General features: G+C 63.6%; 47 protein-coding genes and 1 tRNA gene (2 of these 48 running past the window's edge). 25 read left to right on the forward strand and 23 right to left on the reverse strand.

The features are described 5' to 3' along the window. From malQ to IDM28_RS14845, 5 genes are all read left to right on the forward strand, one after another. Nucleotides 1–919, forward strand: the end of a protein-coding gene (malQ, locus tag IDM28_RS14825; protein ID WP_188036328.1) for a 4-alpha-glucanotransferase. The gene continues 1151 nt to the left of window position 1, outside the view; only the last 919 of its 2070 coding nucleotides appear in the window; its start codon lies beyond the left edge, outside the window; it ends in the stop codon at nt 917–919. Continuing rightward, nucleotides 916–3684: a malto-oligosyltrehalose synthase gene (locus IDM28_RS14830; protein WP_188036329.1), complete on the forward strand. Its 2769-nt coding sequence runs from the start codon at nt 916–918 to the stop codon at nt 3682–3684. The genes malQ and IDM28_RS14830 overlap by 4 nt, the downstream gene beginning before the upstream one ends. Nucleotides 3685–3698: 14 nt before the next feature. Continuing rightward, nucleotides 3699–4019, forward strand: a complete 321-nt coding sequence (locus tag IDM28_RS14835; protein ID WP_101320924.1) for a DUF2934 domain-containing protein — start codon at nt 3699–3701, stop codon at nt 4017–4019. A gap of 151 nt (nt 4020–4170) precedes the next feature. Further along, a complete protein-coding gene (gene glgX / locus IDM28_RS14840; RefSeq protein ID WP_188036330.1) occupies nt 4171–6324 on the forward strand; it encodes a glycogen debranching protein GlgX in 2154 nt (717 codons plus the stop codon). Between the two features lie 406 nt (nt 6325–6730). Next, nucleotides 6731–7807 (forward strand): autotransporter outer membrane beta-barrel domain-containing protein, encoded by a 1077-nt coding sequence (locus IDM28_RS14845; protein WP_188036331.1) that lies wholly within the window; start codon nt 6731–6733, stop codon nt 7805–7807. Between the two features lie 48 nt (nt 7808–7855). On the opposite strand, the gene glgB is transcribed toward IDM28_RS14845, so the two are convergent. From glgB to IDM28_RS14860, 3 genes are read right to left on the reverse strand one after another with little or no spacing between them, the layout of a single operon-like run. Beyond that, nucleotides 7856–10069, reverse strand: a complete 2214-nt coding sequence (gene glgB / locus IDM28_RS14850) for a 1,4-alpha-glucan branching protein GlgB (RefSeq protein WP_188036332.1) — start codon at nt 10067–10069, stop codon at nt 7856–7858. Beyond that, nucleotides 10070–13381, reverse strand: a complete 3312-nt coding sequence (treS, locus tag IDM28_RS14855) for a maltose alpha-D-glucosyltransferase (RefSeq protein WP_101320932.1) — start codon at nt 13379–13381, stop codon at nt 10070–10072. Between the two features lie 25 nt (nt 13382–13406). After that, nucleotides 13407–15425 carry an alpha-1,4-glucan--maltose-1-phosphate maltosyltransferase gene (locus tag IDM28_RS14860; RefSeq protein ID WP_188036333.1) on the reverse strand — a complete coding sequence of 673 codons (2019 nt, stop codon included), beginning with the start codon at nt 15423–15425 and terminating at the stop codon, nt 13407–13409. Between the two features lie 139 nt (nt 15426–15564). Between IDM28_RS14860 and IDM28_RS14865 the strand changes: the two genes are divergently transcribed. The 5 genes from IDM28_RS14865 to IDM28_RS14885 all read left to right on the forward strand — a co-directional run bounded on the left by IDM28_RS14865 (nt 15565) and on the right by IDM28_RS14885 (nt 21629). After that, nucleotides 15565–15726 (forward strand): hypothetical protein, encoded by a 162-nt coding sequence (locus IDM28_RS14865; RefSeq protein WP_181003808.1) that lies wholly within the window; start codon nt 15565–15567, stop codon nt 15724–15726. Between the two features lie 350 nt (nt 15727–16076). Then, on the forward strand, nt 16077–17240 hold the full coding sequence (locus IDM28_RS14870; protein WP_188036334.1) for an isovaleryl-CoA dehydrogenase: 1164 nt from the start codon (nt 16077–16079) through the stop codon (nt 17238–17240). A gap of 18 nt (nt 17241–17258) precedes the next feature. Further along, nucleotides 17259–18866: a carboxyl transferase domain-containing protein gene (locus IDM28_RS14875; RefSeq protein ID WP_188036335.1), complete on the forward strand. Its 1608-nt coding sequence runs from the start codon at nt 17259–17261 to the stop codon at nt 18864–18866. A 4-nt stretch (nt 18867–18870) separates the two neighbouring features. Next, nucleotides 18871–19683 carry a gamma-carboxygeranoyl-CoA hydratase gene (locus IDM28_RS14880; RefSeq protein ID WP_188036336.1) on the forward strand — a complete coding sequence of 271 codons (813 nt, stop codon included), beginning with the start codon at nt 18871–18873 and terminating at the stop codon, nt 19681–19683. Then, nucleotides 19680–21629 (forward strand): acetyl/propionyl/methylcrotonyl-CoA carboxylase subunit alpha, encoded by a 1950-nt coding sequence (locus tag IDM28_RS14885; protein ID WP_188036337.1) that lies wholly within the window; start codon nt 19680–19682, stop codon nt 21627–21629. The genes IDM28_RS14880 and IDM28_RS14885 overlap by 4 nt, the downstream gene beginning before the upstream one ends. 50 nt (nt 21630–21679) lie before the next feature. Here the strand turns inward: IDM28_RS14885 and IDM28_RS14890 are convergent, their stop codons facing one another. Next, on the reverse strand, nt 21680–22387 hold the full coding sequence (locus IDM28_RS14890; protein WP_188036338.1) for a LexA family transcriptional regulator: 708 nt from the start codon (nt 22385–22387) through the stop codon (nt 21680–21682). A 97-nt stretch (nt 22388–22484) separates the two neighbouring features. On the opposite strand from IDM28_RS14890, the gene IDM28_RS14895 reads away from it, so the two are divergent. From IDM28_RS14895 to IDM28_RS14905, 3 genes are all read left to right on the forward strand, one after another. Next, nucleotides 22485–22790: a DUF6124 family protein gene (locus tag IDM28_RS14895; protein WP_101320948.1), complete on the forward strand. Its 306-nt coding sequence runs from the start codon at nt 22485–22487 to the stop codon at nt 22788–22790. Nucleotides 22791–23221: 431 nt separating this feature from the next. After that, nucleotides 23222–23728: a sigma factor-like helix-turn-helix DNA-binding protein gene (locus IDM28_RS14900; RefSeq protein ID WP_188036339.1), complete on the forward strand. Its 507-nt coding sequence runs from the start codon at nt 23222–23224 to the stop codon at nt 23726–23728. Between the two features lie 161 nt (nt 23729–23889). Further along, the gene (locus IDM28_RS14905) at nt 23890–25038 is read left to right on the forward strand and encodes a carboxypeptidase family protein (protein ID WP_188036340.1); all 1149 of its coding nucleotides are present in this window, start codon (nt 23890–23892) and stop codon (nt 25036–25038) included. Here IDM28_RS14905 and IDM28_RS14910 read toward each other — a convergent pair whose 3' ends face one another. The 7 genes from IDM28_RS14910 to IDM28_RS14940 all read right to left on the reverse strand — a co-directional run bounded on the left by IDM28_RS14910 (nt 25039) and on the right by IDM28_RS14940 (nt 31341). Next, nucleotides 25039–26007: a spore coat U domain-containing protein gene (locus IDM28_RS14910; protein ID WP_188036341.1), complete on the reverse strand. Its 969-nt coding sequence runs from the start codon at nt 26005–26007 to the stop codon at nt 25039–25041. Further along, entirely contained in the window at nt 26004–28325 is a 2322-nt protein-coding gene (locus tag IDM28_RS14915) for a fimbria/pilus outer membrane usher protein (protein WP_188036385.1), read from the reverse strand. Before IDM28_RS14915 ends, IDM28_RS14910 begins: the two co-directional genes overlap by 4 nt. Nucleotides 28326–28402: 77 nt before the next feature. Then, the gene (locus IDM28_RS14920; RefSeq protein ID WP_150573161.1) at nt 28403–29179 is read right to left on the reverse strand and encodes a molecular chaperone; all 777 of its coding nucleotides are present in this window, start codon (nt 29177–29179) and stop codon (nt 28403–28405) included. A gap of 36 nt (nt 29180–29215) precedes the next feature. Further along, nucleotides 29216–29719, reverse strand: a complete 504-nt coding sequence (locus IDM28_RS14925) for a spore coat U domain-containing protein (protein ID WP_150569860.1) — start codon at nt 29717–29719, stop codon at nt 29216–29218. A 3-nt stretch (nt 29720–29722) separates the two neighbouring features. Next, nucleotides 29723–30256 (reverse strand): spore coat U domain-containing protein, encoded by a 534-nt coding sequence (locus tag IDM28_RS14930; RefSeq protein ID WP_103437931.1) that lies wholly within the window; start codon nt 30254–30256, stop codon nt 29723–29725. Between the two features lie 17 nt (nt 30257–30273). Beyond that, entirely contained in the window at nt 30274–30804 is a 531-nt protein-coding gene (locus IDM28_RS14935) for a spore coat U domain-containing protein (protein WP_101320964.1), read from the reverse strand. Nucleotides 30805–30834: 30 nt separating this feature from the next. Next, entirely contained in the window at nt 30835–31341 is a 507-nt protein-coding gene (locus IDM28_RS14940; protein WP_188036386.1) for a spore coat U domain-containing protein, read from the reverse strand. Nucleotides 31342–31686: 345 nt separating this feature from the next. Between IDM28_RS14940 and IDM28_RS14945 the strand changes: the two genes are divergently transcribed. The 3 genes from IDM28_RS14945 to IDM28_RS14955 are packed head-to-tail and all read left to right on the forward strand — an operon-like array spanning nt 31687 to nt 36812. Further along, nucleotides 31687–33939 (forward strand): ATP-binding protein, encoded by a 2253-nt coding sequence (locus IDM28_RS14945; RefSeq protein WP_410524667.1) that lies wholly within the window; start codon nt 31687–31689, stop codon nt 33937–33939. Between the two features lie 15 nt (nt 33940–33954). Further along, entirely contained in the window at nt 33955–34416 is a 462-nt protein-coding gene (locus IDM28_RS14950; RefSeq protein WP_101320970.1) for a response regulator, read from the forward strand. A gap of 11 nt (nt 34417–34427) precedes the next feature. After that, complete coding sequence (locus tag IDM28_RS14955; protein WP_188036343.1) at nt 34428–36812, forward strand: hybrid sensor histidine kinase/response regulator; 2385 nt, start codon at nt 34428–34430, stop codon at nt 36810–36812. Nucleotides 36813–36907: 95 nt separating this feature from the next. Here IDM28_RS14955 and IDM28_RS14960 read toward each other — a convergent pair. Next, nucleotides 36908–36982, reverse strand: a tRNA-Gln gene (locus IDM28_RS14960). A 268-nt stretch (nt 36983–37250) separates the two neighbouring features. Between IDM28_RS14960 and IDM28_RS14965 the strand changes: the two genes are divergently transcribed. After that, on the forward strand, nt 37251–37493 hold the full coding sequence (locus IDM28_RS14965; RefSeq protein ID WP_188036344.1) for a DUF465 domain-containing protein: 243 nt from the start codon (nt 37251–37253) through the stop codon (nt 37491–37493). A 6-nt stretch (nt 37494–37499) separates the two neighbouring features. Here the strand turns inward: IDM28_RS14965 and IDM28_RS23910 are convergent, their stop codons facing one another. Beyond that, nucleotides 37500–37625, reverse strand: coding sequence for a hypothetical protein (locus IDM28_RS23910; protein WP_262500125.1), 126 nt, complete (start codon nt 37623–37625; stop codon nt 37500–37502). A 44-nt stretch (nt 37626–37669) separates the two neighbouring features. Between IDM28_RS23910 and zapE the strand changes: the two genes are divergently transcribed. Further along, the gene (gene zapE, locus IDM28_RS14970) at nt 37670–38749 is read left to right on the forward strand and encodes a cell division protein ZapE (RefSeq protein ID WP_188036345.1); all 1080 of its coding nucleotides are present in this window, start codon (nt 37670–37672) and stop codon (nt 38747–38749) included. On the opposite strand, the gene IDM28_RS14975 is transcribed toward zapE, so the two are convergent. Next, nucleotides 38746–40635, reverse strand: coding sequence for a propionyl-CoA synthetase (locus IDM28_RS14975; protein ID WP_188036346.1), 1890 nt, complete (start codon nt 40633–40635; stop codon nt 38746–38748). The two genes, zapE and IDM28_RS14975, sit on opposite strands and share 4 nt — an antisense overlap. A 200-nt stretch (nt 40636–40835) precedes the next feature. Between IDM28_RS14975 and IDM28_RS14980 the strand changes: the two genes are divergently transcribed. Beyond that, nucleotides 40836–41702 carry a LysR family transcriptional regulator gene (locus IDM28_RS14980; protein ID WP_101320981.1) on the forward strand — a complete coding sequence of 289 codons (867 nt, stop codon included), beginning with the start codon at nt 40836–40838 and terminating at the stop codon, nt 41700–41702. Here the strand turns inward: IDM28_RS14980 and IDM28_RS14985 are convergent. The 5 genes from IDM28_RS14985 to IDM28_RS15005 form a co-directional block, all read right to left on the reverse strand. Beyond that, complete coding sequence (locus IDM28_RS14985) at nt 41676–42833, reverse strand: HPP family protein (protein WP_150569855.1); 1158 nt, start codon at nt 42831–42833, stop codon at nt 41676–41678. The two genes, IDM28_RS14980 and IDM28_RS14985, sit on opposite strands and share 27 nt — an antisense overlap. 133 nt (nt 42834–42966) lie before the next feature. Further along, the gene (locus IDM28_RS14990; protein WP_188036347.1) at nt 42967–44286 is read right to left on the reverse strand and encodes a sensor histidine kinase; all 1320 of its coding nucleotides are present in this window, start codon (nt 44284–44286) and stop codon (nt 42967–42969) included. Then, entirely contained in the window at nt 44283–44951 is a 669-nt protein-coding gene (locus IDM28_RS14995; protein WP_101320987.1) for a response regulator transcription factor, read from the reverse strand. Before IDM28_RS14995 ends, IDM28_RS14990 begins: the two co-directional genes overlap by 4 nt. Continuing rightward, on the reverse strand, nt 44952–45266 hold the full coding sequence (locus IDM28_RS15000; RefSeq protein WP_101320990.1) for a PepSY domain-containing protein: 315 nt from the start codon (nt 45264–45266) through the stop codon (nt 44952–44954). It abuts the gene before it with no gap. Next, nucleotides 45266–45571: a PepSY domain-containing protein gene (locus IDM28_RS15005; RefSeq protein ID WP_103437942.1), complete on the reverse strand. Its 306-nt coding sequence runs from the start codon at nt 45569–45571 to the stop codon at nt 45266–45268. The genes IDM28_RS15000 and IDM28_RS15005 overlap by 1 nt, the downstream gene beginning before the upstream one ends. Nucleotides 45572–45796: 225 nt before the next feature. Between IDM28_RS15005 and queD the strand changes: the two genes are divergently transcribed. Beyond that, a complete protein-coding gene (gene queD, locus IDM28_RS15010) occupies nt 45797–46153 on the forward strand; it encodes a 6-carboxytetrahydropterin synthase QueD (protein WP_101320994.1) in 357 nt (118 codons plus the stop codon). Between the two features lie 6 nt (nt 46154–46159). Here queD and IDM28_RS15015 read toward each other — a convergent pair whose 3' ends face one another. Further along, nucleotides 46160–46927, reverse strand: coding sequence for a hypothetical protein (locus tag IDM28_RS15015; RefSeq protein ID WP_223175927.1), 768 nt, complete (start codon nt 46925–46927; stop codon nt 46160–46162). Between the two features lie 67 nt (nt 46928–46994). Next, a complete protein-coding gene (locus IDM28_RS15020; protein WP_188036348.1) occupies nt 46995–47462 on the reverse strand; it encodes a DUF1289 domain-containing protein in 468 nt (155 codons plus the stop codon). A gap of 407 nt (nt 47463–47869) precedes the next feature. Here IDM28_RS15020 and acnB point away from each other — a divergent pair, with 407 nt between their 5' ends. Beyond that, complete coding sequence (acnB, locus tag IDM28_RS15025; protein ID WP_101321000.1) at nt 47870–50479, forward strand: bifunctional aconitate hydratase 2/2-methylisocitrate dehydratase; 2610 nt, start codon at nt 47870–47872, stop codon at nt 50477–50479. A 237-nt stretch (nt 50480–50716) separates the two neighbouring features. On the opposite strand, the gene IDM28_RS15030 is transcribed toward acnB, so the two are convergent. Continuing rightward, the gene (locus IDM28_RS15030) at nt 50717–51634 is read right to left on the reverse strand and encodes a LysR family transcriptional regulator (protein ID WP_101321002.1); all 918 of its coding nucleotides are present in this window, start codon (nt 51632–51634) and stop codon (nt 50717–50719) included. A 110-nt stretch (nt 51635–51744) separates the two neighbouring features. Between IDM28_RS15030 and araD1 the strand changes: the two genes are divergently transcribed. The 4 genes from araD1 to IDM28_RS15050 all read left to right on the forward strand — a co-directional run bounded on the left by araD1 (nt 51745) and on the right by IDM28_RS15050 (nt 57324). After that, nucleotides 51745–52743 (forward strand): AraD1 family protein, encoded by a 999-nt coding sequence (gene araD1, locus IDM28_RS15035; RefSeq protein ID WP_188036349.1) that lies wholly within the window; start codon nt 51745–51747, stop codon nt 52741–52743. A 64-nt stretch (nt 52744–52807) separates the two neighbouring features. After that, nucleotides 52808–54127 carry an MFS transporter gene (locus tag IDM28_RS15040; RefSeq protein WP_188036350.1) on the forward strand — a complete coding sequence of 440 codons (1320 nt, stop codon included), beginning with the start codon at nt 52808–52810 and terminating at the stop codon, nt 54125–54127. A gap of 27 nt (nt 54128–54154) precedes the next feature. Continuing rightward, nucleotides 54155–55708 carry a UxaA family hydrolase gene (locus tag IDM28_RS15045; protein WP_101321006.1) on the forward strand — a complete coding sequence of 518 codons (1554 nt, stop codon included), beginning with the start codon at nt 54155–54157 and terminating at the stop codon, nt 55706–55708. 29 nt (nt 55709–55737) lie between these two features. Further along, nucleotides 55738–57324: an aldehyde dehydrogenase (NADP(+)) gene (locus IDM28_RS15050; protein WP_188036351.1), complete on the forward strand. Its 1587-nt coding sequence runs from the start codon at nt 55738–55740 to the stop codon at nt 57322–57324. 142 nt (nt 57325–57466) lie between these two features. On the opposite strand, the gene prpD is transcribed toward IDM28_RS15050, so the two are convergent. Further along, a protein-coding gene (gene prpD, locus IDM28_RS15055; RefSeq protein WP_188036352.1) for a 2-methylcitrate dehydratase crosses the window boundary here: on the reverse strand, nt 57467–57671 show its 3' end. 1280 nt of this gene lie beyond the right edge of the window; 205 of the gene's 1485 nt are visible here — the last part of the coding sequence; its start codon lies beyond the right edge, outside the window; its stop codon occupies nt 57467–57469.

Below are 57671 nucleotides of genomic sequence, written 5' to 3' on the forward strand. Positions count from 1 at the left end.
CGACGGCGCCGGCAGCCAGGCCTGGAGCCGGCAGGATGAACTGCTCGCCAGCCTGACCGTCGGCGCACCGCCGGATATCCTCAATCGCTCCGGGCAAGACTGGGGCATCAGTGCGTTCTCCCCGGAAGGCCTCAAGCGCAACGGCTACCGCGCCTTCATCGAAATGCTGCGGGCCAACCTGGCACATGCCGGCGGCCTGCGCATCGATCACGTCATGGGCCTGCGCCGGCTGTGGCTGATCCCCAACGGCGCCAAACCCGGCGAAGGCGCGTACCTGAATTTCCCGCTCGACGACCTGCTGCGCCTGCTGGCGCTGGAGTCGGTCAAGCATGAGGCGGTGATACTTGGCGAAGACCTTGGCACCGTGCCCGACGGCCTGCGCGAAACGCTGGCGAGCAAGGCCCTGCTGGGCATGCGCGTACTGCCTTTCGAGCAGCACTCCACCGGCCACTTCAAGACGGTACTGGACTGGCCGGACGACGCCATGGCCACCACCGGCACCCATGACCTGGCGCCCCTCGCCGGCTGGCTGCAAAGCCGCGATATCGACTGGAGCCATCGCCTGCAGCTGCTCGATGCCACCGCCGAGCTGCACTGGCGTCACGACCGGCAAAAAGAGTGCGACGGCCTGCGCAGCCTGCTGGAAAGCAACTACGGCCCGCTGCCCGGTAACGACGAGTTGATTGACGCGGCTATCCGCTTTGTCGGCCATACCCGCGCGCCGCTGGTACTGATCCCGCTGGAAGACCTGCTTGGCAGCGATGAGCAGCCCAACCTGCCCGGCACTACCGAAGGCCACCCCAACTGGCGGCGGCGTTTTGCCAAGCCTGTAACTGAACTACTCGATGACGAAGACGCTGCACGGCGTTTGGAACTGCTGGCGCAAGCCCGCGAGCAAGCTTGGGAGCGTGACCGATGAAAGCCTTGACCGCCACTGTGCGCCTGCAATTGCACAGCGACTTCACCCTTGACGATGCAGTGCCGCTGGTGCCGTATTTTGCCCGCCTGGGCATCAGCCATGTGTACGCCTCGCCGATCCTCAAGGCCCGCGCCGGGTCACGTCATGGCTATGACGTGGTCGACCCGACCCAGATCAACCCGGAGCTGGGTGGAGAGGCAGCTTTGCTGCGCCTGATTGCCGCCCTGCGCCAGCACGGCATGGGCTTCATTCTCGACACCGTGTCCAACCACATGGCCGTCGGTGGCGCCGACAATCCCTGGTGGCAGAGCCTGCTGGCCTGGGGTCGACGCAGCCCCTATGCCGAATTCTTCGACATCCAGTGGCATTCCGCCGACCCGCTGCTGGCCGGTCAACTGCTACTGCCGTTTCTCGGCAGCGATTATGGCCAGGCCCTGCAGAACGGCGAACTGCCGCTGACCTTCGATGCCACGACCGGCGTGCTCGAGGTTGCTCATTACGATCACCGCTTCCCGATCTGCCCGGCCGATTACGGTCAGATCCTCAGCCACAGTCCACAGCTGCAAGACCTGGCCCAGCACTTCACTGCCCTGCGCGGTTCGGCGCAGCCGCTGATCGACGCCCAGGCGCTGCACGCCGAACTGGCCCGCCGGGTCAACGCCGGCACCTCGCTGGAGCCAGCCTTGGCCGCCTTCGACAGCAGCAGTGAGCAAGGCTTCCATCGCCTGCACGAGCTGCTCGAACGGCAGAGCTATCGCCTGGCCAGCTGGCGCACCGCTGCCGACGACATCAACTGGCGGCGCTTCTTCGACATCAATGAACTGGGCGGCCTGCGCGTTGAGCGTTCGGTGGTGTTCGAGGCGACTCATGCGAAGCTGTTCGAGCTGATCGAACGCGGCCTGGTCGATGGCCTGCGCATCGACCATATCGATGGCCTGGCCGACCCTCGTGGTTACTGCCGCAAACTGCGCCGACGGGTCGACAGCCTGCTCGCCGCTCGGCCAGTGGAAGCCGCCGTGGAGCACTTCCCGATCTACGTCGAGAAAATCCTCGGCGTCGACGAGCACCTGCATCAGGACTGGTTGACCGACGGCACCACCGGTTACGAGTTCATGAACCAGGTGTCGCTGGTGCAGCACGACCCGGCCGGTGAGGCGCCGTTGACCGAGCTTTGGCGCGAAGTCAGCGAACGCCCCGAGTTCGAGGAAGAAGTCCGCCAGGCGCGCAGACTGGTGCTCAACGCGAGCCTGGCCGGCGACTGCGAATCGGTGGCGCAGGCCTTGTTGCAAGTGGCCCGCGACGACCTGATGACCCGCGACCTGACCCTGGGTGCGATTCGCCGCGCCTTGCAGGCGCTGGTCGAGCATTACTCGGTGTACCGCACCTACATCAACGCCCTCGGCCGTCCTGCCGAAGACGAAGTGTTCTTCCAGCAGGCCTTGCTCGCTGCCCGGCAGACCCTCGCTGAAGCCGACTGGCCGCTGCTGACCCAGCTCGAGCAGTGGCTCGGCGGCCAGCGCTGGCGCAGCCTGCCACCGGGCCGCGCGCGCAAGCAGCTGCGTCATGCCTGCGTGCGCTTCCAGCAACTGACCGCGCCCAGCGCCGCCAAAGCGGTCGAGGACACGGCCTTCTATCGCTCGGCGCGGTTGTTGTCGCGCAATGACGTTGGCTTTGAAGCCGAGCGTTTCAGCGCACCGCCCGAGGCGTTCCATGAAGAAGCGCAGCGGCGCTTGCGTGACTTCCCGGACAACCTGCTGGCCACCGCCACCCACGACCACAAACGCGGAGAAGATTGCCGTGCTCGGCTGGCCGTACTCAGCGAACGCGGGCCATGGCTGGCGGGCCGTGTCGAGCATTGGCGCGAATTGGCCGAGCCGCTGCGCGAGGCGCTGGACGATGGCCCGGCACCGAGCCCGGGCGACGAGCTGATGCTGTATCAGACCCTGCTCGGCAGCTGGCCGCTGCACCTTGACCTGAACGATCAGAGCGCGTTGGAGCAATACGCCGAGCGCATCCGCCAGTGGCAGCAAAAAGCCCTGCGCGAAGCCAAACTGCGCAGCGCCTGGAGTGCTCCAAACGAGGCTTACGAGGCCGCCTCGGCGGCGTTTGTCGATGGCCTATTGCTGGAGCGTGATCACCAGCAACTGCGCAACTCGCTGGCCGAAGCTGCACAGGCGCTGGCCTGCCCAGGCGCACTCAACGGCCTGGTCCAGACCCTGCTGCGGATGACCTCTCCGGGCGTGCCAGACTTGTACCAAGGCAACGAGTACTGGGACTTCAGCCTGGTTGACCCGGACAACCGGCGCCCGGTCGACTACGCTCTGAGACGGGCCACGCTGGATGCCAGCACGCCACTGGCCGAGCTGCTTGGGCAATGGCGCGATGGGCGCATCAAACAGGCGCTGATCGCCGAGGTGCTGGACCTGCGCATGGCGCACCCGCAGCTGTTCCGCCGTGGTGACTACCTGCCGCTGGAGGTACAGGGCGAACATGCCGACAAGGTCCTCGCGTTTGCCCGTGTTGCCGCGGGCGAGCGCGCCATCGTGGTGGTGCCGCGCCTGGCCAGCAGCTTGCTGGGCACTGCCAGCACACCGTTGATCCCAGCGCAGAACTGGGGCAACACACAGCTGATTCTGCCGTTTGCCGAGTCCACTGCACATTGGACTGGACTTTTTGCCAGCCGCGCGGTCAGCCCTACTAGAGCGCTGAATTTGCGCGAGGTATTGGCGCAATGCCCGGTCAATCTGTTGATACAACAATCTTGAGTATCAGGAGCGTCATGATGAGTGCCAACGAAAAGCGTATTCGCCAGTTTGCCTACGAAATCTGGGAGTCCGAAGGCAAGCCAGAGGGTCATGAGGAACGCCATTGGGAAATGGCCCGCAAGCTCGTCGAAGCGGAAGCCAGCTCGCCCCAGGCCGAGCCCCGTAAAAAACCTGCAGCCAAGCCCAAGGCCGCTGCCGAGCCCAAAGCTGCCGCGCAGCCAAAGCCCAGCGCCGCCCAGAGCAAAGCAGCACAGGCCAAACCTGCCGCCAGCGCAGCAGAAAAACCAGCCGCCGCGAAGAAGCCTCGCACTGCGAAGAAACCTGCCGGCAGCTGAAACGCAACAATTACGTAGCGGTTGAGCTCAACGCCTCCAGCACCCCGGCGCCGTCCTGCAAAGCAAGTTTGCAGCGGCGCCGTGGCTGGCATGAGCTACCCGCCGTACGAACACCTTTGCCCACCCATTCCCCTTGCCATCGAGGTCTGCCATGAGCCCCCGTGCCCAAAAGAAAACCCGCTCCGTTGCTCCCTCGCGCATTCGCGAGGGCATGCCCTTCCCCCTCGGTGCTACCTGGGACGGCCTAGGCGTCAACTTCGCCTTGTTCTCGGCCAACGCCACCAAGGTTGAACTGTGCATCTTCGATTCCAGCGGTGAGCAGGAGCTCGAGCGTATCGAGCTGCCTGAATACACCGACGAGATCTATCACGGCTACCTGCCAGACGCCCACCCGGGGCTGGTTTACGGCTACCGTGTGTACGGCCCGTACGAGCCGCAGAACGGTCATCGTTTCAACCCTAACAAGCTGTTGATCGACCCCTACGCCAAACAGCTGGTCGGCACCCTGAAGTGGTCCGAAGCGCTGTTCGGCTACACCATCGGCCATCCCGATGGCGACCTGTCGTTCGACGAGCGTGACAGCGCCCCGTTCGTGCCCAAGTGCAAGGTCATCGACCCGGCCTTTACCTGGGGCCGCGACCACCGGGTGCAGGTGCCGTGGGATCAGACCATCATCTACGAAGCCCACACCCGTGGCATCAGCATGCGCCACCCTTCGGTGCCAGAAGAGCTGCGCGGCACCTTCGCCGGCCTGGCCAACGATGATCTGCTCAAGCACATCAAGGATCTGGGCGTTTCGTCGATCGAGCTGCTGCCGATCCACGCCTTCGTCAACGACCAGCACCTGCTGGAAAAAGACCTGAGCAACTACTGGGGCTACAACAGCATCGCCTTCTTCGCGCCGCACCCGGCGTACCTGGCCAGCGGCAAGATCGCCGAGTTCAAGGAGATGGTTGCGCACCTGCACAACGCCGACCTCGAAGTGATCCTCGATGTGGTCTACAACCACACCGCCGAAGGCAACGAGCAAGGCCCGACGCTGTCGATGCGCGGTATCGACAATGCCTCGTACTACCGCCTGATGCCGGATGACAAGCGCTACTACATCAACGACTCCGGCACCGGCAACACCCTCGACCTGAGCCACCCCTGCGTGCTGCAACTGGTCACCGACTCGCTGCGTTACTGGGCCGGCGAGATGCGCGTGGACGGCTTCCGCTTCGACCTGGCGACCATCCTCGGCCGTTACCATGATGGCTACAACGAGCGCCACAGCTTCCTCGTCGCCTGCCGCCAGGACCCGCTGCTGAGCCAGGTCAAGCTGATCGCCGAGCCGTGGGACTGCGGCCCAGGCGGTTACCAGGTCGGCAACTTTGCGCCGGGCTGGGCCGAGTGGAACGACCGCTTCCGCGATACGGTGCGCAGCTTCTGGAAAGGCGACGAAGGCCAGCTGGCCGACTTTGCCGCGCGCATGACTGCCTCCGGCGACATGTTCAACAACCGCGGCCGGCGCCCGTATTCTTCGGTCAACTTCATCACAGCCCACGACGGCTTCACCCTGCGTGACCTGGTCTCGTACAACGACAAGCACAACGAAGACAACGACGAGAACAACCAGGACGGCACCAGCAACAACATGTCGTGGAACTGCGGTGCCGAAGGCCCGACCGAAGATCCCGAGATCGCCGCCCTGCGCATGCGCCAGATGCGCAACTTCTTCTCTACCCTGCTGCTTGCCCAAGGCACGCCTATGATCGTTGCCGGTGACGAGTTCAGCCGCACCCAGCACGGCAACAACAATGCCTATTGCCAGGACAGCGAGATCGGCTGGATCAACTGGGACCTGGACGAAGAAGGCAGCGAACTGCTGGCCTTCGTCAAACGCCTCACCCGCCTGCGCCTGAAGTACCCGGTGCTGCGTCGCTCGCGCTTCCTGGTCGGCGATTACAACGAAGCGATCGGCGTCAAGGATGTCACCTGGCTGGCGCCGGATGGCAACGAGATGAGCGTCGAGCAGTGGGAAGATCCGCACGGGCGTTGCCTGGGCATGCTCATCGATGGCCGTGCGCAGGTCAGCGGCATCGCCCGCCCAGGCTCGGAGGCCACCGTGTTGCTGATCGTCAACTCGCACCACGACACGGTGCCGTTCCTGCTGCCTTCGGTGCCACAGGGCGAGCGCTGGAACTGCCTGATCGACACCGACCGACCTGAGCTGCGCAAGGCTGAGCGGCTGGAGTTCGGCACCACCTTCGAGGTGACCGGCCGTTCGTTCCTGCTGATGGTGCTGGAGCACGACGACGACTGAGTGCGGGCTGATGACTGATGCACCTCTGCAGCGCTGTATCGCTGCAGAGGTGCAGGTCACACACCGAAAAGTCACACGCCGCTAGCAATGTTTCGGCATAGCCAATTCAAGGCAAATAGCGATCCTCGCTATGCGCCTTGAATTGTTCAACGATTCCAATCCTTTACCTCCATTGCCAGTTCATCGACACGCCCTTCACAGATTCTTGACGCAAGCGCTGCGGTCTCCTTAGCTGAACTTACCAACTGAAGTAAAAATTTCGCGCCGGGCGCTCTGGCGCGCGCCTTCGTGCGCGTTGAACACGCCCTGCGTGCTGGTTTGGGTCGCCCTCTGATGTGTGCCGTACAGCCCGTGACAACAGGCCAGGCCCCTTGGCTGTATTCAATGACAACAGAGGAGAACCGCCATGAACAAGACAGCGCATCCATCACGGATGGAGCAGGTTTTCTACGCGGTTTCCACGTCGCTGCTTCTGGCAACCCCGGTGGAAACTTTTGCTTTCGATCAGCAGGACGACGAACCCTTCGCCAGCCTCTGGCAGCAACCGGCTGCGGCGCAGTTTGCGCTTGATCCGGTCAGCGCCAGCGGCTTGAACATCAATACCCTGAGCGCCCTCTCAGAACGGCTGAGCGAGCGTCAGCAGCGGCCCCGGCCTGACGTGGACGGCAACCAATGGGCGCAGCTTTTTCCCGGCCTGCCGCGCAGCAGCGCCCCCACGCAAAATCAGCTCGAAGCCCGCAGCCAGCAGTTGATCGTCGGCCCTGACCTGCTGGTGCGCGAATCATCTGCCGGCAACCTGCACCGCGCCGGCATCTTCGTCGGCCAGAACAACCTGCAGAGCTCGTTCAACGGCATGCGCCCGCTGCTTGGCGACAAGCAGCGCAATGCAGTCAGCCTCAGCGGCGAAAGCCTGGGCGTGTACTGGAGCATGAGTAATGACAAGGGCTGGCACCTGGATGCCGTGGCCATGGGCACGCGCATCGACGTCAGCGGCCGCAGCGACAGCGGCCAGCGCCTGGACGATAGCGGTCACGCCATGACCTTCTCGGTCGAGGGCGGTTTGCCTATTGGTCTGGGTGGTGGCTGGGTGATCGAGCCGCAGGCGCAGTTGATCAATCAGCAGTTCTTCCCCGGTAGCCAGGCGCAGGAGGCGACGTTGCAGGCGTTCGACAGCCAGCCGAACTGGAGCGGCCGCGTCGGGGCCAAACTGTCGGCCCGCTATGATGTACGCGGAACGCCGGTCGAACCCTACCTGCGGACAAACGTCTGGTACGACTTCAGCAATGCCGATGGCGTGCAGCTGGATCAGGTCGACAAGATTTCCAGCTCGCGCAAGTCGACCACGGTCGAACTTGGCCTGGGGCTGGTGGCGCGGATGACGCCGGATGTGGCGCTGTTCGTCAGCGCCGACTACAGCAGCGACGTCGACGACAATGACCTGAATGGGCTGATTGGCAGCCTGGGTGTGAAAATGCGCTGGTGAACCGATCCGGGCAAGCTGCAGCGAGGCTGCGGCTTGCCCGGACTGGATTCAGTTGGCTGGCTTAAGCACCAATACGCCCAGGGGCGGCAGGTTCAGCGCCAACGACAGCGGCTGCCCATGAGCCGGCAGCGCTTCAGTCGCTACGGCGCCCAGATTGCCGACGTTGGAGCCGGCATACTCCTGTGCGTCGGTGTTGAGCAGCTCTTGCCAGTGCTCGGCAAACGGCACGCCAACCCGGTAGCCCTCACGCGGCACTGGGGTGAAGTTGGCCACCACCAGCAATGGCTCGCCGCTGCTGCTCCAGCGTAACCAGGCAAATACACTGTTCTGCGCGTCGTCGCCGATCAGCCACTGGAAGCCCTGCGGCTGGCAATCCTGCTCGTGCAGCGCCGGCAGTTCGCGATACAGGCGGTTGAGGTCGCCAACCAGCTGTTTGACGCCCTGGTGCTCGGAGTACTGCAGCAGGTACCAGTCCAGCTGCTGGTCGTGGTTCCACTCACGCCACTGGCCAAACTCACAGCCCATGAACAGCAGCTTCTTGCCTGGGTGCATCCACATGAATGCTAGGTAGGCGCGCAGGTTGGCAAACTTCTGCCAGCGGTCACCGGGCATCTTGTCGATCAGCGAATGCTTGCCATGCACCACTTCGTCGTGGGAAATCGGCAGGATGAAATGCTCGGAGTAGGCATAGATCAGGCCGAAGCTCATCTCGTTGTGGTGGTGATTGCGGTGTACCGGGTCGTTCTGGATGTAATGCAGGGTGTCGTGCATCCAGCCCATGTTCCACTTGTAGTCAAAGCCCAGGCCACCCTGCTGGGTCGGTTGGCTGACGCCGGGCCAGGAGGTGGATTCCTCGGCAATAACCAAGGCCCCGGGCGCCTCATGGGCAACCACCCCGTTGAGGTGACGCAGGAAGTCGATGGCCTCCAGGTTCTCGCGGCCGCCATGGCGGTTGGGCACCCACTCGCCGGCCTTGCGCGAATAGTCGCGGTAGAGCATCGAGGCCACGGCATCGACGCGCAGGCCGTCGATATGGAAGTGCTTCAGCCAGTGCAGCGCCGAGGCCATCATGAACCCGCGCACCTCGTTGCGGCCGAGGTTGTAGATCAGCGTGTTCCAGTCCTGATGGAAGCCCTCCAGTGGGTTTTCGTACTCATACAATGCAGTCCCGTCAAAGCGCGCCAGGCCGTGCTCATCGGTCGGGAAATGCGCCGGCACCCAGTCGAGAATCACGCCAATGCCGCCCTGGTGGCAGGCGTCGATGAAGGCAGCAAAATCTTCGGCAGTGCCGTAGCGCGACGTCGGTGCGAACATCGACAGCGGCTGGTATCCCCACGAGCCCCCGAACGGGTGCTCCATGATCGGCAGCATCTCGATGTGGGTGAAACCCAGCTCCTGCACATAGGGCACCAGGCGCTCGGCCAGCTCACGCCAGTTATACAGTCGGGCTACTTCACCGCTGTCATTCAGCTCGCACTGCCACGAGCCTACGTGCAGCTCGTAGATCGACAGCGGCGCGTTGTAGGCATGGCGCTGGGCGCGTTGCTCCATCCAGTCCTGGTCGCGCCATTCGTGGCCCAACGGGCCGGCCACTTTCGAGGCAGTGCTGGGCGGCAGCTCGGTGGCGCGTGCCAACGGGTCGGCCTTGAGCGGCAGTACACCATCCTGGCCGAGCACTTCGAACTTGTAGGTTTCGCCAACGCCCAGGCGCGGCACAAACAACTCCCAGACCCCGGCGCCATGGCGCAGGCGCATCGGGTGGCGGCGGCCGTCCCAGTTGTTGAAATGGCCGACGACCGAGACCCGCTTGGCGTTCGGCGCCCACACCGAGAACAGCACGCCGTCGACGCCGTCGACCTGCATTGGCTGGGCGCCAAAACGCCCGGCCAGGTCACGGTGATTGCCTTCGGCAAACAGGTGCATGTCGATGTCGCCCAGCTGCGGGCCGAAGCTGTACGGGTCTTCGGTGACCTGTTCACCACCGGCCCAGTTGATTGCCAGTTGATAGTCCTGCGGCTGCGCCATGTGGGCGCTGAACAGGCCGGGCACGCTGCCCTGTTGCATCTCGGCAAGCACGCTGCCATCGCTGCGCGAAATGACTTTGGCGCTCAGCGCGGCCGGTAAAAAAGCACGCACGAACTGGCCGCCCGCACCATCCGGGTGCGGGCCGAGCACGGCAAATGGATCGGCGTGCTCGGCGCGGGCCAGGGCGTCGATGTCCCGTTGCCGAAGGCCGCCGTTGTCACGCTTGATTGCGTTCATTTATGACTCTCCCCAGGTACTGATCAGTCCATGCAGACCATGCAAAGGCACGGCCAGCCAGCTTGGCCGGTTCTCGGCTTCATAAGTAATTTCGTAAGCAGCCTTTTCCAGGCAGAACAGCTCCAGTGCCGCGCGCTCGCCATCGGCCTGCTCCCAGGCGTGGGGCATGGCGGCAGTGGCCAGGCCATAGGCTTCGACGAAGGCGTGACGCGACTGGTGCAGGTACTGCCGGGCAACCCGCTGCCGGGCCTGCCGCGCGGCGTCGGACAGGTCTACTGCCGAGTCGCTGCGCAGAATCATCGCAGCAGCATAGTCGAACGAGCGCAGCACGCCGCTGACATCTTTGTACGGGCTGTGCTTGGCGCGGCGCTCCTGCAGCGGCCGGGCCGGCTCGCCCTCGAAGTCGATCAGGTAAGCGTCGCCCTGCACCACCAGCACCTGGCCCAGATGCAGGTCACCATGCACGCGCATGAGCAAGCCACCCTGGGCCTGTTGAGCCAGCTCCTCGACGCGCTTGGCAAGGCCGTCGCGCTGTTGCTGCAGGTCGTCGACCAAGGCCTGGCTTTCGCTGTCGAGGCTATCGCGGTGCTGCGCCAGCAGGTCCAGCGCGTGGGTCAGTTCGGCGCTGATCTGCTCGCCCCAGCGGGCGCTGTCGTCGGCGCTGCTGGCGCGCGGCGCGAACGCCTCGTCCTCGGTCGGCGTGGCCAGCAGCAGGTGCATTTCACCCAGACGCTGACCGAACAATGCAGCAAAGCCGTTGAGCTCGGTCAGGGCATCGGTGTGCGCTTCAGCGTCAGTACGGGTGGGCTCCATTTCATCGCGGATCGCGCGCTCCAGAGTGTTCTGAGTCCAGGCCCAGGCATCGCCCTGGTTGCTCAGGTAGCCCTGGGCGATCATCAATAGATTTGGCTCTTTCTGCGCATCCACTCGGCTGACCCACGCCAGCAGCGGCGAGATATTGGCAAAGCCGCCAGCGGTCAGGTAGGCGCTCATTTCCAGCTCGGGGTGAATACCCGGATTGACCCGGCGGATCAGCTTGAGTACTACACAATCGCCGATCACCACCGAGCTGTTCGACTGCTCGGCACTCAGGTAGCGCACCGGGCTGTCTTCATCCAGCCCAAGCGGCGCCAGCAGGTCAGTCGCCTGGAAGCGCAACTCGCCATGCTCATAAGGCAACACGGTGCCGTCCTGGCAGTTACGCAGCACCGCACGAATGAACGGCTCGAGCACGAAGGCGTCGGTGATGAGGCCAACCTGACTGCCCCGGCGCACGCGCGACAAGGCTAGTTGCTGCGGCAGCGCGCTGTGGATCTGGTCTTCAGGCAGCAGGCCGAATGGCAATTGATAATGGGTGGTCACGCCATTGCTGAGCACTTCCAGCTCGGCCAGCAACACCGGCGTGGTGGCCGTAGCCAGGCGGACGCCGTAGCTCAGCCGAACCTGGTCAATCGGTGCTTCCTTGCCGGCAAACCAGCGCCGCTTGGGCAGGTATTGCGGCAGTACCGAAGTTTCCAGGGCGTCTCGTGCGGGGGCATCAAGTAGCTCTTCCATACGTTTACGCAGCACCAATGTGGTCAGTTCAGGGAGGCTTTCTGCAGGTTCGGCATGCCAGCTGGGCATGCGCTCGCGCGAGGCGAGGACGAACCAGTAGAAGCCGTAAGGCGCCAAGGTCAACAGGAACGGCAACTGGCCTATCGGCGGGAAGGCACTGCCGCCGAGCATCTCCACCGGCACCCTATCGACGTACTGTGACAGGTCGAGCTCGGCCGCCTGCGCGGCGCGAGAAACGTTGGCCACGCAGAGGATGGTTTCGCTGTTGCCATTGGCATCGGTGTACTCGCGGATGTAAGCCAGAATGCGCCGGTTGCTCGGCGTCAGGGTCTTCATGCTGCCGCGTCCGAAGGCCTTTTGCTGCTTGCGCACGGCGAGCATGCGCCGGTTCCAGTTGAGCAGCGAATGCGGGTCGTGGGCCTGGGCCTCGACGTTGACCGTCTGGTAGCCGTAGAGCGGATCCATCACCGGTGGCAGCACCAGCCGCTGCGGGTCGGCGCGAGAGAAACCACCGTTGCGGTCCGGCGACCACTGCATCGGCGTGCGTACGCCATCGCGGTCGCCCAGGTAGATGTTGTCGCCCATACCCAGCTCATCGCCGTAGTACAGGGTCGGCGTACCGGGCATCGACAGCAACAGGCTGGTCAGCAGTTCGATGCGCCGGCGGTCACGCTGCAGCAGCGGCGCCAGGCGCCGGCGGATGCCCAGGTTGATCCGGGCGCGGCGATCTTCAGCGTAGTAATTCCATAGGTAATCGCGCTCACGGTCAGTGACCATCTCCAGGGTCAGCTCATCGTGGTTACGCAGGAAGATCGCCCACTGGCAGTCCGCCGGGATCTCGGGCGTCTGGCGCAGGATGTCGGTGATCGGGAAGCGGTCTTCCATGGCCAGGGCCATGTACATGCGCGGCATCAGCGGGAAGTGGAACGCCATGTGGCATTCGTCGCCAGTGCCCTCGCCAAAGTACGGCCGGGTGTCTTCCGGCCATTGGTTGGCCTCGGCCAAGAGCATGCGGTCCGGGTAGTTGGCGTCGATCTCGGCACGGATGGCTTTCAGCACTACATGGGTTTCAGCCAGGTTCTCGTTATTGGTGCCATCGCGTTCGATCAGATACGGGATCGCGTCCAGGCGCAGGCCGTCGACGCCGATGTCGAGCCAGTAGCGCATTACATCGATAACGGCCTTGAGCACCTGCGGGTTGTCGAAGTTGAGGTCTGGCTGGTGCGAGTAGAAGCGGTGCCAGAAGTACTGCCCGGCAACCGGGTCCCAGGTCCAGTTGGACTTCTCGGTATCGAGGAAGATGATCCGCGTGCCGTCGTACTTCTGGTCGTCATCCGACCACACGTAGAAGTCCCGCGCCTTGCTGCCACGCTTGGCATGGCGCGCGCGCTGGAACCACGGGTGCTGGTCGGAGGTGTGGTTGATGACCAGCTCGGTGATCACCCGCAAGCCGCGCTTGTGCGCCTCGGCGATGAAGCGCTTGGCATCGGCCATGCTGCCGTAGTCCGGGTGCACCGCCTTGTACTCGGCAATGTCATAGCCGTCATCACGCCGCGGCGACGGGTAGAACGGCAGCAGCCACAGCGTGTTGACGCCCAGCTCGGCGATGTAGTCGAGCTTGCTGATCAGCCCGGCAAAATCACCGATGCCATCATTGTTGGCGTCGAAAAACGACTTGATGTGCAACTGATAGATCACCGCATCCTTGTACCAGAGCGGGTCGTCGATAAAAGCTGCCGGGCGTGAACGCTTGGCCATGTGCGACTCCTGTACGAGATCAAGGCTACTGCGCGGCGCTGATACGCCAGATACCAAACGGCTGATAACTCGGGTCGATGCGCATCCACTGGGTCTTGCCGTGCCAGGTCCAGCGGTGGCCGTTCATCAAGTCCTCGCCGTAGGTGTCGGCGTTGTCATCCAGGCCCAGCTCCCACAGTGGTAGTTCAAAGTTCGCCTCCTGGACGTTGTCCGGGTCCAGGTTGATCGCGATCAGAATGTAGTTTTCGCGGTCGGCAGTGCGCTTGGCGAAGTACAGGATGTTGTCGTTCCAGCAGTTGAAGAACGCCACGCCCAGGTGCGTCTGCAAGGCAGGGTTTTGCCGGCGGATGCGGTTGAGCTGGGCGATCTCGGCAATGATGTTGCCGGGCGCGGTGAAGTCGCGTGGGCGGATCTCGTACTTCTCCGAATCGAGGTATTCCTCCTTGCCCGGAATCGCCGCCGCTTCGCACAGTTCAAAGCCTGAGTACATGCCCCACAGCCCTGAGCCCATGGTCGCCAGCGCGGCGCGAATCAGAAAGCCGGCACGGCCTGAGCGCTGCAGGAAGAATGGGTTGATGTCCGGCGTGTTGACGAAGAAATTCGGCCGGTAGCAGTGGCTCCATGGCGGCTGGTTCAGTGTCTCGAAGTACTCCTGCAGCTCCTGCTTGCTGTTGCGCCAGGTGAAGTAGGTGTAGCTCTGCGCATAGCCGACCTTGCCCAACCGGGCCATCATCGCGGGTTTGGTGAAGGCCTCGGCAAGAAACAATACGTCAGGGTACTGGCTACGCACATTGGCGATCAGCCATTGCCAGAACGGCAGCGGTTTGGTGTGCGGGTTGTCGACGCGGAAGGTCTTGACCCCCTCCTCGACCCAGCCGATGACCACATCGCGCAGCGCCAGCCACAGCGAGGGCACGGCGTCGGCGGCATAAAAGTCGACGTTGACGATGTCCTGGTATTTCTTCGGTGGGTTTTCCGCATAGCGGATGGTGCCGTCCGGGCGCCAGCTGAACCAACCGGGGTGCTCGACCAGCCAGGGGTGGTCTTGTGAGCACTGAATGGCGAAGTCGAGGGCGATTTCCAGGCCGTGCTCGGCGGCTGCAGCCACCAGCCGGCGGAAGTCTTCGCGGCTGCCCAGCTGCGGGTGAATGGCGTCATGACCGCCATCGGCACTACCGATCGCATACGGGCTGCCCGGGTCATCAGGGCCGGCCTGCAGTGAGTTGTTGGGGCCTTTGCGGTGGCTGCGGCCAATCGGGTGAATCGGCGGGAAGTACAGCACATCAAAGCCCATGTCACGGATCATCGGCAGGCGCGCATGGACGTCGTTGAAAGTGCCGTGGCGCGCCGGGTCGTCGGTGATCGAGCGCGGGAACAGCTCATACCAACTGGCGAACTGCGCCGCCGGGCGATCGACGTCCAGAGGGAATTCGATACTGCGGGTCAGGTAGCTGCGGTGCTCGGCCTCGGCCATCAGGCGCGCCGCATCTTCGCCGAGCAGCAATGCAACCTGGGCTTGCTCATCGAGCTCGGCCAGACGCGATTGCAGCGTCAGAATCTGCTCGCGCAAGGCGCCGTCCGTGCGCTCGGCGCCCTTGCCCAACAGCAGGCGGCCCTCCTCCAACTCCAGCTTGATCTCGACCGCAGCGTTGAATTTCTTTTCCAGGTCGTAGCAGTAGGTGGCGTACGGATCGATCCAGGCTTCGATGATGAACAGGTGCAGGCCCAATCCAGTCGGGGTGAATTGCCCAAGCCACAGATCATTGCCGGCGTCCTCCATCGGCACACTGTGCCACTCGCGGCTGCGCGCTTCACGCCAGTGCAGCAGCACCATCAGCCGATCATGGCCGTCGCTGTAGACTTTGCTGCTGACCATCACCGGCTGGCCGCTGATGGCCTTGGCGGCAAAGGTGCCGCCGTCGAGTACCGGTGCGGTGTCTTCAATGACCAGACGCGGCGCCAGCAACGCCTGGGCCAGGCTGATCGCCTGATCCGGGTGGTCATTGGCCATGGGCACGCTTTCGAAGGGCTCGTTGCGAGACATCGGACCTTGCTCCCTGTGGGCTTGAGGCGGTAAGGGTTCAGAGCCGTCGAACGCGTGGGGGGTTCAAAAAAAAATGAGCAAATGGCGCAGGCGTGGTTCAAAGCCTTTGCATCCCTCATTTACCCAGCGAGGTCAGGCCATGAACATTCCAATCCCGGCGGAGACACCCGATCCGAACATCGACGATCCAAGCTTGCCGCCGCCGGTGCCGCAGGATGATCCCGATGAGTTGCCGATCAAGCCGACCATGCCGCCTACGGTGGGCGATCCGCCGAGTGAGGAACCGCCGGTCAAGGTTTGAGCATAGTCAACAGGCGCGCTGAGCCTGTTTATGTTTGTTGTGGTGTGATATCCCGAGGGCCGCTTTGCGGCCCTTTTTGATGGCTCAGATGCTTGGAAAGCCTCCACAGGCAGACTAACGTTTACGTAAAGGTGATGCCGTGATTGACAGCCCTTGGCCGCAGGTTTACGTTAACGTCAACCCACACCACACCGTGTAGGAGCGGCCTTGTGTCGCGAAAGGGCTGCGTAGCGGCCCCAGATTGCAGCCTCGCCGCCGAGATTGCTGGGCCCGCTTTGCGGGCCTTTCACGACACAAGGCCGCTCCTGCACAGGGCGTGATGGTTTCAAGAACAATAAAGGTACCCAAGCATGCATTACCCCAGCCTGAACTTCGCCCTCGGCGAGACCATCGACATGCTTCGCGACCAGGTCCGCGCCTTCGTCGCCGCCGAACTGGCCCCGCGCGCGGCACAGATCGACCAGGACAACCTGTTCCCTGCCGACATGTGGCGCAAGTTCGGCGACATGGGCCTGCTCGGTATCACCGTGCCGGAAGAATACGGCGGCGCCGGCCTGGGCTATCTGGCCCACGTCGTGGCGATGGAAGAAATCAGCCGCGGCTCGGCTTCGGTGGCCCTCTCCTACGGCGCCCACTCCAACCTCTGCGTCAACCAGATCAACCGCAACGGCAGCCACGCGCAAAAGCTCAAGTACCTGCCCAAACTGCTCAGCGGCGAGCATGTCGGTGCCTTGGCGATGAGTGAGCCGAATGCCGGTTCCGACGTGGTGTCGATGAAGCTGCGCGCCGAACAGCGCGGCGATCACTACGTACTCAACGGCAGCAAGACCTGGATCACCAATGGCCCGGATGCCAACACCTACGTGATCTACGCCAAGACCGACCTGGACAAGGGTGCCCATGGCATCAGCGCGTTCATCGTCGAGCGCGACTGGAAGGGCTTCTCGCGCAGCAGCAAATTCGACAAGCTGGGCATGCGCGGCTCCAACACCTGCGAGCTGTTCTTCGACAACGTCGAAGTGCCGGCGGAGAACATTCTCGGCCAGCTCAATGGCGGCGTGCGCGTGTTGATGAGCGGCCTCGACTACGAGCGCGTAGTGCTCTCCGGCGGCCCGACCGGGATCATGCAGGCCTGCATGGACCTGGTGGTGCCGTATATCCATGACCGCAAGCAGTTCGGCCAGAGCATCGGCGAGTTCCAGCTGATCCAGGGCAAGATCGCCGACATGTACACCCAGCTCAATGCCAGCCGGGCGTATCTATATGCTGTGGCGCAGGCCTGCGACCGTGGCGAGACCACGCGCAAGGACGCCGCCGGGGTGATCCTCTACAGCGCCGAGCGCGCCACGCAGATGTCGCTAGAGGCGATCCAGATTCTGGGCGGCAACGGCTATATCAACGAGTTCCCGGCAGGCCGCCTGCTGCGCGATGCCAAGCTCTATGAAATCGGCGCCGGCACCAGCGAGATCCGCCGGATGTTGATCGGCCGCGAACTGTTCAACGAAACCCGCTGAGCACAAGGACCCGCGCCCATGGCTATTCTGCACACCCAGATCAACCCGCGCTCTGCCGAGTTTGCCGACAACAGCGCGGCCATGCTCGAACAGATTCAGGCGCTGCGCAGCCTGCTCGCCCAGATCAGCCAGGGCGGCGGCACCAAGGCCCAGGAGCGGCACACCGCGCGGGGCAAGTTGTTGCCGCGCGAGCGTATCGACCGCCTGCTCGACGCTGGCTCAGCGTTTCTTGAAATCGGCCAATTGGCCGCTTACGAGGTGTACGGCGAAGACGTGCCCGCCGCTGGCGTGATCGCCGGCATCGGTCGGGTTGAGGGCGTCGAGTGCATGATCGTGGCCAACGATGCCACGGTCAAAGGCGGCTCGTATTACCCGCTGACGGTGAAAAAACACCTGCGCGCGCAGACCATCGCCCTGCAGAACCGTCTGCCATGCATCTATCTGGTCGACTCCGGCGGCGCCAACCTGCCGCGCCAGGACGAGGTGTTCCCGGACCGCGAACACTTCGGTCGGATCTTCTTCAACCAGGCCAACATGAGCGCCCTGGGCATCCCCCAGATCGCCGTAGTGATGGGCTCGTGCACCGCCGGCGGCGCCTACGTGCCGGCGATGGCTGACGAGGCGATCATGGTCCGCCAGCAGGCGACGATCTTTCTCGCCGGGCCGCCGCTGGTCAAAGCCGCCACCGGCGAAGTAGTGACCGCAGAGGAACTGGGCGGTGCCGACGTGCACTGCCGCATCAGTGGCGTTGCCGACCACTACGCCGACAACGACGAACACGCACTGGCCCTGGCCCGGCGCAGCGTGGCCAACCTCAACTGGCACAAGCTCGGCCGTCTGCAATGCCGCGCACCGGTTGCGCCGTTGTATAGCGCAGACGAGCTGTATGGCGTGGTGCCGGCCGACGCCAAGCAACCGTTCGATGTGCGCGAGGTAATTGCGCGGCTGGTCGACGGCTCGGTCTTCGATGAATTCAAGGCGCTGTTCGGCACCACCCTGGTGTGCGGCTTCGCCCATCTGCACGGCTACCCGGTGGCGATCCTGGGCAACAACGGCATCTTGTTTGCCGAGGCCGCGCAAAAAGGCGCGCACTTCATCGAACTGGCCTGTCAGCGCGGCATCCCGCTGCTGTTTCTGCAGAACATCACCGGCTTTATGGTCGGCAAGAAGTACGAAGAAGGCGGCATCGCCAAGCACGGCGCCAAGCTGGTGACAGCGGTGGCCTGCGCCCAGGTGCCGAAATTCACCGTGATCATCGGCGGCAGCTTTGGCGCTGGCAACTACGGCATGTGCGGCCGCGCCTATGACCCGCGCATGCTGTGGATGTGGCCCAACGCACGGATTGGTGTGATGGGCGCCGAACAGGCGGCCGGGGTGTTGGTCCAGGTCAAGCGCGAGCAGAGCGAACGCGCCGGTGCGGTGTTCAGCAGTGCCGACGAAGCCGCGCTCAAGCAGCCGATTCTTGACCAGTACGAGCGCCAGAGCCACCCCTACTATTCCAGCGCGCGGCTGTGGGACGACGGCGTCATCGACCCAGCGCAAACCCGAGATGTCCTGGGCCTGGCGTTGTCTGCCGCACTCAATGCACCGATCGAACAGAGCCGTTTCGGCATCTTCCGGATGTGACCCGATGAGCGACTACAGCACCCTTGAACTGATCAAGGACCCACGCGGCTTCGCCACCCTGTGGCTGAACCGGGCCGACAAGAACAACGCCTTCAACGCGCAGATGATCCGCGAACTGATCGTCGCCGTTGACCGCCTCGGCGCCGACCCAAGCTTGCGCTTCGTGCTGCTGCGCGGCCGAGGCCGGCACTTCAGCGCCGGCGCCGACCTGGCCTGGATGCAGCAATCGGCGCAGCTCGACTTCAATACCAATCTGGACGACGCCCACCAACTGGGCGACCTGATGTACAACCTGTACAACCTCAAGCTGCCTACCCTGGCCGTGGTGCAAGGTGCCGCTTTTGGTGGCGCCCTGGGTCTGATCAGTTGCTGCGACATGGCCGTCGGCAGTGAGGATGCGCAGTTCTGCCTGTCGGAAGTGCGCATCGGCCTGGCACCGGCGGTGATCAGCCCATTCGTGGTCAAGGCCATCGGCGAGCGTGCCACTCGCCGTTATGCGCTGACAGCCGAACGCTTCAGTGGCGTGCGTGCACAGCAGCTGGGCTTGCTGGCTGAAGCCTACCCAGCGGAACAACTCGATCAGCAGGTCGAGGCCTGGGTCGACAATCTGCTGCTCAACAGCCCGCAGGCACTGCGCGCCAGCAAGGACCTGCTGCGTGAGGTCGGCCACGGCGAGCTGACTCCGGCAGTACGCCGTTATTGTGAAAACAGCATTGCCCGCATCCGCGTCAGCGCCGAGGGCCAGGAGGGCCTGCGCGCCTTCCTCGACAAGCGCCGCCCCGCCTGGCAACCCACCGACAAGGAAGCACGCCCATGAGCCACGCCACCCTGACTACCTTGCTGGTTGCCAACCGCGGCGAAATCGCCTGCCGGGTGATGCGCACCGCCAAAGCCATGGGTCTGACCACTGTCGCCGTGCACAGCGCCATCGACCGCGACGCATTGCACGCCCGCGAGGCCGATATCCGCGTTGATCTGGGGGGCAGCAAGGCTGCCGAGAGCTATCTCGATATCACTAAACTGCTGGCAGCAGCCAAAGCCAGCGGCGCCCAGGCGATCCACCCAGGCTACGGCTTTTTGTCGGAGAACGCCGACTTTGCCCGAGCCATCGAGCAGGCCGGGCTGATCTTCCTTGGCCCACCGGCCAGCGCCATCGACGCCATGGGCAGCAAGTCGGCGGCCAAGGCGCTGATGGAGGCCGCGGGCGTGCCATTGGTGCCCGGCTACCACGGCGCTGCGCAAGATCTGCAGACCTTCCGCGAAGCCGCCGAGCGCATCGGCTACCCGGTGTTGCTCAAGGCCAGTGCCGGCGGCGGCGGCAAGGGCATGAAGGTCGTGGAAGAGGTCAGCCAGTTGGCCGACGCGCTGGCCTCGGCTCAGCGTGAAGCGCAGGCCTCGTTCGGCAATGCGCAGATGCTGGTGGAGAAGTACCTGCTCAAGCCGCGCCACGTCGAGATCCAGGTGTTTGCCGACCAGCACGGCAACTGCCTGTACCTGAACGAGCGCGACTGCTCGATCCAGCGCCGCCATCAGAAGGTCGTCGAAGAAGCGCCAGCGCCCGGCTTGGCGCCGGAGCTACGCAAAGCCATGGGCGAAGCTGCCGTGCGCGCTGCACAGGCAATTGGCTATGTCGGCGCCGGCACGGTCGAGTTTCTGCTCGATGCCCGCGGCGAGTTCTTCTTCATGGAGATGAATACCCGGCTGCAGGTCGAGCACCCGGTGACCGAGGCGATTACCGGGCTCGATCTGGTCGCCTGGCAGATCCGCGTGGCCCGCGGCGAACCGCTGCCGATCACGCAGGCGCAGGTGCCGCTGCGCGGCCACGCGATTGAAGTGCGGTTGTATGCCGAAGACCCGGTCAACGAGTTTCTGCCAGCCACCGGGCGCCTGGCGCTGTACCGCGAGTCGGCGCCGGGCGAAGGCCGCCGAGTCGACAGCGGCGTCAGTGAAGGGGACCAGGTGTCACCGTTCTATGACCCGATGCTGGGCAAGCTGATTGCCTGGGGTGAAGACCGCGAGCAGGCGCGTCTACGTTTGTTGGCGATGCTCGACGAATTCGCTATTGGCGGAGTCAAGACCAATATCGCCTTCCTGCGGCGGATCCTGGCGCACCCGGCGTTCGCTGCGGCCGAGCTGGATACCGGCTTCATCCCCCGGCATCAGCAGGCATTGCTGCCGGCAGCTGGTGAGCTGCCCGCGCAGTTCTGGGAAGCCGCAGCACAGGCCTGGCTGCAGAGCGAAGCCACGCGGGTTCGTGATGACGACGCCGACTCACCGTGGGCGGCACGCACTGGCCTGCGCCTGGGCCTGCCTAGCCAGAGCAGCGTCCACCTGCACAGCGGCGGGCAGGCTCAAGCCGTGACGCTGCAGGCCAGCGCACCGTCGACCCTGCGCCTTGAGGGGGAGCAGTTATGCCAGGATCTGGACGGCGTGCGCCGGCGCCATCTGGCGATTCGTCGTGGCGCCACCCTGTACCTGCACTGGGACGGCGACATGCATGCCGTCAGCGCCTACGACCCGATTGCCGAAGCCGAGGCCAGCAACAGCCAGCACGGTGGGCTGAGTGCGCCCATGAACGGCAGCATCGTGCGGGTGCTCGTCGCGCCTGGACAGGCGGTCGAGGCCGGCACTGCGCTGGTGGTGCTGGAGGCCATGAAGATGGAGCACAGCATCCGCGCCGCCCAGGCGGGTACGGTCAAAGCGCTGCTGTGCGAAGAAGGTGACATGGTCGCTGAGGGCGCGGTACTGGTCGAGCTGGAGTAACGCCTGTGCGTGCTCCGTGGCCCGCTTTGCGGCGCCACGGAGTACGCCGATCAGAAGATGCCGTGCACGCGCACCACGACACCAAGGAATTCACAGCCCTCTTCGCACACCAGCGTTGGGTAACTGCCATTTAGCGCCTTCAGGTAGCGTTGGCCACCCTCCTCCGTCAGCTGGCGGAAGATAGCCGATTTGCCAGGTTGACGGGCCACAACCAAACGCCCTGGCTCCACGGCGACGCCACTGTCAACCAGCACCAGCATGCCCTCGGCAACGCTCTTGCCACTGACTGCGCTCATCGCATCGTTTTCAACCGATAGCCACCAGGCGTTGCCCTTGGCCAGATAGTCGGTCTGCTCGAAGACAGCAGGTTCGGCTGCCACCTCGCTGCCCAGTGCATCCCACGCCAGCAGCGGGTAACGAAAGCACACGATGTATTTGGTCCAGTCTTCATCTTCGACGCTGTCGTCGACGGCATAGCGCACGCGCTCTTCACCGATCTGCCCGGCCACCTGCAACTGCAGGCTGACGTGGTAGTGCGGCATGCCCAGTTCGACGAACACCTTGTTCATCGAATCGACCCGTGGTTGCCGGCGTTTGCACAGCCAGTGGCCAATACTGCCCTGGGACACGCCAACGCGTTCGGCGAGCAGTTCCTGCGAGATGTCGAGCTCCTCCATCCGGTCACGGATGAGGGCAATCCATTTATCCATATTCATCGCTGGCACGATACGGACTGCCTCTAGGCGCTCAATACACATAAGGTAGTATTTCCTTGAAAGCACATAAATACATTAGGTATTAGAATCAGGCAGAGTCCTTCCCACAGCGCCGTTCCCGGTATCAGGATGAAACCCCATGAAAAAAGACGAAACAGATCTGGACAGTGAAGCTGCGCGCCGCGCGCTCGACTACTACCTCAACCCCACCCCGCCGCGGCCCAACCTGGACAACAAGGTGTGGACCTTGCAGCCCGGGGTTTCCATTGGCGAAGCCCATGACCATGCGCTGGCCCTGCTGCGCTGCGCGGCGGCAACGGCCCATGAAACCGCCACCCACCAGGACGGCATGACCCGCGAGGTGACACTGGCGCTGATGCATATGGTGAACATGGCAAGGTCACTGCTCGAGCACAAAAAGGCAGTGATGACGGACGACAGATAAGAGCAGAACGTGAACGCCAGGTAACGGCAATGGCCCCGATTGCCGGGACAGGATGAGGAGTGCAGGTAATTTTTTTACCGATTTCAACAAATATCGTTTGACTGGCAAATGATAACGATTATTATTGCACTCAGCAGGTCGCGAGACCCGCTGGATAACCTGGAGACCTTAGGTCGGACTCTCAGATTATCTCCTCATCAGGCTAATCACGGTTTTTGACCCGGCTTTTTGCCGGGTCTTTTTTTTGGTCTTCAGGCTAATGAAGATGGGTACCGCTTGATGGCCGCGATCATAGCAAAAGTGTTTCCACAGGTGAATGGATGTAACAGCCTTTTACGCAAACAGCACTTGAGAATCAATCTCGTTACGATTAAGCTGTTCGCGCGTCAGGGAAGATGCCCCCACCCCTACACCTGAGCAAGGAGCCACCCATGACCCGCCTACTGCCCCTTGAACAGCACCTGCACAGCCATACCGATGAAGACGCCTTGCTGCACCGTCTGCGCCGTCTACCGCGGCGGGTGCAACAAGTATTTCTGCTCAGCCGCCTCGAACAACTGCCGTTCGCCGCCATCGCCGAGCGCCTCGATCTCAGCGTACACGCCGTCGAACGCCACATGCATCAAGCGTTGCAGGGCACTCAGGCTCGGTCTGACAGCTTTGCCAGCGCCGCCGGCCATTGGTATGTGCGCCTGCAAAACCCACAGGTCAGTGCCAGCGAGCGGATCGACTTCCGCCGCTGGCTGGACGCCGCCGACGAGCACTTGCAGGCCTTCCACCAGACCGAACTGCACTGGCGCCGCCTGCTCGTCCCGGCACGTCAACTGGGGCAAGACGGTTGGTACCGGCATGGTCAGGCAGCGCTGTCACTGGGCGGTTGCTCGATCGCGGCCGGCCTGGGCCTGGCCGCCCTGCTGGCAATGGCGTACTGGGCGTGAGTAAACCCAGCCCTTGAGCCAAGCGCGGCCTGGCTGCGTTGCCGAGCAATGCCGACACTCGATGAAACACCCCCTGCCAACCGGCAACACATTTGCAGTCCCAGCCGGCGCTGCGAGCGGTGTAGAGTAACCGTCACAAAAAAAGCCACAGGAGCCTGGCAATGACCGTGACGTCGCCCGCTGTAACCATCGACTGCGCTTTCGATTCCGGCAATATTCAGGTGCTCGACGCCAGCAATCCAGAGCAGGTGCATCTGGCCATTCGCCCGGACAGCCACAGTGGCCACTTCCAGTGGTTTCACTTCAAGGTAGATGGCCTGACGCCTGGCCACACTCACCGGTTCAGCCTCGACAACGCCAGCCAGTCTTCCTATCCCAATGCCTGGAGCGGTTATCAGGCCGTGGCCTCGTATGATCAGCAGGTGTGGTTCCGCGTCCCCAGCCGCTTCGACGGCGAGGCCCTGCACTTTGAGTTGCAGGCCACTCAGCCGCAGGCCTGGTTCGCCTACTTCGAGCCCTACTCGCGTGCCCGCCACAATCAATTGATCGACCGCGCCCAGCAGTTGCCGGGAGTCGAGTTGCTGGCCCATGGACGCAGCGTGCAGGGCCGTGATATCCCCCTGTTGCGCGCTGGTGACGGTGCGCCCGGCAAGCGCAAGCTCTGGCTGATCGCCCAGCAGCACCCGGGCGAGCACATGGCCGAGTGGTTCATGGAGGGCGTGATCGAACGCCTCGAAGCCAACGATACGCAGATTCAGGCATTGCTCGCTCAAGCCGACCTGTACCTGATCCCGAACATGAACCCGGACGGCGCCTTCCTCGGCCATCTGCGTACCAACTTCAAGGGCCAGGATCTGAACCGTGCCTGGCAGTCAGCCAGTGTCGACACCAGCCCCGAGGTGCTGTTTGCCCAGGCACAGATGAAGCAATACGGCGTCGATGCATTTATCGACGTGCACGGTGACGAAGAGATCCCCCACGTGTTCACCGCCGCCTGCGAAGGCAACCCAGGCTACACCCCGCGCCTGGCGAAACTCGAGGAGCAGTTCCGCAGCACCTTGGGCAGCATCACCGCAGACTTTCAGACCACCCACGGCTATACCCGCGACCAGCCTGCTCAGGCCAACATGACCCTGGCCTGCAACGCGGTCGGGCAACAGTACGACTGCCTCTCACTGACCCTGGAGATGCCCTTCAAGGACCACGACGACGCGCCCAATGTGCAGACGGGCTGGTCTGGACAGCGCTCGAAGGACTTGGCCGGTGCGGTACTGGAGACGTTGGCGAAAATCGCGCGTGATCTACGCTAGCTAGAACTGCACATCCAGAATCACGCTGTCGCTGTAGGTCGCAGCCGGCGGCGTCGGCTGATCGCTGTAGACCCGCGCGTTGTAGTTGAAAATCTGGCTACCGGTGCCAGTGCCTGCGCCCGGGTTGACGTTGGCATCGGTACTGGCACGCCTTGCTGTATTCAGCGAGCCCCAGCGCTCGCTGCCGGCGCTCTTGAAAATGTCATAGGCCAGATAGTTATTGGCCGGTGATTTCATCCGCCGACGGCCGCCAGCCGGGTTTACCCCATCATCCAGGCCAACGGTGTAGTTGCTGCCCTTGGTGCAGGAGATGTTGATGCTTTGATTGACCGTGGTAAACGCACTGACCACCGGCGCACTGTTGAAGACAATGTTCGGAGTGGTGATCTGGCAGTCATTGCTTACCGTCAGGCTGACGTTGAGGGTGCGGCTGCCATTGCCCTTGTCGCGGCCCAGGCAAATCGTGCCGGCACTGATGCCAGAGCAGTAGTCCCAGGCCCAGGCGATGGTCAGGGTTTCCTGGTACACGCCCGCAGCAACGTTGGCACCCAGGTTGGTCTTCACATACAGCGGCACGGTCTTGGGTGTGGTGCCATTGAGCAGGCCAAGCAGGTCGAGGATGCCATTGCGGGCGAAGTCGAACGCCACGCCACGGGTGATCGGAAAGCTCGTGCTGTTGTTGGCATACAAGGTGTAAGGGATCACATCACCGGTTGGCCCAACCAGCCCGCTGGTGCTGGAGGTGATGGTTGCGTAGAAGTGATCGCCCGAACTCAGCAGACTGAGCAAAGAACCGGTGCACTGCAAACCGGCATTGGTGGTCGAGGCGCTTTGCACTGTGCCGCGCACCAAGGTCGAATTGACCGTGCCGAAGCTCGCCGGCAGGGTATCGACCATATTGCACAGGCCCCAGGCCGGCGCCGCCATCACCGTCGCGAGCAGCGCCACTGCCCCTGCAGAGCGGTTCATTGACACACCAGCGGGCCAATCAACGGCACCGGCCCCTGCCCTTCCGGCAGATCAAAGGCCACCTGGCACTGGCCGCCCTCGGCCAGCTCGACCTGCAGGGTGTTGTGCGCCGAGAGGTTCTCCAGATACACCAGGCCGTCCCAGCCGACCACTGCCAGGCTGCCGCTCTGCTGATGGGTCACCCGGCTACCCAGCTTGAGGTTGTTCTGCTGCGCGTCGACCAGCACGATGCTCGCCGCCAGCACCCGCTTAAGCGGGAACTCCAGCAAATAGCCGCTACCCCGGCGCACGGCGACCCGCTGCTCGACCTGCGGTGCCAGCACATCGGCCGACAGCTCCATTGGATCGATCTCATACTTGCCGCGGTAGTAACCACTGCTGTACGGCACCAACAAGTGGCCGTTGCGGTCAGTGCGGCCGACCAGCTGATTCTCGTAGCGCACAGGGACATCGGCGTAACCGTCGGTACTGACAACTACAAAGGCATCGTCAATCCGGTTGGCGGCAAACAGGCCGGCGTCCATCCATACCAGCGAACCGCTGGCGTCGGCCCAGCGGGTCATGGCGTCACTGCTGCCATAGGTACCAGCCTGCAACTGCACCGACTGCAGGCGCCAGGTCGCGTCAGCCTGGCGATAGGCTTCGCGGTCGCCATCGGCATAACCGAGATTGAAACCGACACCGCCACCCACCGGCACGGCGCGGCTGTAGTTGACCCGCTGCTGGCGGCTGCCATCCTGGCTGCGCTCCATGCTCAGGGCCAGGTTGCCATGCAGGTCGAACGGGATCACCAGCTGCGCCTGCATGGCCCACTGGCTTTCGCCGATCTCGCGGTTGGCCGACAGGTACAAGCTGCTGTTGCCCCACAACGAGCGGCTCCAGCTCAGGTTGAGCAGACGGGTACGCGAGCCGTCTCCTGCCTGCACATCGAAATAGCCGGCACCGAGGCTGCCATAGCGCTCAAGGTTCAGACTCAGGGTGACCTGTTCACTACGCCTGGACAGCTGTGTGTAGGGCGTGTCGACCCGCGACAGGTCGGCGTAGTCGCCATGGCGCTGCAGGCGCTGGTAACTGAAACCGAGGCGCTGGCTGTTGTATTGATACCCCAGCGCAACCTGCTGGCCCTGCTCGCCGTCGAAACGGCTTTGCGCCAACGCCGCATTGAGCACGCCATAATTGCCCAGCCGTAGATTGCCACCCAGGCCGCCGAGGGCGAGGGTCTCGGCGGTCTCCAAATGGCCCTCGAGGGTAAAGCTGTCGCTGACACCGTGGCGCAGGCTGGCGCTGGCAACGCCTGTGCCGTAGCCAAAATCACGTACGCCGTAGTCGCGGCGCAGGCTGCCGGCCGCCAGGGAAAAGTCGCTCAGGCCTTTGCCCAGCAGGCTGCTGGTGACGTAGAACGGCAGCGTGGTCGACACCTGGCGGCCGAGGGCGTCGGTGGTCACCACCACCGCTTCGCCGGCACCGTTGATGAACGGCACGTTGGTCAGGGTGTATGGCCCGGGTTGCAGGTCGGTGGTGCTCGCCTTGTAGCCGTTGATGAACAGGTCCAGCGACGTCGGTACCGCCGCCTCGCCGGCAAAGGCCGGCAGCGGATAGGTGACCAGGTCCGGGCGGGCGGCAAAATCACGCGAAAGCTGCAGGCCGCCGAGCCGCACCGAGCTGGTCCAGGGCAAGGCGCCGGTGACCAGGTCACCGGCCTCGATGGTCAGCAGGCGTTGCTCGTCGGTATAGCGCCAGGTAGTGTCGTAGCGCAGAAATCCCTGACGGGTATCGGCCTGCGGTGCGCTGTTGAAGGCCTGGCGCCACTGGCCGGTGGTGCTGAACGTGCCCCAGCTGTCGAACAGACGCAGCTCGTTCCAGGCGGCCAGGTAGGTGCCGCTCTCATCGGTGTCATTCAGGTAGACGTCGTAGTTGAGCAGCGCGCCGAAGCTGCTGCGGGCGTCGCTGGCCGAGTACAGGCCGCGCTCGCCAACCCGCTGCAGCGGCAACCAGGCAGCGGGTACCTGCAACAGCAGGCGCTGGTTGGCGCTGTCGTAGTCGGCATGCAGGTCGGCATAGGCATCCAGCGCCACCTCACCCTGAGTAACCCCCGGCAGGCTGATGCCCGCTGCAGTGAGCACCTCACTGGCGATAAACAAGCGCCCGGCGCGTTGCTGCACGGGCACCAGCTCAGCCCTGGGCATTTGGTTCACCAGCAGGTCGAGGTACAGCGTGGCATCGGTGACCGCGCTGCTCTCGCTCGGTGGCGGCGGCAGGCCGTTGGCCAGCGCCAGCTGTGGCCCCAGCAGCAAGCCCAGGCACACCTGATGGGCCATCCACGACAGCCATTTCACACACGGCTTCCAGCCATTGTCGGGTCCTCCGTGGCCCCTGACGTCGATTCATCGAAGTTTCACTTGCCCGGGCTGATGGCCTGGGCCACGTCCTGTCCGTTGACCCGGCCCTTGAGCACACTCGCTGCGGTGGGGACTGCGGGCACTGGCCAACGCATGCTGGCGCCGGGCAGCACATAGCCAAGCAGGCCTTCAACCACCGGCTTGTCCTGGCCGGCCTGCTGCAGCACTACGTCGGTCAGGCGCGCGTGGACCGGGCCGCTGTTGCGCAGCTCGACAAAGGGCTTGCCCTGCACATTGACCGCGCGCCAGCTCAGCTGCGGCTTGCCAACTCCATCGGCGCTGCGCTTGCCTTCCGGGTCGGGTTTGCCCCACAGGCCTTCGCCATACACGAACAACGGCACCGAGTAGCGCATCTGCAGGCGGATCGCTGCCGTCGGTGCCTGAGTATTGGCATCGACCGGCAAGGGTGAGGGGATTTCGTCGATGATGATGCGGTAGGCCTGCTCCTGACCGGCTGGCGAGCTGCCGGTACGGGTCAGCCGGATCAGCTGCTTTTGCCCCGGCGCGATATTCGCCACCGGCGGGCTGCCGATAATCTCGCGCTGGGCCTGGAACTGCTCCTCAAAGCCGCCCTGGCGCCAGGCAAATACGCGCACCTGCAGGTTGGCCGGCGTAGTGCCGCGGTTTTCCAGCCACAGCGCCCCCGCCTTCTGATCTGCCTCCAGCACCGGGTCAATTGGCCAGATCAGCACCGAGGTTGCCGCCGCCGCTGGCTGACTGGCCAGCAGCAAGCCAACGACTATTGCTTGCGCCCACTTTGCGCCTGCCCCCATGCCATTCTCCTTGGTTTGTTGTGTTGATCCCTGCGTTCACCAGGTCACCGTGACCTGCACGACATCGGTATAGGTACCTGCGGGCAATGTCCCCGGCAGCTGCGTGCGACCGTAAACCGGCAGCTTGATCGCCGTCGGGTCGCTGTAGCTGACCGACGTCACCTGGCCGATTGCAAGGCTCTGACTGAAGCCGGCGTCGCGATACAGCTGGTAGGCGAGCAGTTGCGTACCACCGCTGCGCTTCAGGTTGCGGGTCCCGCCGCTGTTGTTCTGGCCACCGTCCAAGGCCATGCTCAATGCCACCCCCGGCGTGCACTGAAAGCTCACCGTGCTGCCACCCAGCGCTGCGCTGACGCTGGCCTTGGACAGGGCTGATTGCGTGCCGAAGTCGAGGCTGCCGTAAGCGCTCACCCCGCCCACCACCAGGCAGCCGGCCACGACCTGCGCGCTGACCTGAAAGGTACTGGTGGTCGCTGCATCCAACGGCAACGCCAGCACCAGCCCCAGCCCCGCCGTGGTTGCGCGAACCCAGCGATTCATGGCTCAGAACGTCAGCTCGACGGCAACCGTGTCGGTGTAGGTGCCCGCCGGCAGGCCAGCCTTGCCCTTGGCCTGGCCGTACAGGTTGACGGTCTGGGCAGCGCCGGTACTGGTCGGCACGGCGATGCTGCCGTCGATGGCCAGCGGCACGGTGTGTCCGGCATCGGTATAGAAGTCATACGGCACGAAGTTGCCATTGCCGTCGGCCAGCGCCCGCGTCCCTCCCGTCGACAAGCCATCATGAGCGCCGGCGCGCACGCGAATTGACGCCCCGGTGCCATTCGAGCAGAGGATGCTCATGGCGCCGCCACCCGGACCCATGACCTGGGCATTGGCGGTACCGAACAAGGCGTCCTGAGTACCGAAGTTGAGGTTACCGAAGTTGACCCCGGAGGTACCGGCACTGCCGTTGACCTGGCAGGCGGCGATCAGGGTCAGGGTCGAGTTGATGGTCCCGGTCACGGTGGCTGCCTGAGCCTGGGACGCCAGCGCCAGGGCGAGCCCGGCGAGTACTGAGCAGGTGAGGTGTGTGCGCATCGGATTCTCCTTGGGTGTTACCAGTCCAGGGTCACGCTGAGGGTGTCGCGGTAAAGCCCGGCGGGCAGCGCGCGCGGCTGCGCGATGACCACGCCGTAGATCGGAATCGGGATCTGCTGGCTGCTGTTGACGGTGAAGGTGCGCGCCTGGCCTACCGGGTAACGGCTGTTGCCGCTGGGATCGACCGCCAGTTGGTAAGGGATCATCTCGCGACCGTTGCTCAGCCGGCGCACACCATCGCCACCGTTCTGGCCAGCATTGATGCGCACGCTGAAGGCGCGCACCGACGGCGTGCAACTGATCTGCAGGCCACCATCGCCTGCGATTTCGTCGACCTTGCCCTGCAACGGCTCCTGCCAGCTCGGCCCGCGCGAACCAAAGTCCATGACCCCTGGCGTACCCAGCGTCGCCGGTGGCTGGTCGCTGCTGATCTGGCACGCGGCACGGATCACCAGGCGCGCTTCGATAACCCCGGTGGTGCTGCCATGCACGGCGCCTGGCAGCAGCAGCGGGCCCAGGCTCAGGAGCAGAATGCTGGTGCGACTCATGACGTAGCCTCCTTGCTCATGGCGATGCCCCTACCAGGTGACCGTGACTTTCAACAAGTCGGCGTACAGGCCAGGCCGTGGCACCCAGGCCAGGCTGTCGATGCGCGCATACAGCGGCAATTCGACCGAGCCACTGTCTGGCACCCGCGCCGATTGTGCGCTGCCAACACTCAGCGGCTGGCGCCAGCCTGCGTCGCTGTAAAGCCGATAGGGAATGGGCCTGGCTTGCGCATCCGCGCTGGCCAGGAAGCGCAGCTCGCCTACGCCGCCATGCAGGCCGCCGTCGACGCGGATTTGATAAGGCGTGTCCGGGTTGCATTCGAGCCGTGGTGGCCGAGGGCTGAGCAGCACGCCAGTCAGCGGCGCAGCGGCGCCGTCAAGGCGTGCTGCGCTGCCCAGGTCGATCTGGCCCAATGCTTGCGCCGCCGCATCGCGGGGTTGGTTGACCAGCATGCAACCACGCTCGACCTGCACCCGCACCTCGACCAGAAAGTCCGCCGCCAGGCTGTTCACGCTCAACAACAGCCCCGACCACATGGCCACTCCGCGTACTTCCACCGCACTATCCCTGTTTCAGGCCCTGTTTCCAGGCTATGACCTTGAGGGTAGCAGCGCAGTCTGATCCCGCCGGGTTTGCCCTACCCTTCATTGGCATTAACAACAATGGCTTAGGTGGCTATTTGCCGCGTTAAAGACCCCCGTTCCGCACCTTTCACGGCACTGCACGCTATTTTTGTACTCAAACGGCGAACCCCTGAACTAATCAGACCTCAAATGGCCATATGCCGGCAAAGCAGCCGACAATCTGATACTTTTGCAGCAGCAACAGCCTATGCCATGCGCTTTCCGCCGGGCGAGGACAGAATCACCAGGAGTACCGCTTTGACAACTGCCCCCACCGCATTCGACCAGGCTGTCGAGCGCTGCGCCCAGGAGCCTATTCAGGTCCCCGGCAGCATCCAGCCGCAGGGTTTCATGCTGGTACTCGACGAGCAGGACCTGTGCGTGCTGCAAGCCAGCGAGAACGCTGAGCGCTGGCTTGGGTCTGCGGCGCCCGAGCTGCTTGGGCGCACCTTCGCCGATCTGATCAGCGACAGTTTCGACCTGCGTGCACAGATGCAGTATCTGCCGGTCGATGAGGTATTCCCGTTTCATATCGGCGACGTTGAACTACGCCAGCCCAGCCCAGACTGCAGCCACATGCGCGTGCTGGTGCATCGTCACGACCAGGTCCTGATCACCGAATTCGAACCGATCCGCACGGCCAGCGGCCCGTCCGGGCATGGCGATTACTACCCGCTGGTACGCGCCTTCGTCGGCAGCGTGCACAAGGTCAGCTGCATCGTCGAACTGTTGCAGCAGTCGGTCATGCAGATCAAACGCATTACCGGCTTTGGCAGGGTCAAGGCCTACCGCTTCGATGCCGAAGGCAACGGCGAGGTACTTGCCGAGGTCGCCGACCCCGGCTACCCGAGCTATCTGGGCCTGTGCTTCCCGGCCTCCGATATTCCACGCCAGGCCCGCGAGTTGTACCGAGTCAATCGGATTCGGGTCATCGAAGATGCCAACTACATTGCCTCGCCGCTGTACCCCCACAGCAACCCGCGCACCGGCAAGCCGCTGGACATGAGCTATGCGGCGTTGCGCGCGGTATCCCCGGTGCACCTACAGTACATGCGCAACATGGGCACCCTGGCATCGACCTCTTTGTCGATCGTGGTAGACGGCAAGTTGTGGGGGCTGATCTCCTGCCATCACGACCAGCCGCATGCCGTCGACCTGCCCACTCGCACGGCCTGCGAGCTGCTGGCCAGCGTGCTGTCGCTGCAGATCGAATCCCGTGAAGCGCACACCGGCACCCAGACCATGCTCGACATGCGCCAGCGCATCGTGCGCATGCTGGCCTCGATGGCCGACCACGACAGCGTCAGTGCTGGTTTGAAGGCCTTGCCTCAGGTCCTGCTGGACTTTGCCGGTGCCACTGGCGCGGCGATCATCAGTGCCGAGCGCTGCGACCTGATCGGCGTGACGCCGCCCGCTGCGCAGGTCAATGCGCTGGTCCACTGGCTGTCGCAGCAAGACGCCGAGTCGGTGTTCAGCACCGACAACGTGCGCCGCGACATCCAGGACTTACCAGAGCTGGCCAAGCACGTTGGCGGTGTGCTGGCGGTGGCGATTTCGCAGATCCACTCGCACTATCTGGTGTGGTTCCGCCCCGAGCAGGTACGCACGGTCAACTGGGCCGGGCGCCCGGAAAAAGCCATCAGCGCCGCGGGCGACCTCAACCCGCGACACAGCTTCGAGCGCTGGCAGGAAGACGTTGGCGGTTACAGCGAATCTTGGGACCCGCTGATCATCGAAGGCGTGGCCGAACTTCGCGTAGCCGTACTGGGGATCGTGCTGCGCAAAGCCGAAGAGCTGGCGCAACTGGCCGGTGAGCTGCGCCAGTCGAACAAGGAACTCGAAGCGTTTTCCTACAGCGTGTCGCACGATCTGCGCGCACCGCTGCGGCACATCGCCGGCTACACCGAACTGCTCACCGAAGTCGAAAGCGAGAACCTCAGCGAACGCGGCCAGCGCTTCCTCAAGCACATCGAAGAAGCCGCGCACTTTGCTGGCACACTTGTCGACAACCTGCTCAATTTCTCTCAGATGGGCCGCTCTGCCCTGCGCATGTCGGATGTCGACCTGAACGCCCTGGTCGACACCATTCGCAACGAGCTGACACCGGATTTTGCCGGCCGTACAATCATCTGGGACGTGGAAAAACTGCCCAAGGTGATCGCCGACCCGGCGTTCATCAACATGGCACTGCATAACCTGATCGCCAACGCGATCAAGTACACCCGTGGCCGCGATCCTGCGCGTATAGAGATCCGCGCCAAGCAACACCCGCACGAGACTGAAATCTATATACGCGACAACGGCGTCGGCTTCGATATGGCCTATGCCAATAAGCTGTTCGGCGTGTTCCAGCGCTTGCACCGCATGGAAGACTTCGAAGGCACCGGCATCGGCCTGGCCAGCGTGCGCCGGATCATCGAACGTCACGACGGCCGTGTATGGGCTGACGGCGAGATCAACCAGGGAGCGTCGTTCCATTTCGCCCTCCCGCGCCATTCATCGAACACCTGAGGTAACGTACATATCATGCTAAAACCGATCTTGTTGGTCGAAGACAACCCCAGGGATCTGGAGTTGACGCTTGTCGCGCTGGAGCGCAGCCAGCTGGCCAACGAAGTCATCGTACTGCGCGATGGCGCCGACGCCCTCGACTACCTGTTGCGCCGCAACGGTTACGCCGACCGCGACGATGGCAACCCGGCCGTACTTCTGCTCGACCTGAAACTGCCCAAGGTGGATGGCCTGGAGGTGCTCAAGGCGGTGCGCGAAACCCCAGAGCTGCGCAGCATCCCGACGGTGATGCTGACCTCCTCGCGGGAAGAACCCGATCTGCTGCGCGCCTATGAGCTCGGGGTCAATGCCTACGTGGTGAAGCCGGTCGAGTTCAAGGAATTTGTCACGGCCATCTCCGATCTGGGGATCTTCTGGGCCGTCCTCAATGAACCGCCGCCTGGCTCGTTGCGGCTGACTCGGCGTGGTAACAATTGAGTCCAACTAGCATGTTGTCAGGCCCGCTCAAGCTACTGATGGTCGAAGACAGTTCGATGGATGCCGAGCTGACCTTGTTGCGCCTGGAGCGCAGCGGGCTGCACATCGAGTCGCAACTGGTGTTCGACCATATTGGCGTCGAGCATGCGCTGCACCACGGCCGTTTTGACCTGATCCTGTGCGATTGCGTGTTGCCTGGCTCGTCCGGCACCGAAGTGCTGGCGATTGCTCAGCGGCTGGCGCCAGATGTGCCGTTCATCTTCCTCTCAGGCATTTATGGTGAAGAGCACGCGGTGGAGATGATCCGCCTTGGCGCCACCGACTATGTACTGAAGAAGAACCTGCCGCTGCTGCCCAAGGCCGTACGCCGGGCGCTGACCGAAGTGCAGGAACGGCATCGCCGCCGCCGCGCCGAGGAAGCGCTGGCCGAGCTTGAGGCGCGCGCCCGGTTTGCCATCGATGCTGCGGGCATGGGTACCTGGGACTATCGCCCGCAGGAAGATCTGCTGCTCTGGGATGACCGCTGCAAGACCTTGTTTGGCCTGCCTGTCGACACTCAGATGTCGTTGGATGTGTTCTACGCAGGCATCTATCCCGAAGACGTCGCGCTGGTTCGTGACGCTGTCGAGCAGGTCATGCAGCCCCAGGCAGGCGGTCACTACCGGGTCGAGTTTCGTATCAATCAGCGTGACGGCCTCGAGCCGCGCTGGTTGCTCTCGAGCGGCCAGACCCAATTCCTCGACGGCCGCTGCGTGCGCTTTTCCGGCGTATTGCAGGACATTCATGAACAACGCCAGGCGACCACGGCGCTCAAGCAGCTCAACGAGATGCTCGGCGAGCGGGTCGAGCGGCGTACCCGGGAGCGCGATCGCTCATGGGAATTGTCCCAGGACTTGCTGGCGGTACTGAACAGAGACCTGACCCCGGTCGCGCTCAACCCAGCCTGGGAAGTCAGCCTGGGCATCTCGCGTGAACGCCTGAGCCAGACCACCCTGCTGCAGCTGCTACCCGAGCCGGATCAGGAAGCCTTTCTCGCTGAGCTGGCCGCCCTCGGCCAGGGCCGCACCAGTGCCCGCTTTGTAGGGCGGATTCAACATGCCAGCGGCCAACAGCGCTGGTTGTCCTGGGTGATCGTGCCCGAGGACACCCTGCTCTATGTGGTCGCCCGCGATATCACCAGTGAGCGCGAATCGTCGATGGGCCTGGCCGAGGCCAACATGCGCCTGCGCGAGCAGATCGATGAGCGCGAGCGTATCGAAGCTGCGCTGCAGCAGATGCAGCGACTGGAGGCAGTCGGCCAGCTGACTGCCGGGGTCGCGCACGACTTCAACAACTTGCTGACGGTGATTCTGACCGGCGCGAGTTTCCTTGAGCGTGACCTGCAGAAAGAGAATTACGACAAGGCCCGCAGCCGCCTCAAGCACATCCGCGAGGCTGGCGAGCGCGGTGCCAAGTTGACCTCACAGTTGCTGGCCTTCTCCCGGCGCCAGCGGCTCGAGCCTGTGCCGCTGAACCTCAACCAGACCCTCACCGGCCTGGAAGAGCTGCTGCGACGCACCTTGGGCGGCAATGTCTCGGTACGCCTGGATCTGGATGCCAGCCTTTGGCAGGCACTGACTGACCCGACCCAGACCGAGATGATCATTCTCAACCTGGCGATCAACGCCCGCGACGCCATGGCCGATGGCGGCCAGCTGATCCTGTCGACGCGCAATACCTTGATCACAGAACGCGCCCAGCGACCGGAAGACCCGGAGCCTGGCGAGTACGTGATGCTGTCGATTCGCGATACCGGTTGCGGCATGAGTGAAGAGGTAGTCGGCAAGGTATTCGAGCCATTCTTCACCACCAAGGACATCGGTAAAGGCTCGGGCCTTGGCCTGGCCCAGGTGTTCGGCTTCGCCAAGCAATCGGGCGGTGGCGTGTCTATCGATACTGCGCCGGACCAGGGTACCTTGGTGTCGGTCTACCTGCCTGCGGTCAAGCAGCCTGTAGCCTTCGAAGCACCCGCGGCGCCCGCGGCGCCAGCCCTCTCGGCAGAGGGCCGTGATCGCACCGTGCTGTTGGTGGACGATGATCACCTGGTCCGCGACATGATCGGCGAGCTACTGCGCTCGCACGGTTATCAGGTACGCCAGGCGCACGGTGGCGAGCAGGCCCTGTGCTTGCTCGATGAACACGTCGATGTGCTGCTGACTGACTTTGCCATGCCCGAATTCAACGGCGCGCAGCTTGCGTTGGCGGCGCGTGAGCGCTTCCCGCGATTGCCGGTGGTGATTCTCACGGGCTATGCCGAGCTGCAAGGCTTCGAGCTGGGCGACAGTGTGGTCATTCAGAAACCGGTACAGGATCAACTGCTGGCGAAAACCCTGGACGATTTGTTGGGCGCGGTCTGAGCACCGCGCTCGGCCGTTGCTCAGCAACTGCAATACGGATGGGTAGCGTTGGTGGATTGCGCGGGAATAGAGAGAGGGTAAAGCGAGGAAGATAATGGCAGGGGCGGCTGGATTCGAACCAACGCATGGCAGGATCAAAACCTGCTGCCTTACCGCTTGGCGACGCCCCTGTATCGGATGCGACAAGTGCGATGCACTGTCGTTCTGACAATCCCCCTGGCTGACAACATGGGTTGTTGTCGGGGAATGCGCGGCACTTTAACAACAATCCTTGCCCATGAAAACCCCTCTGTTAAAAAAAATCTCAAAAAAACAGCAAGTTAGTCAGGCACCCGCCGCTGCCTGACCGCCTGTCGGCAAAGCTCGCCCAGCTAAAAAACCAAATCCCTGCAGCCCTGCCCAATAGTCAAGTAACCCAGCGTTTACAAGGAGGGCGCCATGCCAGTTTCCCATGACCTGTACCAAGACCTGCACTACCCCCGCGAAATCGTTCAGCAGCGCCGCCAGCAGGATAAGACCCTTGATCGCCTGCTCGACGAGTACGTCGATATCGACAACCAGGTGCTGGCTGCCGAGGCCATCTCGGCGGGCTATACCAGCGATGATGACCTGCACCGCCTCAAGGAGCGTCGCCTGTCGATCAAGTACATGATCGACCGTCAGCTCAAGCGCCAAGCCTGAAGCTATTCATTTGGCAGTGGCGCCTGACCACTGCCAGCGTGCACTGACCGGCCGGTAGTCGCCCACAATCGCCTGGCTACCCGCCGGGATGATTGCCTGCCAGCGGTGCTTGCGGTGAAAATGGCCACTCACTGGAGGGCGCCAACCGCCCTGCCCCGCTGTTGAGGACCACTCGCTTGTCTGCCTGGATTTCCACGCCGCTTCGCCACTTGCGCCGCCGCTCGCGTACCGATGCGCAAGGCGACTGCCAGCTGTTGAGCTACTTCGAGGACAAGGCCAGGCAGCGCGGCTATAGCTTGAGCGAAGGCCAACGCCGGGTTATCGAGCGCATGACGCAACAGCTTGCCGCGCTGGCTGATGGCCAGGCGCGCAGCTTGTATCTGTATGGATCGGTTGGCCGCGGCAAGAGCTGGCTACTCGATGGCTTTTACCAGGCGCTGGAGGTTGAGGCCAAGCTGCGCCTGCACTTCCACGATTTCTTCGCTCGTCTGCATCAGGGCATGCACCGCTATCGCGGCGCCGACAATGCCATGGCGGCGACCCTGGATGAACTGATTGGCGACTGCCAGGTGCTGTGCTTCGACGAGTTCCATGTGCACGACATCGGCGATGCGATGCTACTCACCCGGCTGTTCAGCGCGCTGTTCGAGCGCAACGTGTTTGTCGTCCTGACTTCCAACTATGCCCCTGAAGGCCTGCTGCCCAACCCGCTTTACCATGAGCGGTTCTTGCCAGTGATCCGCCTGATCAACAGCCGCATGCTGGTGATGGAAGTGGGCGGCGACATCGACTTTCGCAGCCTGCCGGCCAACCGCGCGCACCAGCGTTTTACCCAGGGCCACTACGTTTGGCCCGGCACAGCTGAGCAACGCCTGGCCCTGGCGCTGCCTGAAACCCAGCCGCTGACCCTGGACATCAATCACCGCCCGCTGCGCGCCCTGGCCAGCCAGGATCGACAGGTGCACTTCAGCTTTGTCGATCTGTGCGAGCAGGCCACGGCAGTGGTGGATTATCTGGAGCTGGCCAGCCGTTACGATCGCTGGATCATCGACGACCTGGAAGACCTGGCCGAATGTTCGCTCGCAGCGCAGCAACGCTTCGTCAACCTGGTCGATGTGCTGTACGACCAGGACTGCGAGCTGGTGCTGATTGGCCGCTATCCGCTCGAGCAGAGCCTGGGTGGCGCCATTGCCGACCTGATGCGCAGCCGCAGCCGTCTCGGCCAGCTGCATCAGGTCGGCACGACTGTGCTTTAACCTGCGCGGGGCAGATCGGCCAGCACCGCTTCGATTTCGCCAAGCACAGCCGGGTCATCCAGCGTTGACGGTGGTACATAGGCCTGACCGTCAGCGATCTTGCGCAGCACCGCGCGCAGAATCTTGCCGGAGCGTGTCTTGGGCAAGCGCTTGACCAACCGCACCCGGTTGAAGCATGCCAGCGCACCGATCTGCTCGCGCACACTGGCAACCAGTTCAGCCTGCAATTTTTGCTCGGCTAGCTCTTCGCCGTCCTTGAGTACCACCAACGCCAGCGGCACCTGGCCCTTGATGTCGTCGTGCACACCGATCACCGCGCACTCGGCAACCGCTGCATGGCGGGCGACCAGATCTTCCATTTCGCCGGTAGACAACCGATGCCCGGAGACGTTGATGACGTCATCGGTGCGACCCATGATGTAGACGAAGCCGTCATCGTCCAGGTAGCCGCCATCACCGGTATGGTAGTAGCCCGGATAGGTGTGCAGATACGCCTGCAGATAGCGCTGATGATCACCCCACAGCGTCTGGCTGCAGCCCGGCGGCAGCGGCAGGGCGATGACGATCGCGCCCTGTTGATTCGGCCCGAGCAAATGCCCGTCGTCGTCCAGCACCTGCACGTGGTAGCCCGGTACTGCGCGGTTGCTCGACCCGGGGCGTGCGGCGCTGCCTTCAAGGCCGACACAGGGTGCGGTCACCGGCCAGCCGGTTTCGGTCTGCCACCAGTGGTCATGCACCGGTTTGCCGGTGACCTGCTCCAGCCATTGATGGGTGCTTGAATCAAGCTTTTCCCCGGCCAGGAACAATTGGCGCAGGGAGCTCAGGTCATACCCGGCGAGCAGTTCGCCATGGGGGTCTTCCTTGCGGATCGCGCGCATCGCCGTCGGCGCGCAGAACAAGGCATTCACCTGATACTGCTCGACCACCCGCCAGTACGCGGCGGCGTCCGGGGTGCGGATCGGCTTGCCTTCATAGAACACCGTGGTGCAACCGGTCATCAGCGGCCCGTAGACGATCAGCGAGTGACCGACCACCCAGCCCACATCGGAAATCCCCCACCAGACATCGCCCGCCTGCATGCCATAGATATGGCGCATGGTGTAGCTCAAGGCGACCGCGTTGCCGCCGTTTTCGCGGACGATGCCCTTGGGTTTGCCGGTGGTGCCGGAGGTGTACATGATATATAGCGGGTCGGTTGCACTGAGCTCGACCGGCGCCACAGGCTGCGCGTTGACCAGTGCCTGTTGCCAGTCCAGGTCACGCCCAGGCTGCAGCGCGGCCTTGGTCTGTGGCCGCTGCAGCACCAGCACGTGGCGGGGCTGATGGCTGGCCAGTTGCAGCGCGCGATCGATCAGCGGCTTGTATTCGATGACCCGATCAAACTCCAGCCCGCAGGAGGCCGTGAGCACCAGCGTCGGCTTGGCATCATCGATACGCAGGGCCAGCTCGTTGGCGGCAAAACCGCCGAACACTACCGAGTGCACTGCGCCAATCCGCGCGCAGGCGAGCATGGCCATGGCCGCCTGCGGCACCATCGGCATGTAGATGACGACACCGTCGCCCTTGCGCACGCCCAACTCGCGCAGCAGCCCGGCCAGACGCGCAACTTCATCGCGCAGCTCAAGGTAGCTGAAACGCTGCTGGGTGGCGGTTACCGGCGAGTCGTAGATCAACGCGGTCTGCTCGCCACGGCCTTGTTCGATCTGGTGATCCAGGGCCAGGTAGCAGCTGTTCAGGCGCCCGTCGGCAAACCAGCAATGGCTGCCGTCGGTATTGTTGATCAGGGTCTGGCGCGGCTTGTGGTACCAGGCCAGCTGGTCGGCCTGCTCGGCCCAGAAGGCCACAGGGTCGGAAATGGAACGGGCGTAGCTGTGCTGGTAGGTCATGTCAGTCGCAACCCGATACTTGTTGTTATTGAAGGGCGAGCCTGCAGTATGGACCTGCCTGACGCCCCTGCCATGGGACTAAAGTCCATAACCGACCTGCAAATTCGCAGCAGCAGGCACTATCAAGGCGGCGCTTTTGAAGCGCGCCAAGCAGCGAGCAAGGCTCTAGAATAGCCATCACCTTGATCAATGAGCACAGCATGGATATCGAACAGGCACGCACCTTTCTGGAGATTGTGCGCTGCGGCAGCCTGGTCGCCGCCGCCGAGGGCCTGTGCGTGTCGCAGACGGCAATCACCGCGCGGGTGCAGCGTCTTGAGCAGCAGCTAGGTTGCCAGCTGTTTGTCCGCAGCCGCAGCGGCGCCAGCCTGACCGCAGACGGCGAAGCCTTCGTCACCTACGCCCACCAACTGGTGGAAACCTGGGAGGCCGCCCGCCGTGACCTGCCGCTGCCGCAGGGTTGTCAGCAGCTGCTGCACCTGGGCGGCGAAACCAGCCTGGGCAACCCACTGCTGCTTGACTGGGTCAGTGCGCTGTACCGCGAGATGCCCAGCCATGCCATCCGCAGCGAGGTCAGCGACGGCGAATCGTTGCTGCGCAAGGTCGAGCGCGGCTTGCTCGATGCTGCGCTGGTCTATCAGCCCATCTACGGGCCTGGCCTGCAGGTGGAGCAGTTGATGGAAGAAAAACTGGTGCGCATCCGCCACGTAGAACGGCCAGAGCCTTATGTGTATATCGACTGGGGCGAGACGTTTCGCCGCCAGCATGATGCCGCCCTGCCCGACTGTGCCCGCCCAGCGCTGAGCTTCAACCTCGGCCCGCTGGCCTTGCAGTTCATTCTCGAGCACGGTGGCAGCGGTTATTTCCGTACACGGGTGGTGCAGGCTTACCTGGACAGCGGCGTGTTCGAGCGGGTGCCGCAAGCGCCGGAATTCACCTACCCGACTTTTCTGGTGTACACCCGCAAGCACGACAGCGCCGCCTTGCAGCAGGCCTTCGGCGTGCTGCGCCGGCAAGTCGCAGCGGGCGTCAGTGACTGGTCACAACGCTGGGACCCGCTCATCTGAAGCAAGCGTGCTGTGGTTGAGCAACTGGCGCTTGAGACCGGCAATCAGGTCGGTCTGGGTGATCACCCCGACCAGCTTGCCGTCATCGAGTACCGGCAGGCAGTGCAAGCCTTGCTCGCACAGCAATGGCAGCAGACGCTCCAGCGGGTGCTGGCTACTGACACTGATCACCCGCCGGCTCATCACCTGCTCCAGCACCACCGGCCTGCGCCGCCACAGCCCACGCCAGCTGAACCGCGCCCGCGCCATGGCCGCCGTCAGCACATCACTGAGGCTGACGATGCCGACCAGGCGCCCCTCCGCCAGTACTGGCAGCGTCTTCAGGTGGTGGCTGGCGAGCATCTGCCAGGCTTGCTCCAGCGTGGTCTGCGGGCTGGCAAATTGCACATCGCGGGACATCACCGAAGCCGCGGTGATACCACCTAGACTGCGCTGCAAGGCATGCTGTTCAGTGGCCAGAAGAATACGCTCAAGCTCGTCACGGCTGACGTCAACGTACTCGCCGATGTCTTCCAGAGCCTGATCGAGGTCGTCGCTGCTGAAACCTACCCGGGCGCTGGGCACTGGGTCGTGGGTGTGGTGCAGATCCTTGCGCGGCAAGCCAGGCTTGGGATAGCGCACGCCCGTCAGGCGGTTGTAGACCACCGCCACTGCGACCAGCACCAGCGCATTGAGCATGATTGGCTCGAGCAGATGATCGCCCATGGCGACCAGCCCGGAATCGGCCAGTACCGCGCTGACCGCTACTCCGCCGCCCGGCGGGTGCAGGCAGCGCAGCAGGCACATGACCAACAACGACAAGCCCAGCGCAGCGCCAGCCACCCACAGCTCGCTGCCCAGGTGCTGGCGCATGACCAAGCCGATTACGCCCGCCAGCGCGTAGCTGCCCAGCACCGACCACGGCTGCGCCAGCGGCCCGGCGTGCACGGCGAAAACCAGCACGGCTGTTGCCGCCAGAGGGCCAAGCAGATGCAGCGCAATGGAGGGACCATAGGCCAGGCTGCATAGCCAACCTGCCAGGCACAGGCCGAGCAAGGCACCGACGCCTGCGCGCAGCCATTCTTTGGGAGGAATATTGAGGGGCGCCGGCATCAGGCGCTGCAACAGGGGTTCGGGACGCGAGGCAGACATCGGCAGAACGTGCTCTTCAACTTGGCCGGGATGAGCCATTTCAGAGCAAGAGTGTGCCGCGCGCACTATTGTGGGGCAAATTCAAAATAATGCGGTTTGGGCTCAATAATTTTGCAGCATCAGCGTAGGCCGTTCAGCGGCCTTTGCCGGGCAGCTCGATGCTCACTCGCAGGCCGCCTTGAGGGTTTTCCTGCAGGGCGATAGTGCCGCCCCAGGCGTCGACGATATCGCGCACGATACCCAAGCCCAGGCCGTGACCATTGACCTGCTCGTCCAGCCGCGAACCTCGCTCGAGCACGTGCACGCGTTTTTCCTCAGGAATGCCCGGGCCATCGTCATCCACCCATAACTGATAACCAGAGGCACTCGTGGCGATACCCAAGCGGACTTCGCTGTCAGCCCATTTGCAGGCATTGTCGAGCAGGTTGCCGAGCAGCTCGAGCAGGTCCTCGCGGTCCCAAGGCAGCAGCAGTCCGGCGGGCGTATCGCGTTCGAGCAGCAGACCTTCACCATGAATCATGCCCAAGGTTGCCAGCAGGCTTGGCAACTCCGCATCGCAATCAAACTGCGCGCCGGGCAGAGCATCGCCCGCCAACCGCGCACGGTTGAGTTCACGTTCCAGACGCTGCTGGATCTGTTCGAGCTGCTCGCGCATTTGCGTGCGTACGTCAGGCAAATCGCGCAAGCGCTCGCTGGAGGCCAGGCTGAGCAGAACCGCCATCGGCGTTTTCAACGCATGGCCAAGATTGCCCAGCGCATTGCGCGAGCGGCGCAGGCTGTCTTCAGTGTGGGCCAGCAGATGGTTGACCTGATCGACCAGCGGCTGCAGCTCGCTGGGTACTTCGGCATCCAGCTGTGAGCGCTGGCCTTGCTGCAGTTGCGCGATCTGCTGGCGGGCTCGCTCCAATGGCCGGAGCGAGCGGGTAACAGTGATGCGCTGCAATACCAGCACCAGCACCAGGGCGATCAGGCCGATACCCAGGCCGATCTGCTGCATGCGCTGAAAGCCTTGGCGTACTGGTGAATAATCCTGCGCGACGCTGATCGAGATGTCCTGACCCAGGCGCCGATAGTCAGCACGCAGGGCCAGCAACTGTTGGCCTTCAGGACCTAGTACATGGGTATCTTCGAGTCCCGGCTTGGCCGGCTTGGGCATGTCCAGGTCCCACAATGAGCGAGATCGCCAACTGCCCTGCTCGAAATCGATGCGAAAGTAATACCCGGAAAACGGCCTTTGGTACGCAGCCGAGATGCGCCGCTCATCCAGCTGCAAGCCGTCCGGGCCGCGCCCCAGCGCCACCAGCAGGTTCTCGCTTTCCTTGCGCAAACCGACTTCGAGGTAACGCTGCAGGCCGGCCTCGAACAGCCACAGGGTCAACTGTGCAAAGGCCAGCCCGATCACTACCAATACGGCGATAAGGCCAACACTCAAGCGTGCCTGGATCGACTTCACGGCGTGCTGCCGGCGTAGACGTAACCTTGCCCGCGACGGGTTTCGATGACGCTGCGGCCGAGTTTACGCCGCAGGTGATTGACGTGCACCTCAAGCACGTTGGAGTCGCGCTCGGTTTCGCCGTCATACAGGTGCTCGGCCAGATGCCCCTTGGACAGCACCTGGCCGGGATGCAGCATGAAGTAGCGCAGCAGGCGAAACTCCGCCGCGGTCAGTTGCACATCGACACCCTCGCGGCTGACACACTGGCGGCTTTCGTCCAAGTGCAGGCCAGCTGCTTCAAGCTTGGGCTGATTGGCCAGGCCGCGCGCGCGGCGCAGCAGTGCCTGAATGCGCAGTTGCAGCTCTTCAGGGTGGAACGGCTTGCTCAGGTAATCGTCGGCGCCGGCCTTCAAGCCTTCGATGCGCTCGGCCCACGAGCCGCGCGCCGTCAGGATCAGCACTGGCGTGGCCAACCCGCCTGCACGCCACTGGGCGAGGACTTCCAATCCCGGCAAGCCGGGCAAGCCAAGGTCGAGAATGATCAGATCGTAGGGCTCGCTCTGGCCTTGATAGACCGCATCACGGCCGTCTGCCAGCCAGTCGACGGCATAGCCCTGACGCTGCAGGCCGGCAGTCAGCTCATCGGCCAGCGGCACGTTATCCTCGACCAGCAACAGGCGCATTCAGTCGTCCTCCTCGTCTTTGAGCAGCACACCGCTGCGAGCATCCAGCTTGATTTCGCGCACCACCCCTTCAAGGGTCAGCAGCTCGACCTCGTATTCATAGCGGCCATGTTTTTCTTCAAGCTCTGCCTCAAGCAGACGTGCCCCGGGGTAACGCCCCAGGGCAGAGTCGAGCAGATGCTCAAGCGGCAGGATGATGCCCTTTTGCCGCAGCGCGAGGGCTTCATCCTGGTCAAGATCACGCGCCAGCGCCAGTGAACACACGGCCATCAGGGCCAGCGCCAGGTAGCGCGGCGTGCGCGATAGCGGGCTCATTATTTGTCTTGGGCGTTTTTCAGTATTTCGCCGGTCTTGGCATCCAGATCAACGTCCCATTCAACGTTCTGCGCATCACGCAGTTCGACCTTGAGGATGTAGCGGCCGTATTCGTTTTCAAGCTCGGAGTCGGTGATGGTTGAACCAGGATGCTTGGCCTTGGCAGTCTCGGCCAGTTTCTGCAATGGCTGCACGGTGCCGGCTTTTTCCAGGGCGCTGATTTCATGCGCCGGCACGTCGGCCAGTGCAGCGGTGGCAGCAACAGACAGGGCAGCAGCAGTGAACAGGGCAGTCAAAGTTTTCATGAGTATCTCTCCATCGGGATATGCAAGTTGTCTACGGGGTTAAGATTAACCACGGCTCCTTAAGCCAACCTGAAATTGCTCGCGGGCATGATAGCGCATGCCTCGAGCACTGTTGCAGTGTGTGCGCAAGCGCCACCGGGCAGCTGACCACACAGGCACAACCACTCACTGCGGCCATGCTGGTAGAATCGCCGCCATTCTCGCTTGCAACAGAGTTACTACCCCGTGGAAATTTTCAAAGAGTTCACCTTCGAATCGGCCCATCGCCTGCCCAATGTCGCGCCTGGTCATAAATGCGGCCGCTTGCACGGCCACTCGTTCAAGGTTGCCCTGCACCTGACCGGCCCGCTTGACCCGCATACCGGCTGGATCCGCGACTTCTCCGAGATCAAGGCGATTTTCAAGCCGATCTACGAGCAGCTCGACCATAACTATCTGAACGACATTCCTGGCCTGGAAAACCCCACCAGCGAAGTGATCGCGGTGTGGATTTGGCAGCAGGTGAAACCGCTGCTGCCAGAACTGTCCAAGGTGCGTATTCACGAAACCTGCACCAGCGGCTGCGAGTACAGCGGCGCGTAGGCGGTTTCAGTCTATCGAGGGTTTCGGGTGCGGCGGCACGCATGGGTTGTCGATACACATCAGCAACACACCCGGCCTGCCGCGGCCTGTATTCAGATACCCTTGCCCGTTCTCTACCAGTCGGCGCACCTTGACAGCTTCAAGGCCGCCATAGAGAGACAGGTTCAGGTGCAGACCGCCCTCCACCAAGCGCTCCGGATTCAGGCATGCGATGTGCCAGAGCGGCGTCTTCAAGCCCTTTCTGAGTTTGTAGAGCGGCAAGTCGAGATCAATCTGCGTGTCTACCGGCAGTTTTACCACCGGCGCGACACCGATCGGATCTTTCAGGGCTATTACCCCTTCTTTATCGGTCAGGCTTCCAGCTTTGGCGTCTGTAGGGTAAAAACCCAGATAGCCGCTCCTGCTAACGTCCAACCAGTAGTTGAGCCTGGGATACTGGTCGCCGTTGCGGCCAGTATAGGCCGGGCGGATCTCGTAGACGTAGCCCAGCGCATGGCGATAGGTGCCGAACCAGAAGGTATCGACACCGAGCGATTGTCGTAAATCTTCACCCTGCCATTCGTCCGGCGGAAATGAATCTGGCCGTGTTCCGTCATAATTGCGGCTCGCTATCAACCAGCCGCTGTCGCTATTCCAGCCATCGAATTCGGTCCAGAGCGGCCGGGACAGGTCGTCGCCGTCCTCCCATACCGCAGGGGTCGAAACATAATCTGCCAGTTGCCAGCGGCAGCGGGCGGTAAAACTCAGTTCAGGCATGAATACAAGGCTGCTCATCACGTCACTCCAGCTTGAAGGAGCGATGAACGCTAAGGACTGCTGGTGCCGCGCGGCAGCTGGAAGGCTACCCCAGCACGTCCTTGAGAAACGACGGTGCGATGTAGCGCTGGTAATGTGCTTCGGACAACAGGAAGAACTCCCGGTCGATGGCGTCGCGCAACTGTGGCAGATCCCAGCCACGAAACTCAGGCAACAGCGCCATGCCATAGGCCTCAAGGTCACGGATCATCCGCGCGCCCCTGGCAATCAATTGGTAGGCCCAGCAGTACTCTGACTGCTGCGCGACGAAGCGGATCGAACGCTGCTCCAGTTGCTGGCGCAAGCAGTCTTTGTCGAACACTTCAAGCTTGGCCATCATCACTTGCACCAGCAACTGCTCCAAGCGCAGCCAGACCGCCCGCTTGGCCTCCTCGCTGTAGCCGTTCCAGTGGATCACTTCATGATGAAAGCGCTTGCAGCCGCGGCATACAAGGTCGCCGTAGACGGTCGAGCAGAGCCCGACGCACGGGGTTTTGATGGACTGATTGGACATGAACAGACAACAGCTTGGCGGTGGCACACGGCTCCATGTTAGCCCTTTGTCTAACCAGGGTCACTTGTTAAAGTCTCATCCCGCGCCTTACTTTTGTTCAGTTTTTGCCGTAGAATCAATCCGCCTTTTCAAGGCAACAATGTCCGTTGGAAGCTGTTTTCAAAGCGTCACGAAGCACAGTTAATCCGGTAGAACGGTGTTGGCCGGCCCATGCAGCCCTCGCATGTGCCGCGCCAACCCCTCATCAGCGCTCCGTTCTACAGGCGTAAAACTTTGAAAACAGCTTCTGCAAGGATTTTCCGCACGCCTGGCTGGACGGCTCACGAAGCCGTATTGCGCATGGCCGCGTTGAATTCTGGATGAGCGTCCCGGACTCCCTTTAGGGACCACTGATGAGGGTAATAACTGTGCTTGAAGCCTACCGCAAACATATCGAAGAGCGTAAAGCCCTGGGCATCGTGCCCCAGCCGCTGAACGCCGAACAGACTGCAGGCCTGGTCGAACTGTTGAAAAACCCGCCAGCCGGCGAAGAAGCCTTCCTCGTTGACCTGATCACCAACCGCGTACCACCAGGCGTTGACGAAGCTGCTTACGTCAAGGCCGGTTTCCTCTCGGCCATCGCCAAGGGCGAAGCCACTTCGCCACTGCTCGACCGCAAGCATGCCACCGAGCTGCTCGGCACCATGCAGGGCGGCTACAACATCGAGACTCTGGTCGCGCTGCTGGACGACGCCGAACTGGCTGCCGTCGCGGCCGAACAGCTCAAGCACACCCTGCTGATGTTCGATGCTTTCCATGACGTCGCCGAAAAAGCCAAGGCGGGCAACGCCCACGCCAAGGCTGTGCTTGAGTCCTGGGCCAATGGCGAGTGGTTCACCAAGCGCCCTGAAATTGCCGAAAAGTACACCCTGACCGTGTTCAAGGTGCCTGGCGAAACCAACACCGACGACCTCTCCCCTGCACCGGATGCCTGGTCGCGCCCTGATATTCCGCTGCACGCCCTGGCCATGCTGAAAATGGCCCGTGACGGCATCGAGCCTGAGCAACCAGGCTCGGTCGGTCCGCTCAAGCAGATCGAAGCCATGCGCGCCAAAGGCTTCCCGGTCGCCTACGTCGGTGACGTGGTCGGTACCGGTTCGTCGCGTAAATCGGCAACCAACTCGGTACTGTGGTTCTTCGGTGACGATATCCCCAACGTGCCGAACAAGCGCGCTGGCGGTTTCTGCTTCGGCACCAAGATCGCTCCGATCTTCTACAACACCATGGAAGACGCCGGCGCCCTGCCAATCGAATTCGACTGCAGCAACCTGGCAATGGGCGACGTCATCGACGTGTACCCGTTCAAAGGTGAAGTACGCCGTCACGAAAGCGACGAGCTGGTCACCACCTTCGAACTGAAGACGCCAGTCCTGCTCGACGAAGTCCGTGCTGGCGGCCGTATCCCGCTGATCGTTGGCCGTGGCTTGACCGACAAGGCGCGCACCGAGCTGGGCATGGGTCCAACCGACCTGTTCAAACTGCCGGACGCACCGGTCGATACTGGCAAGGGCTTCACCCTGGCGCAAAAAATGGTTGGCCGTGCCTGCGGCATGCCAGAAGGCCAGGGCGTACGTCCAGGCGCCTACTGCGAACCGAAGATGACCACCGTGGGCTCGCAAGACACCACCGGCCCGATGACCCGCGACGAGCTCAAAGACCTCGCCTGCCTGGGCTTCTCGGCTGACCTGGTCATGCAGTCGTTCTGCCACACTGCGGCTTACCCGAAGCCAATCGACGTCACCACCCACCACACCCTGCCGGATTTCATCCGCACCCGTGGCGGCGTGTCGCTGCGTCCTGGCGACGGCATCATCCACAGCTGGCTGAACCGTATGCTGCTGCCTGACACCGTCGGCACCGGCGGCGACTCGCACACCCGCTTCCCGATCGGCATCTCGTTCCCGGCCGGTTCCGGCCTGGTCGCCTTCGCCGCTGCCACCGGCGTGATGCCGCTGGACATGCCAGAGTCGATCCTGGTTCGCTTCAAGGGCAAGCTGCAGCCTGGCATCACCCTGCGTGACCTGGTCCATGCGATCCCGTACTACGCCATTCAGCAAGGCCTGCTGACCGTCGAGAAGAAAGGCAAGATCAACGCCTTCTCGGGTCGCATTCTGGAGATCGAAGGCCTCGACGAGCTGACTGTCGAGCAAGCGTTCGAGCTGTCCGACGCTTCCGCCGAGCGCTCTGCTGCTGGCTGCACCATCAAGCTGCCGGAAAAAGCGGTTGCCGAATACCTGCAGTCGAACATCACCCTGCTGCGCTGGATGATCAGCGAAGGCTACGGCGATGCGCGGACCATGGAGCGCCGTGCGCAAGCCATGGAAGCCTGGCTGGCCAACCCGCAGCTGCTGTCTGCAGACGCCGATGCCGAATACGCCGAGATCATCGAAATCGACCTGGCCGACGTCAAAGAGCCTGTGCTCTGCGCGCCGAACGACCCGGACGACGCCCGCCTGCTGTCTTCGGTACAGGGCGAGAAGATCGACGAAGTGTTCATCGGCTCGTGCATGACCAACATTGGTCACTTCCGCGCTGCTGGCAAGCTGCTGGAGAAGGTCAAGGGCGGTATTCCGACCCGTCTGTGGCTGGCTCCGCCAACCAAGATGGACGCTCACCAGCTGACCGAAGAAGGCTACTACGGCATCTACGGCAAAGCTGGCGCGCGCATGGAAATGCCAGGTTGCTCGCTGTGCATGGGTAACCAGGCACGTGTGCAGACCGGTTCGACCGTGGTTTCCACGTCGACCCGTAACTTCCCTAACCGTCTGGGCGATGCCACCAACGTCTACCTGGCTTCGGCCGAGCTGGCAGCAGTGGCTTCGATCATCGGCAAGCTGCCGACCATCGAAGAGTACATGCAGTACGCCAAGGACATCGACAGCATGGCTGCCGACGTCTACCGCTACCTGAGCTTCGACCAGATCGCCGAGTTCCGTGACGCTGCGGAAAGCGCCAAGATCCCGGTTGTTCAGGCGTAACATCCGGCGGGAGCGTTGAGCTTCCAGCGGCATGAAAAAACCCGGCAGAAATGCCGGGTTTTTTTTGGGTTGTTGATGGAGGGATCATTCATTGCGTAACCGGCGGCGCCAGCAGAGCCAACAATTTTCAGCCTAACGGTCGATTCCGTCGACTCGGCCGGCCTCTTCGCGGGGCAAGCCCGCTCCCACAGGGTCGGGGAGTGTCTGGGTTGTATGATCGATGAGCGCGCCGACAAGCTACTCCATCAGGATTTCGACCAGCACCTGCGCTGGCGCACTCAACTCCACCCCCTGCCGCGTCACGACCTCGTACGGCTCACTGCGTGACTGCAATTGCAATGGCAGCCTCACCAGCATCCCGTGATCCAGCGCGACCTTGGCCACATCCCACGGCATCACCGCCAGCAAGCCCGGATCCTGCAACAGCATCGACAACGTGGTGAAGGTCGAAGACGTTTCGATCGGATACTGCGGAAAGCTCAACCCCGCCTCGCGAAACTCACGCTCCAGGGTCAGGCGCATCGGCATGTTCACCGGGAACACCACCCACCGCGAATCGGCCAGCTGTGCCAGGTTCAACGAAGCGCTGGCCGCCAGCGGATGCGCCGGGTTGGCCACCAGCACCAGCTGCTCCTGGTGCTTGACCCGGCTGTGGTACGCCGCCGGGCGCGGGCTGACACTGGTCCGGCAGATCACCACATCCAGTCGGCCCTGATCGAGCAGGGTCAACAAGCGGTCACTGGTGTCCTCGACCACCGCCACCGACAGGTCCGGCTGGCTTTCGCGCAAACGCGCCAGGCCCTCCACCAGAATCGGCACCGCCCCCATGATCGTGCCCACCGACAACCGCCCGCCATGGCCCTGGAGAATTCCCAGCATCTCTTCACGCAGGTGCGCCAGGTCGTTGCCGATCAAGCGCGCATAACGCACCACGCAACGCCCCAGGTCATTCGCCTGCAGGCCCTTGCTGGTGCGCTCGAAGAGCACCGCGCCCAGGGTCGATTCGATCTCGTTGAGGGCCTTGGTCGCCCCCGGCTGGGTAATCGACATGGCCTCGGCCGCCTTGTGGATCGAGCCCAGCTCGTCAAGGCTGATCAGCAGGCGTAGCTGGCGCAAGCGCAGGCGCGACGCCATGGAACTCAAAGGTGGCAGCATAGGGGATCACTAAAAGTTATCACGGGGTCAACAGCTCTCATTAGGCAGCAACGCCGCGCAAATTTAAAGTGGCCGCACGTGCTTCCCCACAACAACAAACCGGAGCCAGCATGCGCCTGATCCAATTCGAAACCGCACCCGCCCAGCGCCACGTCGGCGTGGTCGAAGGCGACCTGATCCAGGTCGTGCGTGACACCACCCACCTGCGTGAACTGGCCTTGGCCGCCATCCGCAACCAGCGCAGCCTAACCGCCGAAGTGCTCGAGCGCGGCCTGGACAGCAGCGACCAGCGCTACAGCCAAGCCCTCGCCGAATGCCGGGTATTGCCACCGCTGGACCACGAAGATCCGGCCCACTGCCTGGTCAGCGGCACCGGCCTGACCCACCTGGGCAGCGCCTCGACCCGCGACAAGATGCACCAGCAGAAAGTCGACGACAGCGCCGCCCTCACCGACACCGCGCGGATGTTCCAATGGGGCATCGATGGCGGCCGTCCCGCCGCCGGCAGCGCAGGCGCGCAGCCGGAATGGTTCTACAAGGGCGATGGCTCGTGCGTAGTACGTCCGGGCCAGGCCTTGCAGACCCCGGCGTTCGCCGAGGACGCCGGTGAAGAGCCGGAGCTGGCCGGGCTCTATGTGATCGGCGATGATGGCCAGCCCTACCGGCTGGGCTTTGCCATCGGCAACGAGTTTTCCGACCATGTGATGGAGCGGCGCAATTACCTCTACCTGGCCCATTCCAAGCTGCGCAACTGCTCGTATGGGCCGGAACTGCGCGTGGGCGAGCTGCCGCGCCACCTGCAGGGCACCAGCCGGATCCGCCGGGGCGACCAGGTGATCTGGGAAAAGGACTTTCTCAGTGGCGAGGACAACATGTGCCACTCGCTGGAGAACCTCGAGTACCACCATTTCAAATACGTCCAGTTCCTCCGTCCGGGCGATGTCCACATCCACTTCTTCGGCACCGCGACCCTGTCGTTCGCCGATCAGGTCAAGGCCGGCGAAGGCGATGTGTTCGAGATCAGCCTGGCCGAGTTCGGCGCGCCGCTGCGCAATGGCATTGCCCTGGCGCCGGCGGCCATCTCACCCGGAGCGGTGACCACGCTCTGACCCGACGGCGGCGCAGGGCCGCGCCGCCGCGGCATTTCATAACAATCACAAGAGTGAGATGAGCATGAACAACAGCCCTTACCCGGCGGCCCCCGCGCCCGCCCTGGCTACCGCCGACAGCGCCAAGCCGACCACCGTGCGCTGGCGGATCTTCCTGATCCTGCTGTTGCTGGCCGCGATCAACTACATCGACCGCGCCTCGCTGTCGGTGGCGCTGCCGTTGATTTCCGCAGAGTTCGAACTGACTCCGGCGCTCGAAGGCCTGATCCTCAGCGCGTTCTTCTGGTCGTACGCCTTGATGCAGATCCCTGCCGGGGTGCTGCTCGACCGCTTCCAGGTGCGCAACATCATTGGCGTCGCGACCATCGGCTGGGGCGCCTTCCAGGCCCTTGGCGGCTTCGCCCACAACTGGATCACCCTGCTGGTCACCCGCATCGGCCTGGGCGTCGCCGAGTCGCCGATCATGCCCGCCGGCGCCAAGCTCAACGGCGCCTGGCTGACCCCCAACGAGCGCGGCCGCGGCGCCACCCTGGTGGACGGCGGCGCGCCGCTGGGCACCGCCCTTGGCGCGATCATCATCGCCGGGCTGATCACCTGGTTCGACTCCTGGCGCATCGCCTTCATCATCGCCGGCGTCGGCACCGTGGCCGCAGGCCTCTGGGCCTGGTGGTACATCCGCAACCACCCCAGCGAACACCCGCAGGTGAACGCCGCCGAGCTGGCCTACATCACCCAGGCCAACGATGCCGCGAGCAAGGCCAACGGCAACCGCAAGGCGGTGCTCAAGGAGCTGCTCAAAAGCCGTTCGGTGCTGTGCATGTTCGCCGGCTACGCCTGTTACAACAGCGTGTTCTATGGCCTGCTGACCTGGATGCCGAGCTACCTGCACAAGGCCCACAACCTCGACATTAAGGCCATGGGCGGGGCGACCTTCCTGATCTTCATGTGCGGTTTCGTCGGCGAGCTGATCGGCGGCTGGATTTCCGACAAATGGAAGGCCAAGGGCGGCCAGCCCAACACCGTCATGCGCAGCATGTTCGCCGGCTCCGCTGCGGTCGCCGCGCTGTGCATCCTGCTGGTGGCCTACACCCCGGACGCCGGCCTGGTCATCGCACTGCTCTGCGTGGCGCTGTTCTTCATCCGCTGGTGCGGCATGTACTGGTGCCTGCCGGCGATTCTCGGCGGCAAGTCCAAGGCCGGCGTGCTCGGCGGCAGCATGAACTTCTGCGGCAACATGGTCGGCGTGCTGGTGCCGATCCTGATCGGCCTGATCGTGCAGTTCACCGGTTCCTACTTCCTGGCCCTGATCTTCTTCGTGGTCATGGCCTTCGGCCTGATGCTGTTCTCCGGCCTGATCGACTATCGCGAGCGCGGGCTGGCCTGAGCCACGCGCCCCATTGAGGTGATTGTCATGCAACTCATTACAACAACAGGCAGTGCAAGCGCTGCCAACGCCGTGATCCGACTCAACCCCCTGGACGATGTGCTGGTCGCCCGCCAGCCGCTGCCCGAAGGCCTTTTGCTGGATGAAGGGATCACCGTGCGCGAGCCGATCCCGGCGGGCCACAAGCTGGCCGCGCGCGCCCTGGTCACCGGCCAGCCGCTGCGGCGCTATGGGCAGATCATCGGCTTCGCCAGCCAGGCGATCGCCGCTGGCGAGCATGTTCACGTGCACAACCTGGCGATGGGCGACTTTGCCCGCGACTATGCCTTCGGTGTCGACGCCAAAGGTCGGCAGGCGCCGACCGACGACACCTTCATGGGCATCGTGCGCAGCGATGGCCGGGTTGCCACACGCAACTACATCGGCATCCTGACTTCGGTGAACTGTTCGGCCACGGTGGCGCGGGCGATCGCCGACCACTTCCGCCGCGACATCCACCCCGACGCCCTGGCGCCCTACCCCAATGTCGACGGCGTGGTCGCCCTGACCCATGGGGTCGGCTGCGCGGTCGATCCCGGTGGCGAAGCGCTGGCGATGTTGCGCCGCACCCTCGGCGGCTACGCCGTGCACGCCAACTTCGCCTCGGTGCTGCTGATCGGCCTGGGCTGCGAAACCAACCAGATTCCCGACCTGCTCGCCGCCCAGGGCCTGGAGAGCAGCCATGCGCTGCGCACCTTTACCATCCAGGGCACCGGCGGCACCTCGAAGACCATTGCCAGCGGCATAGCCCAGGTCAAGTCGTTGCTGGCCGAAGCCAACCAGGTCGAGCGCCAGCCGGTCAGCGTTCGCCACCTCACCGTGGGCCTGCAGTGCGGTGGCTCGGACGGTTACTCGGGGATCACCGCCAACCCGGCGCTGGGCAATGCGGTAGACCGCCTGGTCGCCGCCGGCGGCACTGCGATCCTGTCGGAAACCCCGGAGATCTACGGTGCCGAACACCTGCTGACCCGCCGTGCGGTGAGCCAGCAGGTCGGCGAAAAGCTGATTACCCGGATCCAGTGGTGGGAGGCCTATTGCCAGCGGATGGGCGCCGAACTGAACAACAACCCGTCGGCGGGCAACAAGGCCGGTGGCCTGACCACCATCCTCGAGAAGTCCCTCGGCGCCGTGGCCAAGGCCGGTTCCAGCGACCTGGTGGATGTCTACGAGTATGCCGAGCCGGTACGCGCCCACGGCCTGGTGTTCATGGACACGCCCGGCTATGACCCGATCTCCGCCACCGGCCAGGTCGCCGGCGGCGCCAACCTGATCGCCTTCACCACCGGCCGCGGCTCGGCCTACGGCTGCGCGCCCTCCCCGTCGATCAAGCTGGCGACCAACACCCGCCTGTGGCAAACCCAGGAAGAGGACATGGACGTCAACTGCGGCGGCATCGCCGACGGCAGCATGACCATCGAAGAACGTGGCGAATACATCTACCGCATGATGCTGAGCATCGCCTCGGGCGAGCGCAGCAAGAGCGAACAGCATGGCTACGGCCAGAACGAGTTCGTGCCGTGGCAGATCGGCGCCATTACCTGATTCCCAGTCTTGTCATTACAGGAGCCCGCATGACCCGCATCCTCGGTCACAACTACATCGCCGGCCTGCGCTCGGCGCAAGGCGACACGCTGCTCGAGAGCCTCGACGCCAGCACCGGCGAACCCTTACCGGGCGTCTTCAGCCAGGCCACGCAGGCCGAAGTCGACGCCGCCGGCAACGCCGCGGCGGCCGCCTTCCCGGCGTACCGCAACCTGCCCGCCGAGCGACGCGCGGCGTTTCTCGAGGCGATTGCCGACGAGCTCGACGCGCTGGGCGATGACTTCATCGCCACCGTGTGCCGCGAGACCGCCCTGCCCAGCGGCCGTATCCAGGGCGAGCGCGCCCGCACCAGCGGCCAGCTACGCCTGTTCGCCCAGGTGCTGCGCCGGGGTGATTTCTATGCCGCACGCATCGACCCCGCGCTGCCCGAGCGCCATCCGCTGCCGCGGCCCGACCTGCGCCAGTACCGGATCGGCGTGGGTCCGGTGGCGGTGTTCGGCGCCAGCAACTTCCCCCTCGCCTTCTCCACCGCCGGCGGCGACACCGCCTCGGCCCTGGCCGCCGGCTGCCCGGTGGTGTTCAAGGCGCACAGTGGCCACATGGCCACCGCGGAAGCGGTCGCCGACGCCATCCTGCGCGCCGCCGAGCGCAGCGGCATGCCGGCCGGGGTGTTCAACATGGTCTACGGCGGCGGGGTCGGTGAGTGGCTGGTCAAGCACCCGGCGATTCAGGCGGTCGGCTTCACCGGTTCGCTCAAGGGCGGCGAGGCCCTGAGCCGGATGGCCGCCGAGCGCGCGCAGCCGATCCCGGTGTTTGCCGAGATGTCCAGCATCAACCCGGTGATCCTGCTGCCCGCGGCGCTGCAGGCGCGTGGCGAAAGCCTGGCGCGCGAGCTGGCGGCGTCGGTGACGCTGGGCTGCGGGCAGTTCTGTACCAATCCTGGCTTGATCATCGGCATACGCTCGGCGGCGTTCGCCGACTTCATCGCGCTGTTCAAGGCGCAGATGGCCGAGCAGCCGGCGCAGACCATGCTCAACCTGGGCACGCTGGCCAGTTATCGCCAGGGGCTCGAGCAGCTGCACAAGCACCCGGGCATCCGCCACCTGGCGGGCGCGGCGCAAGGCGCGCGGCAGGCGCAGCCGCAGCTGTTCCAGGCGGACGTCGGCCTGCTGCTGGGGGGCGACAGGCTGTTGCAGGAAGAGGTGTTCGGCCCGGCCACGCTGGTCATCGAAGTCGCCGACCAGGCGCAGCTGGCCGCTGCCGTGCAGGCGTTGCGCGGGCAACTGACGGCCACCTTGATCGGCGAAGCGGTGGAGCTGCCGGACTACGCCTGGCTGAGTGAGTTGCTGCAGGACAAGGTCGGGCGGGTGCTGCTCAACGGCTACCCGACCGGGGTCGAGGTGTGTGACGCGATGGTGCATGGCGGGCCTTACCCGGCGACCTCGGATGCGCGGGGGACCTCGGTCGGCAGCCTGGCGATCGACCGCTTCCTGCGGCCGGTGTGTTTCCAGAACTACCCGGATGCGCTGTTGCCGCCGGCGCTGCAGGATGGCAATCCGCTGGGGATTTCACGGTTGATCGAGGGTCGACAGAGTCGGGCGGTGATTGTTCGCTGAGGTCAGGCAGGTCGGGCCTCTTCGCGGGACAAGCCCGCTCCCACAGGTACCGCGCTGATCTTGCGAACGGCGCAATACCTGTGGGAGCGGGCTTGTCCCGCGAAGAGGCCGACACTGGCGCCACACCTGTGCGACGCTCGCCTCAGATCACCCACAGCTCAACGAACGTGTGCACCGGCGTCGCCTCCAGGCGCGCCTGGGCCTTGCACAGCTCGAAGATCTCGGCACAGCGCTGCCCGGCAAAGCGCGTGGCGAGGTTGGCCTTGAACTTCTCTTCCAGCAACGGAATCCCCTCGGCACGCCGGCGCCGATGACCAATCGGATATTCCACGGTCACCTGCTCGGTG

The sequence above is a fragment of the Pseudomonas sp. EZ-C24 genome, assembly GCF_014525325.1.
Classification (GTDB): domain Bacteria; phylum Pseudomonadota; class Gammaproteobacteria; order Pseudomonadales; family Pseudomonadaceae; genus Aquipseudomonas; species Aquipseudomonas shirazensis.

Bases quoted from the DNA above. Each gene is read 5' to 3' on its own strand.
- IDM28_RS14930 (WP_103437931.1), bottom strand. From the start codon at position 30,256: ATGCGCACACACCTCACCTGCTCAGTACTCGCCGGGCTCGCCCTGGCG.
- treS (WP_101320932.1), bottom strand. From the start codon at position 13,381: ATGGCCAAGCGTTCACGCCCGGCAGCTTTTATCGACGACCCGCTCTGG.
- IDM28_RS14830 (WP_188036329.1), top strand. From the start codon at position 916: ATGAAAGCCTTGACCGCCACTGTGCGCCTGCAATTGCACAGCGACTTC.
- glgB (WP_188036332.1), bottom strand. From the start codon at position 10,069: ATGAACGCAATCAAGCGTGACAACGGCGGCCTTCGGCAACGGGACATC.
- IDM28_RS14950 (WP_101320970.1), top strand. From the start codon at position 33,955: ATGCTAAAACCGATCTTGTTGGTCGAAGACAACCCCAGGGATCTGGAG.
- IDM28_RS14940 (WP_188036386.1), bottom strand. From the start codon at position 31,341: ATGTGGTCGGGGCTGTTGTTGAGCGTGAACAGCCTGGCGGCGGACTTT.
- IDM28_RS15015 (WP_223175927.1), bottom strand. From the start codon at position 46,927: ATGAGCAGCCTTGTATTCATGCCTGAACTGAGTTTTACCGCCCGCTGC.
- IDM28_RS14870 (WP_188036334.1), top strand. From the start codon at position 16,077: ATGCATTACCCCAGCCTGAACTTCGCCCTCGGCGAGACCATCGACATG.
- araD1 (WP_188036349.1), top strand. From the start codon at position 51,745: ATGCGCCTGATCCAATTCGAAACCGCACCCGCCCAGCGCCACGTCGGC.
- IDM28_RS14885 (WP_188036337.1), top strand. From the start codon at position 19,680: ATGAGCCACGCCACCCTGACTACCTTGCTGGTTGCCAACCGCGGCGAA.
- IDM28_RS14980 (WP_101320981.1), top strand. From the start codon at position 40,836: ATGGATATCGAACAGGCACGCACCTTTCTGGAGATTGTGCGCTGCGGC.
- IDM28_RS14975 (WP_188036346.1), bottom strand. From the start codon at position 40,635: ATGACCTACCAGCACAGCTACGCCCGTTCCATTTCCGACCCTGTGGCC.
- IDM28_RS14925 (WP_150569860.1), bottom strand. From the start codon at position 29,719: ATGAATCGCTGGGTTCGCGCAACCACGGCGGGGCTGGGGCTGGTGCTG.
- IDM28_RS14920 (WP_150573161.1), bottom strand. From the start codon at position 29,179: ATGGGGGCAGGCGCAAAGTGGGCGCAAGCAATAGTCGTTGGCTTGCTG.
- IDM28_RS14905 (WP_188036340.1), top strand. From the start codon at position 23,890: ATGACCGTGACGTCGCCCGCTGTAACCATCGACTGCGCTTTCGATTCC.
- IDM28_RS14890 (WP_188036338.1), bottom strand. From the start codon at position 22,387: ATGTGTATTGAGCGCCTAGAGGCAGTCCGTATCGTGCCAGCGATGAAT.
- IDM28_RS15000 (WP_101320990.1), bottom strand. From the start codon at position 45,266: ATGAGCCCGCTATCGCGCACGCCGCGCTACCTGGCGCTGGCCCTGATG.
- IDM28_RS15005 (WP_103437942.1), bottom strand. From the start codon at position 45,571: ATGAAAACTTTGACTGCCCTGTTCACTGCTGCTGCCCTGTCTGTTGCT.
- IDM28_RS14875 (WP_188036335.1), top strand. From the start codon at position 17,259: ATGGCTATTCTGCACACCCAGATCAACCCGCGCTCTGCCGAGTTTGCC.
- IDM28_RS14985 (WP_150569855.1), bottom strand. From the start codon at position 42,833: ATGTCTGCCTCGCGTCCCGAACCCCTGTTGCAGCGCCTGATGCCGGCG.
- glgX (WP_188036330.1), top strand. From the start codon at position 4,171: ATGAGCCCCCGTGCCCAAAAGAAAACCCGCTCCGTTGCTCCCTCGCGC.
- IDM28_RS15030 (WP_101321002.1), bottom strand. From the start codon at position 51,634: ATGCTGCCACCTTTGAGTTCCATGGCGTCGCGCCTGCGCTTGCGCCAG.
- IDM28_RS14910 (WP_188036341.1), bottom strand. From the start codon at position 26,007: ATGAACCGCTCTGCAGGGGCAGTGGCGCTGCTCGCGACGGTGATGGCG.
- IDM28_RS14995 (WP_101320987.1), bottom strand. From the start codon at position 44,951: ATGCGCCTGTTGCTGGTCGAGGATAACGTGCCGCTGGCCGATGAGCTG.
- IDM28_RS14865 (WP_181003808.1), top strand. From the start codon at position 15,565: ATGAACATTCCAATCCCGGCGGAGACACCCGATCCGAACATCGACGAT.
- IDM28_RS14895 (WP_101320948.1), top strand. From the start codon at position 22,485: ATGAAAAAAGACGAAACAGATCTGGACAGTGAAGCTGCGCGCCGCGCG.
- IDM28_RS14835 (WP_101320924.1), top strand. From the start codon at position 3,699: ATGATGAGTGCCAACGAAAAGCGTATTCGCCAGTTTGCCTACGAAATC.
- IDM28_RS15020 (WP_188036348.1), bottom strand. From the start codon at position 47,462: ATGTCCAATCAGTCCATCAAAACCCCGTGCGTCGGGCTCTGCTCGACC.
- IDM28_RS15040 (WP_188036350.1), top strand. From the start codon at position 52,808: ATGAACAACAGCCCTTACCCGGCGGCCCCCGCGCCCGCCCTGGCTACC.
- IDM28_RS14880 (WP_188036336.1), top strand. From the start codon at position 18,871: ATGAGCGACTACAGCACCCTTGAACTGATCAAGGACCCACGCGGCTTC.
- IDM28_RS15050 (WP_188036351.1), top strand. From the start codon at position 55,738: ATGACCCGCATCCTCGGTCACAACTACATCGCCGGCCTGCGCTCGGCG.
- IDM28_RS14845 (WP_188036331.1), top strand. From the start codon at position 6,731: ATGAACAAGACAGCGCATCCATCACGGATGGAGCAGGTTTTCTACGCG.
- IDM28_RS14900 (WP_188036339.1), top strand. From the start codon at position 23,222: ATGACCCGCCTACTGCCCCTTGAACAGCACCTGCACAGCCATACCGAT.
- IDM28_RS15045 (WP_101321006.1), top strand. From the start codon at position 54,155: ATGCAACTCATTACAACAACAGGCAGTGCAAGCGCTGCCAACGCCGTG.
- IDM28_RS14915 (WP_188036385.1), bottom strand. From the start codon at position 28,325: ATGGCCCATCAGGTGTGCCTGGGCTTGCTGCTGGGGCCACAGCTGGCG.
- IDM28_RS14965 (WP_188036344.1), top strand. From the start codon at position 37,251: ATGCCAGTTTCCCATGACCTGTACCAAGACCTGCACTACCCCCGCGAA.
- IDM28_RS14935 (WP_101320964.1), bottom strand. From the start codon at position 30,804: ATGAGTCGCACCAGCATTCTGCTCCTGAGCCTGGGCCCGCTGCTGCTG.
- IDM28_RS14955 (WP_188036343.1), top strand. From the start codon at position 34,428: ATGTTGTCAGGCCCGCTCAAGCTACTGATGGTCGAAGACAGTTCGATG.
- IDM28_RS14860 (WP_188036333.1), bottom strand. From the start codon at position 15,425: ATGTCTCGCAACGAGCCCTTCGAAAGCGTGCCCATGGCCAATGACCAC.